Origin of the sequence: Pseudomonas sp. NDM (assembly GCF_003105095.1) — a bacterium.
Lineage (GTDB): Bacteria > Pseudomonadota > Gammaproteobacteria > Pseudomonadales > Pseudomonadaceae > Aquipseudomonas > Aquipseudomonas moraviensis_A.
This window is the reverse complement of record NZ_QETJ01000014.1, coordinates 1-57671: the sequence shown is the minus strand read 5'-3', so window position 1 is coordinate 57671 and position 57671 is coordinate 1. Positions and strand designations below refer to the sequence as shown.

Genomic DNA, 57671 nt, shown 5'->3' with positions numbered 1-57671 from the left:
GCGGACACTTATCAATAATTGCTCTGCATCCGATGAAAAGCGCTGCTGCTAAAGCAGCGCCTCAAGCGGGCTCTTCAAGCCTGCGCACATCACCCAAGGAATCACGCTGCATCGACTGCAAGTTCTTTTCAATGGTTTCGCACAGCGCTTCCATTTGAATCTGGTGTTCGCTGTGGCGGAACGGGCTTTGCAGATCGGTGCCGATGCGTTCGATGGCCAGCAGCATGAACCCGACCACGGTCGACGCCAGGGGCGTGAACCAGCCCAAAGATTCAACCAGTCCCACCGGTACGATCAGGCAGAACAGCGAAATGAACAGCCGTGGAAAATACACGTAAGGGTAGGGCAGCGGCGTGTTGGCGATCCGCTCCATGCCACCCTGGCTGTTGGACAGGTCGACCAGTGTCGACTCAAGTCGCGCCAGGCGAATACTGTCCAGATGCCCGGCCTTGTATTCCTTGGCGAGCAGGGTCGCCGAGCCGGTGAGGATATCGTTGGCGAAGTTGTTGGTCGTGCCACTGCGGGCGAACTCTTCGGCGGGAATAAACGCCCGCACCTCATCGGGACAAGGCTGACCTTGCAGATGCGCGGCAAGGCAATTGACGTAAGCGACGTGGCGGCGCAACAGCGTGGATTTGACCGGATTCACCTCGCCACCCGCATCGTCCAGCAGCGTCAGCACCTGCCGGGCGAAGCTGCGGGAATTGTTGATCATCGAGCCCCACAGCGTTCGGGCTTCCCACCAGCGGTTGTAGGCACTGCTGTTGCGAAAACTGATCAACACGATCAACGCTGAACCGAGCAAGGTCAGCGGCATCAGCGGCAGATTCAGCTTGGCGTTGAGAAACAGCATGAAATCCACGGTGACGGCGATGTCCCAGAGCAGCAACCAGAACAAGGACCAGCCCACGTAGCCGAGGGTCTTGATGATCAGACGGTATTTTTTGACGATGGCAGCTTTCAAACGGAAACCTCGTGGCGAGCAGTTTGCTTAAACGCTTAAGCTCGGACGATGCCTGGCACCGGCAGTTCCCTGGTGAAGCGGTCAACCGTCAGTCAATCTGCGGAGCCGGGCTAGCTGAACGGCTAATATTTTCGAGAAAAATCCTCGTCTGCCGATTCGACTGCAGATGAACCACCCGGCAGGCTAACGGCGCCGTCGACACGAAATGGCGGATTTTAGCTCGGGATGTGTTTCTCGTCTGCCACATGAACCGGAGGAACACCGGCAGGTTTCCCAGCAATTCGGGGCAGTTCTCCGGCAAGTCAGGCCGAGACTGACCGCGGTTGAGCAGGGTCCGGCGCAGTACGCGCAAGAATCGAAGCGTCGCCGAACGATCAATCCAGATCAGCAGATCAGCACGGGCCACGCGGTTTTCCCACGTGGTCGAATGGCCACCTTCGAATATCCAGCGATCGCGCGCCTCGACCTCCAGGCAAAGTCGCGTCTTCTCATCCGGGCTGCGCTCGTTCCAGCCTGGCTGCCAATGGATCGTGTCGATATGCACCACCGGCAACCCCGTGCGCTCACCCAGCTTGCGCGCCAAGGTACTTTTGCCAGACCCTGGTTGGCCAACAATCATCACCCGTTGCATCGAAGCTCCTTCTTGCTCTGCAAGCTGATTTTTTGGGCGGGCGATTCTACGGCAATGCCGGTCTCCGTCAATGACTCTTCAACGCTAGGCGGGGGATTGCCGCGCTGCCGACGCACTGGATCGTCGGTCCGCCCGGTCGCCGAGCCGCCAACCCAGCAGACCCCATAGCAGTGCACACAGCGCGCCGACCAGCGCTGCCATGCCTGCACCTTGGCTGAGGGCGTCCAGCGCGCTTTTCGCCCAGGCACTGATGGCGTCGCCGGCGCGGTAGACCACGGTGTCGATAACGTTCTTTGCCTTGTACTTGCTTTCGGCATCGAGCGGGGCAAACAGCATCTCCCGGCCTGGGCGCACGAAGGCGTACTCACCGATGCGGCGCACGATCATCAGCGCGGCGATCAGGCCGAAGCTGGGCGCGAAAATCAGGCCGATGAACCCTGCGCACATGACCAGCGGCACCATAGCCAACAGCACGCCGACGCCGAGCTTTTGCGCGAGGCGTCCAGTGATGAACAGCTGGCAGAGCAGGGCGCCCGCCTGCACGACAAAGTCGATGATGCCGAATACCCGCACCTGCGCCTCGCGGTCCGGGAAGTGTTCGGCGACGACACGTGCCTGCTCGAAGTAAAGGAAGGTGGAGACTGTCGCCAACAGCACCACAAAGCCGCAGATGCCGAGCAGATAGGGTGATTTCAAAACGGCCGTCATGCCGCTGAACGGATTGCCCGGCAACGGCCTGCGAGGGCTTTCGCTCGGCGCGGCATCGGGGCGTCCTGCGCCACCCCGTTCACGCCAGCGCATCAGCTGGCGCTTGAACAACATCGCAGCGCCGAGCAAAACAGCGGCCAGCAGCATCAGGCCGGACTCGCCCAGCGGCCCGATCAGCAAGGCGCTCAGCGCAGGACCACTCAGACCGCCGACGCTGGCGCCCGCCGCGATGAAAGCGAACAGGCGTTTGGCCTGGGCACTGTCGAACACGTCGGCCATCAGGCTCCAGGCGACCGATACGACAAACAGGTTGTAGACCGATATCCAGACGTAAAACACGCGCGCCAGCCACGGGCTTTCCTCACCCAGGAACAAGACGGCGAACAACAGCAGATTGGTGCAGAAGAATCCGTACACCCAGTCCACGAAATGCAGGCGCGGCACGCGTGCGCTGAGCCAGGCGAACAGCGGAACGGCCGCCAGCATGACCAGGAAGGTCGCGGTGAACAGCCACTGCAAGTTCTCTACGCCGGCAGTGATGCCCATCGATTCTCGGATCGGACGGAGCATGAAATAGCCGGCGAACAGGCAAACGAACAGCAGAAAACCGTTGAGCGCAGGGGGCAGCTCGTGAGCCTCGGCATTGATGATGGCGCCGGCGCGGTGGGCGAGAAGAGACGTATCCATGTTGCGCTCCTGTGGGAGTGGCGGGGCAACGGCACGGGGCCTGCCCGTACCGGGCGGTCAGCGGTAGGTGACGCCGGTCAGTCGCTCGGAGAGTTGCCACAGTGTGGCCGAATTCGAGCGATCGGCAGCGGCCGGTGGCATCCTGGCAAAGCCCAGCGGTCCGCGCTTCTCGTTGTCTCCGGTGGGCCCATAGTAGGCGCCGCCGACGGCCTCCAGCGCCGTCGCCGCATACAACGTCGGCAGCGCGCCCTGCGCTGCGGAATGATACAGGTCCCGCTCTACCGCCCATTGTTTGCCGAATTGACTGTCCAGGCCAGGCCCACGGGCGATCAGCTCGGTCACGGCAACGCCGGGGTGCGCGGCGATGCTGCGTATTCCCCAACCGGCGGCGTCGCTGCGTTGCTGCAGCTCGATACTCCACTTGAGTATCGCCAGTTTCGATTGGCTGTAGCTGGCGAAAGGGTCGTAATCGCGCTCAGCCTGCAAATCGTCGAAGTTCAGGGTTGCGCGGCCTGCGGCGATGCTCGACAGGCTGACCACCCGACCATCGTCGCTTTTGCGTAGCAGGGGCATCAGCAGGCCGGTCAAGGCGAAATGCCCCAGGTAATTGGTCTCCAGTTGCATCTCGTAGCCATCGGCGGAAACGCCTCGAACAGGCGGCGACATGATCGCGGCATTGTTGATCAGCACGTCGAGCCTCGGCAGGCGCCCTAGCAGACAGTTGGCGAGGTCGCGCACCGATTGCAGATTGGCAAGGTCCAGCGTTTCGAATTGCACGCGCGCCTCGGGCACGGCTTGCTTGATCTTCGTGATCGCTTCGCGGCCGCGCTCGGCGTTGCGTGCGGCGATGATCACCTCGGCACCGGCTCGCGTCAGGGCCAGCGCGTCTTCATAGCCCATGCCGCTGGTCCCCCCGGTGACCAGCACGATGCGGCCTTTCTGGCTGGGCATGTCCTGGGTGGACCAGTCCGGCTTCGGCTCCGTTCGGGGAGTGGCCTCCGCAGCCAGTGTGCCGGTCAGCGCGGAAATGGCGAACAGCGTTCGGGCGGCCTTGAGGATGCGTTGGGTCGCGGTATTGCTCGGCGTAGCGGGTGAATGAATCATCGGGGAGTTCTCATTCGCGTCATAGGTTCCCGGTTGGCGGGGCGAGTGAGCAGTATCGGTGTACGAATGCGCGAGGATAAGCCGGGCATTGGTGGATGGCCCGTACGGTATGGCGTACAGTCAGGCGCCTGCGGAGGGAGCATCCATGCGTAAACCAAACCTTACCGATGTGTCGATATTTGCTGCGGTGGTCGAGGCGGGGGGATTTCGTGCTGCGGCGCAGAAGCGCGGTTTGTCCGCCTCATCGCTGAGCGACTGCATGCGTCGGCTGGAAGGCGATCTGGGCGTGCGCCTGCTCAATCGAACCACCCGCAGCGTCACGCCGACGGCGGCCGGCGAGCGATTGCTCGAGCGCCTGCGCCCGGCCTTGCAAGAAATCGACGCGGCTTTCAACGATCTGGACGACGACGCTCAGCGCCCGGTCGGCACGCTGAAGCTCAACGTGCCAGTGCCGGTGGCACGCTTTCTGTTGCCCGACCTGCTGGCGCGTTTTCTGCGCCTTTATCCAGGGGTCAGTGTCGAAGTCGTCATGGACAACACCTTCGTCGACGTCAACGCTGGCGGCTATGACGCCGGCGTGCGCTATGAAGAGAGCCTGGCCAAAGACATGATCGCCGTACCCATCGGCCCTCGTCGCCAACGCTTCGTTGCAGCGGCCGCACCGCGCTATCTGGCTGAACGTGGGACACCCACTCACCCCGAAGAACTGCCAGGCCATGACCTGCTTGGTCATCGATTCGAAAGTGGCAAAGTCGGCGTATTCGAGTTTCATCGAGACGGCCGTATCGTGCGTATCCCGCCTCAGGGGCAACTGCTGACGTCGTCCCACGATTTGACAGTTCGCTCGGCCATCAACGGGCTGGGCATCATCTATACCTTCGAGGATTTTCTGCGCGAGCCGCTCTCCGATGGTCGACTGGTGCGGATCCTCGAGGACTGGTGGCAGGCCTTCGACGGGCCGTTTCTTTACTACCACGGACGCCGTCACATGCCTTCGCCGCTGAGGGCGTTTGTGGATTTTTTGCGGGGCGAACGGCAGTCGGCAAAGAACTCAGGCGTTGTCAGCGCCGTGTCGTAAGGCCTGCATCAATCGTTGGACGACGTGGGCTTCAACGGCACCTTCATTGGCTCCCATCTCGAAACCCGCGCAACAGGCTGATGCGTTGCCATCGCAGAATCGGTAAACGGCAATGACACTGCCGGGTCCGCAACCCGTGTGTCCGCTCAGCATCAATCCGCCCTCAATCGAACCCTGCATCAAACCAAGGCCGTACCCCGGAGCGATCCATGGACGTCCTGGAATCGGCCCGCCCAAGGGTTGTGCTGTCTGCATTGCCTGGAGCAACGTCGAGGGAAGGAGTTGGCCGGCGAGGAGCCGATCCAGTAATAACGCCGCTTGCGAGAGGGGGCCAATCAGCAAGCCGTGATAGACCCAGGCGGGGTCGTAGTTCAACGTATTCCCACCTTGGCATTCCTTCAAATCGGCCCGCGTTTTAGCGAAGCGAACGCTCGAAAGGCCTAATGGGGTCAAGACGCGTCGGCGGATGGCCTCTTCAAGCGTCAGCTCAGTGAGCTGTTCAATAAGTCTCACGACGAAAAGGTAACCAACATTCGAGTAACGCCATCCGGTGCCAGGGCTGTATCGAAGTCGCGCACCCTCAAGACGTTGCATCATTTCAATCACCGGCCATGCATCCTCATTGCCAGCGACGGCGGCGTGATATTCAGCCAGCTCGCCATAATCGGCGAGACCTGCCTCATGCCGCAGCAACTGACGCAGCGTAAAAGGCTGGTTGAGAACTGGCTCGTCCAGTTCGATCAGACCGTCACGTACCAATGAAAGCGCGGTCGCTGCCAACACTGTTTTGGTAAAGCTCCACCATGGGGTTATGGGGTCTGAATGGTCGAGGTGGTGAGCCTGGCCGTTCAATACAAGTGAGCTGGGCATTGGCTTTCCTGGGGGTTTGACGAAGCGAGAGTTCGATACGATAGCTTGTCTGGCCGAGGTCGGAAACGGCGATTGACCGCTTCGGTCGCAGCCTTCGTCAGCCTCACGTCGTTGGTCGGGTACGGCAATTCCACCAAGGCGCCGTTGGCATGCGCCGCCTCCTAGGATCAAACCTGAAGGCACGACTTGGCCCCGTTATGCCGCTCATCAAATCACAGCACAGGCGATTGATTGTTCTGTTTCCAAGTCCTGGGAGTCACACCTTCGGTTTGCACGAATGTTCGACAGAAGTGAGATTGATCAAAGAAACCACACTCCAGTGCAATGTCTGCAAGCAACAATCTAGACGTCTGAAGCAACTGCTTGCCCCGCAAAATCCGCTGCGCTCGCATCCATTCTTTGGGTGAGACGAGAGTGCTCTTTTTGAACTGACGGGTGAAATGGCTGCGCGATAGCGCACAGGCCTGTGCGATAGCTGCCACTGAAATATCTGCGTCCAGGTTATCGAGCATCAGCTGCTCCGCGCGTTGAATCTGCCAAGGTTTCAATTGCCCGGTCTGTTTAGTCACATCCTTAAGTGAGGACGCGCATGTTTCCTTTTTCATCCTGATTCCTTTTTTCCCAGTCGCCGGTTGATAAGCTCAATCCAGCGGTCAGCCGATGGAAAAAATTTAACGGAATGCGTGTCGTGATGGGGGCGCAATTTTGCGCTGCTGGGGGCGCAAAAATGCGCATTTTCAATAGTGTTTCCGGTGCTAGCCTTTGCCTCCCGACAACTCGAATCGACCTCATTCGACTCGTCATCTGCAAGGAGAAAGCAATGGCTGCTTCACAACCGCACGGCAAAAACACCGCTTACTGGGGAGTCTCATGGGAGGAGGGCTACGGCTATCCCCAGGCCAGAAAAGTTGGAAACGAGATCTATATCTCGGGTCAGTTCAACCACGATGAGGAGGGCAACCTGGTTGCTCCCGCGCCTTTGAATAGCGAGGGCAAGCCCAGCGATTTCTCGTCGATAGGAGAGCAGATGCGCGCCTCTTACGACAACATCGCCAAGTTGCTCGCGCTCTATGGAGCAACCCTTAATGATGTCGTCGAAGAAACGCTATACGTATTGGATATGGACGCGGCCTTCGCCGTGGTAGGTGATGTGCGCAAAGCCGCATATCGCACTGAGCGGCCCCAGTGCGCGAGCAATATCATCGGTGTATCCAGGTTGGCTCAACGTTCACAGCTGATTGAAATTGTCTGCAAGGCTGTCATCGGATCTAGCGCCCACTAAGAGACGCTCCCGGTTTCGCGCTGCGCAACCGGGAGATCCAGCTGCCCTTCGATCAAAGGCTTTTGATGCGCTACTGCTGCTGCACAAAAAGTCATGAACGCCTTTACTCTCCATGACTTTCGAATGTCCTGATGCGTAAGCAGCCAGAGCTCATCCTGTAGTTCGCGCACAACTGGCCCGACGCGTGTTAACCCAGGCGTAATGTCTCCCAGCATGCACGGCAGAAACCCATAGCCAAGGCCTGCCGCAATGGCGACGCTCGCCGCCGCGACTGAGTCGGTGCGATAAGAAATACAGTCGGCGCTGACTCTGTCCTCGACGTAGCTCTTAGCTTTCAATCCACATAATCCTGCGGAATAGGACACCCACGGTTGGCCTTCTGCGAACGGGATAGTAGTCGCTTGTTTTATGCTGCCATAAGGCGCCCATGCAATCGAAGCGAGCTTGCGCCCGACGAGACTTTCGGCAGGATTTGTGGTCGCTCTCACCGCTACATCAGATTCATCGCGAGCGAGACTTAACGTCTCGTTGCCAACCAGAACCTCCATGGCAATTCCTTCATTAAGCGCCTTGAAGTCGGCGATGATCGGCGTGAGGAAATACAGCAGCAGGGAGTCGCTAGTAGTGATCCTAAGTTTTCCAAGTAGCCCTTGACCTGCCCGAGAAACTCGACGCGTGACGCTCACGATATCAAGCTCGACGCGTTCGGCGAGGGCCCTTAACTCAATGCCCTCGGGCGTCAGCATGTACCCCGAGCGACGGTGGTCAAATAGGGCGACCCCAAGTGTCTTTTCCACTTGAGCCACACGACGCGATACGGTGGATACATTGATCCCCAACCTCTTTGCAGTCGTGGCTCTATTGCCGCATTCACTTAGCGTTTTAATGATTCGCAAATCGTCCCAAGAAAGTTGATTTACAGCCTCGCTTAAATTCTGGGTGACGCCGGTTGGTACGGGCGGAGTGGTTGAAGCTTTTTTTGATGATGATTTCACGCCAAGCATCCCAAACTTAGGTTGCTCATCATACGAAATGGCTTGAGGTGAACCAAGAATCGCGTGCACAAGCAGACTTTGCCCAGCATTCTGGTTGAAAAGGGTGTCAGTCGATGGGGTAGCGAAGATCGGATGTTGCCCTGGTTGGGGCCTGCCGATCCGCCTCGGCGGGAGCAATGCAGGCTGGGTGCCGGTGCGCTCACGGGAGGGAGCGTCTGCGGACTTGGGCGCGCCTGACAGCGAGATTTGCCGAGAAATGGGGATTCGGGGCTCCGGTTTGGAGCTGTAGTTTCAGCTTTCTTTAGTGGTCAGGTCGGATTCTTGCTGCTGGCCGCTTTCGGCCAAAAGCGGACACGTACGCAGGGTTAGCAGCCCTCCTTGAAGATCTTGGGCCGCATGGCGGCCATGGTCAGGATGCGAACGAAGGACGTGGCGGGCGCTCGATCAGGAATATCGGCGGCGGGGGAACAGCGTGTCGCAGTGCATCGACTCGCATCGATGGCATTGGCGAGGTCGCCAGCATCAATGGGGCCGTGAGTTGCGGCGTTTCGTGCTGATGATCAGGGGTCAGTGGCGAGTGATAGTGTTCTGAAAGAACTGAGTGGCCGGATGAAACCTCTTCGCCGTGAGAGTGATGGGCGTCTTGAGTGATCTCCCACGTTGGCTGTTGCGACGGCACCGACAACGAATAGGTATGCCCGGCCCAAGCCATGAACATGGCGAGTGCAAGCGCGATTACCACCGTCGTTGTCAGTGTCCTGTTGAACATGGAATTCGGTTTTCGGCCTGTTTGATGGGGCTTTCTCATGTTTGACCGTATCCCCTTGGGGGGGATAGGATGCGAGCATAATTCATCGAAGCCCGGGCCTCAAGTCATGAGTGAGCAAGAACACGAACACAGCCATCCCCATACCCATCAGAGTCACGAGGCGATCATCAAGCGCCTCAAGCGAGCGGACGGTCATTTGCGCGGCATCATCACCATGATCGAAGAAGGGCGTCAGTGCGTGGATATCGCTCAGCAGCTTCATGCGGTTGAGAAAGCGATCTGCCAGGCCAAACGAACACTTATCCAGGATCACATCGATCATTGCCTGGAGGACACCGTCTCGGCGTTGAACAATGGTGAGCGGGCACCGCTGGAAGCCTTTAAACAAATCACCAAGTACCTTTAGGTCATGCCCGATTTTGCTGAACTCCCACGACAGGGCGAGGCTCAAGTCTGGCTGTATCTCCCGAGCGCTATTTTGCTCGGAGCCTTACGAGGTTGGTCAATAGTAGGATCAAGTCTCCTGGTCACGATCACCGGTCGGGCCATCGGCGATGTTGGTCATCGATCACGTATGGATGTTGGTGATCCGGACCTTCTTGGCCGTGGATGTGTGCGTCATCTTTCGGCAGGTTCTCGTGGGTATGTCTGATCGACTCCTGGTCATGAGCTGGACGCCAAATCACGATACCGACCACCAGCGCAGCACATGCCAACAAAGCCAGTCCGACAAATGACGCAGTGAGACTGATATTCGCGCCCAACCACCCAGCCAATGGGTAGGTAATCAGCCAGCAGGCATGGGATAACGCAAATTGGGCGGCGAACAATGCCGGGCGATCTTCGGCATGCGCCGAGCGCCGCAATAGTCGACCGCTCGGAGTCTGGGCAAGCGAATAGCCCACGCCAAGCACCATCCACAATGGCAACAGGGATTCGTAGGAGGTCAGGTTGATGCCAGCGACCAGACCTGCGACCAGTATTGCGCCACCCGACAGCATGGCCGTTCGATCTTTGATGTTCTTCAGCAGCCGAGGCAAGACCAGTGCTGAAACCATCGAACCAGCTCCAAACGCAGCCAGCGCCAATGCGGTCGAGCTTTGAGGCAGAGCGAAGCGCGATTGCACCAACACCACCGTATTGACGATAACCATGGCACTGGCGGCAGCCACTGTCAGATTGAGAGCCAATAGCCCACGCAAGCGCGGTGTGGCCAGAAATATGCGCATACCTCGAGTGGTTCGTTCGTAAATGCTGCGTCGTGGTATCTGCTTCGCCTTTGGCAACAATACCGTGGCAACCAAAGCAGCAGAGGCCAGGAAGCCGATGACCGTGCCGGCGAACAGGTTGTGGAAGCTGATCACGGTCAGCAACGCGGCGGCGAGCATCGGGCTGGCAACACTTTCAAGATCGTAAGCCAGGCGCGATAGCGACAAGGCGCGGGTGTAATCGTCTTCATCCGGCAGGATGTCTGGAATAGTCGCTTGAAACGTGGGAGTGAACGCTGCCGAAGCTGATTGAAGGACGAAGATCAGTACGTAGATTTGCCAGATTTCCGTCACGAACGGCAGAGCCAACGCGACGAAGGCTCGCACCAGGTCCAGCGACACCAACATTGCACGCCGGGGAAGTCGCTCTGCAAAAGCCGCGGCGATCGGCGCAACGCCAATGTAGGCGGTCATTTTGATTGCCAACGCCGTACCGAGTACGGCTCCCGCTTGGGCTCCGGCCAGATCGAACGCAAGCAGGCCCAATGCGACCGTGGCAAGACCAGTCCCGACGAGTGCGATCACTTGCGCAAGGAAGAGATGACGGTAGGTTCGGTTGGCCAGAATTTTCAACATGAGCAATCTCGAATGCAGACGCGTGTGCCTATCTGCTCACTGAGGCTTCCCGCAGAAAAAGAAGCGACGAGCTCTGGTTTGCAGACGATTTTATATCCCCCTGGGGGGGATTATAGGTCATCCTAAGCCAGAGACGGGAGTAGCTCAATAAATAAGCACTCGACCTTTGATCGAATCTCCGGAAAAGTCGCTTGCTCAATGAAGGCACCTGGCCATACGCTGCAATGCGTGAGGCCTCTCACAACAATAAAAACACGAGCATGGAGCAAGCCCTGATGAAACTGTCCGCCATTCTGATTGCCGCCATATTGTCGATTACATCCGTTGCTGCCTTTGCGCACAGCGGTGGCACTGACTCGAAGGGTTGCCATCGCAACCATAAAACCAACGACTACCACTGCCACTAAACGGCAAGAGCCAGCGCAAGGCTGGGCTCTTGTGATGAGCGCGGTGGGGGGCGGGACATAAGCGTACGCCCGACCTTCATCGCTTGTATTTGAAGCTCTGCACCTCACCGGTAACAGGGCGTTTTCGGTTACTCCACCGGCACGACGTTATCCAACGCCTGATTAACCGCCAGCTCGCCGAGCATGACGACCTGCGCAATACCTTGCAGTGTCTTGCGCGCAGATCCTTCAACCATCCCGATCACATCACTCAACATCACCGAGGCAGAGCCCAGCGATTCGCTGGCGTTGACCAGCAATTCTTCAGTCGCGGTTTTCGGGTTGGCGAGGAACATGCTGCTGGTTTGGTAGGGCGTGGTTTTGATGGTGTCGGTGGGTTTGAGGTAATGGTCGAGGGCGCGGTCGGCGGCTTCGTGGAGTTTTTTTGAGTCGAGGGATTCGTAGGGTGATGTTGCGTCCGACGCTGGCGGGTTAGGCGTTACTTTGAACATGGTGAAGCTCCATATGTGACCAAGGGAGCCATCACTCTCGCTACCAAACGAAGGGTGGTGGCCATACGAAGGTTGGTAGACCGGCCCACATGGAAAAACCGGCGCGCTCGAAAACGCCCTGCGCATGGCCACCATAAAACCGATGCGAAAGCATCTGCAGACGGTGACGTTATGCGCCATGTGGAAAGCGGGCTACCAAACCCGATCACTGTTTTCAGTGACCGGCCAACGATAGAACCACGGCCCGAGGCGCACAAGCCGGCGGATTCTGGCGTAGTCGTAGGCAATGGCGCAAGGCGTTGTAGCTTGCTGGCATGGTCTGGATATCGCTTTTAAACGAGGTGTTTAGGAAATTGGGTTTGGCTGAGGTTGTGTGTTGACTGGGCTGGAGTCTTCGCGAGCAGGCTCACTCCTACAGGGGAGGCACTTTGTACTCTGCGGTTCATCCCATCACACATTTTGAACTTTGCTTTCGGCGCCATTTCCATTGTTTGAGGTGACAACCACCAGCTCCTCCACACCTGAACCAAGGAATGACCGTGACGGCTCCCACTGATAAAACTTCTCTGCGCCGGGCTATCACTTTCCCGATGCTGTTTCTGTTTATTCTCGGCGATGTTCTGGGGGCGGGGGTTTATGCCCTCGCCGGAACGATCGCAGGGGAGGTGGGCGGCGCGATTTGGGTGCCGCTGCTGATTGCGCTGTTCTTTGCTATGTTGACGGCGGGTTCCTACGCGGAGCTGGTGACCAAATATCCCCACGCCGGCGCGGCTTCGGTGTTCGCGGAAAAGGCGTTCAAGTCACCGCTCATTTCCTTCCTCGTCGGTTTTTGCATGCTGGCGGCTGCGGTCACCAGCGCTGCGGGTTTGTCGCTGGCGTTTGCCGGTGATTACTTGAACGCCTTCGTCGACGTATCGCCGCAGGTTGCCGCGCTGGTGTTTCTTCTGGCTATCGGCCTGCTCAATGCGCGGGGGATCAAGGAGTCGCTCGGGGCGAACCTGGTGATGACCGTGATTGAACTGTCGGGGCTGCTTCTGGTGATCGTGGCTGCAGTCTGGTATTTCCGCACAGGCGAGGCGGACCTGGGACGGACCCTCACGTTCAAGCCTGGCGTCAGTCCCATGCTGGCGGTTCTGGGTGCGGCATTGCTCGCGTTCTACTCCTTCGTGGGTTTCGAAACTTCGGCCAATCTGGCCGAGGAAATCAAGGATGTGCGCAAGGTCTACCCGCGCGCCTTGTTCGCGGCTTTGATTACGGCTGGCGTGGTTTACATGGCGGTGGGTGTGGCGGCTTCTTCGGTGTTGCCTACCGAGAAACTGGTCGCCACGTCGGCGCCTTTGCTGGAGGTTGTCCGCGCATCGACCCTCGCAATCCCGCCGGCGCTGTTCTCTTTCATTGCGCTGATCGCTGTGGCCAACGGTGCGTTGTTAACCATGATCATGGCCAGTCGATTGACGTATGGCATGGCGAACCTCGGATTGTTGCCGGGAGTTTTGGGTGCGGTGCTGCCTGAACGAAAAACTCCTTGGGCGGCCATTGTCGCAACCACCCTGGTGGCGATTGCGCTGACACTCACGGGGACTTTGGCAACGCTGGCAGAGACGGTGGTGTTGCTGTTGCTGTTCGTGTTTCTGAGTACCAATGTGGCGGTGCTCGTGCTTCGTCGCGACAGGGTCGAGGAGGATCACTTTCGCGTGCCGACCTTCGTTCCGGTGCTTGCGATCGTGTCGTGTCTGGTTCTGCTCAGTCAGCAGGGCTGGGAGACGTGGTTGCGGGCGGGGGCGTTGATCATTGTCGGGATGTTGCTGCACGGCTTTTCTCGTATCAATTTTTCCGCGATCAGTAAAGCCGGGTAGTGCAGCAGCTTGGGGGGTTGGTGTCGTTTGGGAGGGCGTTATCGCGAGCAGGCTCACTCCTACAGGGGGTGGGTCGTGGTATTCAAAATGTGTCGCACGTTGTCAGTCGGCGGGCGGGTGAGTAAGCTGCCGACATGAATCAGACTTCAGTTTCCCCATCCTTCCCCGGCCCGCGTGGGCCAGTCGATCACGACATTCGTGATCAGATTGTCGCGGCTGCCAACGAGCATTTCAGCCAGTACGGCTACGCCAAGACCACGGTGTCCGATCTGGCCAAGGCCATCGGTTTCTCCAAGGCGTATATCTATAAATTCTTTGATTCCAAGCAGGCGATAGGCGAGGCCATCTGCGCGAATTGCCTGGGGCAGATCGTTGCGGCGGTCGAACTGGCGATCAATGAAGCCGACCTGACGCCCACCGAGCGCTTCCGCCGTTTGGTGAAAACTGTGATTGCTACGGGCGTGGATCTGTTCTTCAACGACCGCAAGCTCTACGACATTGCCGCATTCGCCGCTGGCGAAAACTGGCCGAGTGCGCAGCGTTACGATGCGCAGATCAAGCGCTTTATCACCGACATTGTCCGTGAAGGGCGCGAGGTCGGTGAGTTCGAGCGCAGGACGCCGCTGGATGAAACCGTCGAATCGATCCACTTGGCGCTGCGGCCCTTCGTCAATCCGCTGATGCTGCAACACAACCTCGACTTCATCGAAGTGGCGCCCACGCTGACTTCGAACCTCATCTTGCGCAGCTTGATGCCTTGACGCTCTGCTGATCCGAGGAGTCTGATCAGTCGTCCCAACCCAATCCTGTTCCTGACGCAACGACATTTCCGCTGTTCTGGACTGACTGTTGACTGGAATGGTCACTCGGGCTACATGGCCGCCGCAGTTTGGTTATTTCAGTGCTGCGTACCGGGTTCTCGGTTGATCAGTCTCCGGCCAACAACACCAATCGCGGACCGCGTATTCAACGACACCTCGATAGGCAAAGGTTCGTACAAGGCCAAATACGTGAACAGCGCCAGCGGCCTCGGCACTTCTGTCAGCTACCGCTTTTGATTCAGCGTTGAAATCGGGCCGGAAACGTTGTGACTGTTGACGATATTGGTCACAATACTGAGAATATGATGGTCATCCTATTTTCAGTAAAGGAATTCCATGCGCCGGCTCCGACCTTTCCCCCTCGCGGTATGTTTGTTGCCCTTGGCCCTGACGGCGTGCGGGGATTCCTCCAGCGCAAAAGACCCGCGTACCTTGGCGCCCTTGGTGAGGTCGGCTGCGGTGCAACTTGCAGAGGACGGGTCCCGATCGTTCACCGGTGTCGTGGCGGCGCGAGTGCAGGGCGATCTGGGCTTTCGCGTCTCGGGCAAGGTGCTTGAGCGTCTGGTTGATACCGGCCAGACGGTCAAGCGCGGGCAGCCACTGATGCGTCTTGACCCGATCGACCTCGGCCTGCAGGCGCGAGCGCAGCAAGAAGCGGTGAGCGCCGCTCGCGCCCGGGCAAATCAGACTGCCGGTGACGAAGCGCGCAATCGCCGGCTCGTCGCCGCCGGCGCCATTTCGGCATCGGCCTACGATCAGTTCAAAGCCGCGGCCGACACCGCTAGGGCGCAACTCAATGCCGCTGTCGCGCAGGCGGACGTTGCGCGCAACGCTTCCGGTTACGCGGTGCTGGTGGCGGACGCTGATGGCGTGGTGGTGGAAACCCTTGTGGAACCGGGGCAAGTCGTCAGCCCCGGCGAACCGGTGGTGCGACTGGCGCGCGCCGGTCAGCGTGAAGCCATCGTTCATCTGCCCGAAACCTTGCGCCCCGCAGCAGGCTCAACCGCCCAGGCAAAACTGTATGGCGATACGTCGGTTGTCGTCAGTGCAAAACTGCGTCTGCTTTCCGACTCCGCCGACCGCGCCACTCGCACCTTTGAAGCGCGCTATGTGCTTGAAGGCAAACTGGCCGATGCGCCGATCGGCTCGACGGTCACCATCGAAATCCCGCAAAGTTCTGCGGCAAAACAGGCGCTGAAGGTGCCCATGACCGCAATCTACAACCCGGGCAAAGGCCCCGGCGTTTGGGTGATCGCAGGCACACCGGCGAAAGTCTCCTGGCGACCGGTCGAAGTGCTCGGATTGAGTGACGATTCGGCGCGCATCGCTGGCGAACTCAACGTCGGTGAGCCGATTGTGGCGCTGGGTGCGCATCTGCTGCGCGATGGCGAAGAAGTGCGATTGCTTGCCCGCGACGATGGCCAGCTTGCCGGGAGCCGTCCATGAGCGAGGGCCGGTTCAACCTTTCCGCCATCGCCGTTCGCCAACGGGCGATCACGGTGTTTCTGATTTTTCTGATTGCCGTCGCCGGTGTCCTGTCGTTCTTCAAGTTGGGCCGGGCGGAAGATCCGCCGTTCACGGTCAAGCAGCTAACGGTGATTACCGCGTGGCCGGGGGCGACCGCGCAGGAGATGCAGGACCAGGTCGCCGAACCCCTGGAAAAGCGTCTGCAGGAATTGAAGTGGTACGACCGCACGGAAACCTACACGCGCCCGGGGCTTGCATTTACCGTGGTGTCGTTGCTCGACAGCACACCGCCGGGGCAGGTGCAGGAAGAGTTTTATCAGGCACGCAAAAAACTCGACGACGAAGCAATCAGGCTGCCGGCGGGTGTCATCGGGCCGATGGTCAACGACGAGTTTTCCGACGTGACCTTCGCGCTGTTCGCCTTGAAAGCCAAGGGCGAGCCGCAGCGCTTGCTGGTGCGCGACGCAGAGACATTACGCCAGCGCCTGTTGCATGTGCCGGGGGTGAAAAAGGTCAACATCATCGGCGAGCAGGCTGAGCGGATATTCGTTTCGTTTTCCCATGATCGGTTGGCGACGCTGGGTTTGTCGCCGCAGGACATCTTCGCCGCGCTCAACAATCAGAACGTCCTGACCCCCGCCGGATCGGTCGAAACCAAAGGGCCGGAGGTTTTTCTGCGCGTCGATGGCGCGTTCGATACGTTACAGAAAATCCGTGACACGCCGGTGGTTGCGCAGGAGCGAACCCTCAAGCTATCTGATGTCGCGACGGTCGAGCGCGGCTACGAAGACCCGGCAACCTTTCTGGTGCGCAACAATGGCGAGGAAACGTTATTGCTCGGCGTGATCATGCGCGAGGGCTGGAACGGTCTCGATCTGGGCAAGGCGCTGGATGCCGAAACGATCAGGATCAACGAGGAAATGCCCTTGGGCATGACCCTGTCCAAAGTCACCGATCAGGCAGTGAATATCGACTCGGCGGTGGGCGAGTTCATGGTCAAGTTCTTTGTCGCGCTGCTGGTGGTCATGCTCGTGTGTTTTCTCAGCATGGGCTGGCGTGTCGGCGTGGTAGTCGCAGCGGCGGTGCCGTTGACCCTGGCGATCGTGTTTGTGGTGATGGCAGCCACCGGCAAGAACTTCGACCGGATTACCTTGGGTTCATTGATCCTGGCGCTGGGGCTGCTGGTCGATGACGCGATCATCGCCATTGAAATGATGGTGGTGAAGATGGAGGAGGGCTACGACCGCATCAAGGCCTCGGCCTATGCCTGGAGCCATACCGCAGCGCCGATGCTCGCGGGTACCCTGGTCACGGCGATAGGTTTTTTGCCAAACGGGTTCGCCCAGTCCACGGCGGGTGAATACACCAGCAACATGTTCTGGATTGTCGGCATCGCGCTCATTGCGTCGTGGGTCGTCGCCGTGGCTTTCACGCCGTACTTGGGCGTGAAGCTGTTGCCGGACATCAAGAAAGTCGAAGGCGGACATGCGGCAATCTACGACACGCCGCGCTACAACCGCTTCCGGCGGATTCTGACGTGGGTGATTACGCGCAAATGGCTGGTGGCGGGCATGGTTGTCGCGCTGTTTGTCGTCGCGATTCCAGGCATGGGGCTGGTGAAGAAGCAGTTCTTTCCGACCTCTGACCGTCCCGAAGTGATGATCGAAGTGCAGATGCCCTACGGCACGTCCATCGAGCAGACCAGCGCGGCCGCGGTCAAAGTCGAAGCCTGGCTGCAGAAGCAGGAAGAGGCCAAAATCGTCACGGCCTATATCGGCCAGGGCGCGCCACGGTTTTTCCTGGCGATGGCGCCGGAGTTGCCGGATCCATCGTTCGCCAAAATCGTCGTGCTGACCGACGGCCAGGACGCTCGCGAAACCCTCAAGTTGCGTTTGCGCGAAGCCGTCGCTGAAGGGCTTGCTCCAGAGGCACGCGTTCGGGCCACGCAAATCGTCTTCGGCCCGTACTCGCCATTCCCGGTGGCCTATCGCGTGATGGGGCCTGAACCGGCGAAGCTGCGCGACATCGCCGAGCAGGTCAGGGCGGTGATGCAGGACAGCCCGATGATGAGAACCGTCAACACGGATTGGGGGCCGCTGACGCCGACGTTGCACTTCAACCTGAATCAGGATCGCTTGCAGGCGGTGGGGCTGACGTCCAGCGCGGTGGCCCAGCAGTTGCAATTTCTTCTGAGCGGCGTGCCGATCACGGCGGTTCGTGAGGACATCCGATCAGTGCAGGTCGTCGGCCGTGCGGCGGGCAATATCCGCCTCGACCCGGCACAGATCGAAGGCTTCACCCTGGTCGGCGCGGCGGGGCAGCGCATCCCGTTGTCGCAGATCGGCCAGGTGGAAGTGCGCATGGAGGATCCGATCCTGCGCCGCCGTGATCGCACGCCGACCATCACCGTGCGTGGCGACATCGCCGAAGGTTTGCAGCCACCGGACGTCTCCGGCGCGATCATCCAGCAGTTGCAGCCGATCATCGAAAACCTGCCATCCGGTTACCGGATTGAACAGGCGGGCGCCATCGAAGAATCCGGCAAGGCAGGCAAGGCGATCTTGCCGTTGCTGCCAATCATGATCGCCATGACGTTGCTGATCATCATCGTGCAGGTGCGTTCGATCTCGGCGATGATCATGGTCTTCCTCACCTCGCCGTTAGGCTTGATCGGTGTCGTCCCGACGCTGCTGATCTTCAATCAGCCGTTCGGCATCAACGCGCTGGTCGGGTTGATCGCGCTGTCGGGAATCCTGATGCGCAACACGCTGATCCTGATCGGGCAGATTCATCACAACGAACAGGAAGGGCTGGCGCCGTTCCATGCCGTGGTCGAAGCGACAGTGCAACGGGCGCGGCCAGTGTTGTTGACCGCGCTGGCAGCGATTCTCGCGTTCATTCCGCTGACCCACTCGGTGTTCTGGGGCACGCTGGCCTACACGCTGATCGGCGGCACGTTTGTTGGCACCATCATCACGCTGGTGTTTCTGCCGGCGATGTATGCGATCTGGTTCAGGATTCGGGCTGAGAACAACCAAGAGGCTGACACGGTGAAATCGGCCTGAAGCGAAGTACAGGCATAAGAGGCTCGTCACGCGGCGGGTCTTTTTTTTGGCACAAGAACAGCGCCGCAGAGGATCTGTGATGGTTTGAGTGATATCATCCCGATATCACTCTTCACCGGAAACGGCCGCTGTTGACGAAGCAGCCGTAGGTATCTCAACAAGGAAGAACAATGCGTTCGTCGCTATTCAATTCGCCACTCAAGTTATCTGCGGTTCTGCTGGCAGCCATTTTCACCACCGCCTGCTCCAACTATCACTACAAGGATTACCAGGGCGAATGGGCGCCGGAATCGATGACGCCTTATGATCTTTCCAATAACGCTCCCGACGCCGCGCTTGTCTACTTCGCGACCACTCAATTTCGCGCTATCGGCGTGCCCTTTCACCGACTGCTGCTGGCCACGCAGGTGGATGACCAACCGTTGCCGGGCGCCGGTCGTGCATCAATTCTCGACGTTTCCGGCAAGCAGGCGCTACGCCTTACGCCCGGAAAGCACTCATTGGGCTGGTGCTGGGTATCGATGAACGGGCTAGGTACCGGCGGCGCAAAATGCGGCTTCGGTGCACGCGATGTCGAATTGCGCGCCGGCCAGCGTTATGTGGTGGACTTCTCCACCAGCACCGCTATCAGCGGACCTCGCGGACGCGAGGTGTCAACCATCAGCATCGAATCCGAGATTCGCAACCTTGACACCCAGCAAGTCATTTACCCCACCGCACTGGCTCAACAGGTGAAGGAATGACTGGCAGACCCGCGAGCAGGGTTTGTGGCAGCGTCAAGCTCCTGCCGAGCTGATGCGCGATTTCTTTCGCCGAAACCAGGACGAAGAACAGGATGCGCCTTTTAGTGCAAGGCGCTTCCACATCGCCAACAGCTTTTGAACTTACAACCTGCGATTGTCGACGTTTGAGATAAATTGAACGGCATTCCACCAGCCACGCCTAATACTGAGCCTGTGGGCAATTCCGCAGGCAGTGCGCTAATGTCAGCACTACTCCGAGAGGTGGTTAACGTGGCTAAAGATGACAAGAAGAGCAAAGGTGAGACTTCGAAAGCCAGTAAAGAATTGAAAGACAAAAAGTCGTCATCGGCGAAGAAATCGGATGCGGCTTCGATGCTATCGAAGTCCTCCGACAAGAAAGAAAAGCCCTCTGACAAGAAAGAAAAGAAAAAAGACCCCAAGCCCAAGGATTCCGCCAAGAAAGCTGACAGCAAACCGGAGAAGGCAAAGAAATCAGAGAAGGCCGACAAGCCAGCGAAAAAGAAGAAGTGACATTTGCCAGGGCTCTGCGTCCTGCCTTGAGCATAAGGCAGGGCTACGCTCAGGTCGGTCGCAAGCCCTGACTCTGTGCAAACAGGGGAAGGAAGTAAAACTGATGCTCACCTGCGACCCTGTCGTCTGTGTGTTTGAGTAGCGACCAGCCTGGTCGCTACGATTTTTTATCCAGTCACTTCTCCGTCCAGCTCTATCAGCTCACCACCGTCCTTTTCCAGCCGCTGCAAAAACACCTGCGCGTCCAGCAACTGATACGGAAAATACAACCCCGGCCTCACAGGCGCTTGCCCATCCAGCCCAACCAGTCGCTCCAGCAGCATGGCCACGCTGAGCCCGGTCAATGCCGCCGCACCTGCGCGGTGAACCACGGCGTGCCGTGTGCGCAACGCAGATCCCTTGTGATCCGTGCCTTCTATTTCGATCAATATCTCTGTCGACATCGGCTGGCCCTGACGCCGGGTCGAGCTGACGCCGCTGGCGAGGTTGAACTCGACATTCGGCGCGTCGGTGGCGGCGGCCAGGCCGGTGACGTCGATGGAGGAAAAACCGGCGCCTTCCAGAGTGGTACCGTCGACGGCGCGGAAGCTGACCTTGGCGTCGTCGCCTTCGCGCCAGATGAACTCGCCGTCACGGCGGGTTAGCGCGGCCGGCAGCATTTTGTTCAGGTGTTCGAAATCGACCGCCACAGTCGGGCCGCCGCCATCCTGTTCGTCGACCAGTGCGTGGATGCGGATGTCGCGCACACGGGCGAAGGCCTTGGCGAGGTGCAGCGTCGCTACCGTGGTCGCGCCGACCATCCATTCGTAGCCGAGCACAATCGGCGCCGCCTCGGGCGAGTGAATGAAACTGGCGATTTGCGGGGCGATTTCGAACACGCCGGAAGAAATGCTCAGGTGCGGCACCTTGCGCTTTTGCGCAAAACGCAGCCCGGCGAGGGCGTGGTCCATGTAGAAAAGGGCGATGGCGCTGACCGGGCGATCACCCAGTCCCAGATCTTCTGCGCGAGCATCGATGACCACACCCTGGGCATTGCCGGTTTGCTCGGCGGTTTGCTCAGCCCTGGCGAGGTCGCGCCCGCCGATCAGCAAGGGTACGTCGGGATGCGCCGCGCGCAATGCGCGGGCCGTCTGGTGGCCGATGGCGCCGGAACCGCCCATGAACAGAATGGGATGAAGTGGCATGGATCCTCCTCATTTTTTCCTGGATTGAAACGTGCTTTGGCTAGACACCCTAGCACGCACTTTCCGGATTGCCCGTGCAGTCGTCCGGCGTACCGACGAACGTTCATTTGAGCAAATGCGCAGCGTGCGCCTGATCACAGCGCCACACTGGCTCCGACAGATGCTCGGCAAAGAAGTCGGACAGCGCGCGGATTTTCGCTGGGCGACTGCGTGCAGACGGCGTCACGAAATACAGCCCGCCGCGAGTCATGTGCCACTCCGGCAGCAACACTTCCAGCCGCCCATCGGCCAGGTATTCGCTGGCGATGAATTCTGGCAATTCGGCAATCGCCAATCCTTCGAGCAACACCGGCAGCAGCGCATCGGAATTGGTCACGCGCAACGGGCCTTTCGGCACGACATCTTCCTCGATGCCGCTGTGATGGGTGAAGCGCCAGACTTGCGTGCGCGCGCGGTATGCATAACTCAGGCATGAACGCGTCGCCAGATCACGCGGGTGCATGGGGCGTCCGTGAGCTTCCAGGTAGCCGGGAGACGCCACCAGCAACTGGCTCACAGCGCACAGCCGACGCGCGACCAGTGAAGAGTCGGGCAGGGCGGCGATGCGCAATGCGGCGTCGAAGCCCTCGGCGATCAGGTCGACCGAGGCGTCATGCAAATGCAGGTCGACGAACAGCTCCGGGTAGCGGCGCAGCAGCTCAGGCAACAACGGCGCGACCCAGCGCAAACCGAATGACATGGGCACGGCGAGGCGGACTTGTCCGCGCGGCTGCACCGAGAGGTCTTGTGCTTCACTCTCGACCTCTTCGGCCTGGCGGTAAATGTCCCCGGCTTTAGCTGCCATGCTCGAACCGAATTCAGTCAGCGCCAATTGCCGCGAGGTGCGATTGAACAGGCGACCGCCCAGGCGCTCTTCGAGCCGCGCCACCGCTCGCGACACCGTGGGTACCGAGACGCCCATGACCCGCGCGGCGGAGGCGAACGAACCTTCCTCCGCAACTTTGGCGAACATCGCCAGACCTTCAAAATCAGGCAGTTTGCTCATTTCAATTCTGCAACGATGAGTTTCAGACAATTCTATTTTGAAAGGTCGGTAGCGTCGATAAGCTTTTCCCCAGCTCGAAAGCAAACCCCGATCAGCTTTAACCACGTTCTGGAGAAGACTCATGACTGGCAAACTTCAAGGCAAAATTGCTCTCGTTACCGGCGGCACTTCCGGCATTGGCCTGGCCACGGCCAAGCGCTTCGCTGAGGAAGGCGCTTACGTTTACATCACTGGCCGTCGCCAGGCCGAACTCGACGCCGCCGTTGCGCTGGTCGGCAACGCCATAGGCGTGCAGGTTGACTCGACGAACCTCGAACAGCTTGATGCGCTGTATCAGCAGATTGGTGCCGAAAAGGGCCATCTCGACGTGCTTTTCGCCAACGCCGGCGGTGGCTCGATGCTGCCGCTGGGCGAAATCACTGAGGCGCACTACGACGACACCTTCGATCGCAACGTCAAGGGCGTGCTGTTCACTGTGCAGAAAGCCTTGCCGCTGTTGGCCAAAGGCGCTTCGGTGATTCTTACCGGTTCCACGGCGGGCAGTTCCGGCACGGCGGCGTTCAGCGTGTATTCCGCGTCTAAGGCTGCGGTGAGGGCGTTCGTGCGCAGCTGGATTCTGGATCTGAAAGACCGCAACGTGCGCATCAACACGCTCAGCCCGGGCGCTACCAAAACCCCGGGTCTGGTGGAGCTGGCCGGTCCGGACGCCGAACAGCAGCAAGGTCTGCTCGATTACATGGCATCGCAAATACCGATGGGGCGTGTTGGCGAGCCGGCAGAAATCGCTGCTGCCGCGGTGTTCCTCGCCTCGGACGACGCTAGCTTCGTCAACGGTATCGAGCTGTTTGTCGACGGTGGTCAGGCACAAATCTGACGCGCAAGGGGACGATGGCAATCATCGTCCCAGCCTCGCTACTTGGATCCAATCATTGACTGACTATATCGCTCGCCGACAAGCGGTAGGCTCAGACTATTGCTGAAGTGATGGCGCAATGACATATTGCAGCACCTTCCCTCACTTCAAGATGTACCGAAAATGCGCCCCCTCAAGTCACTTGTTGCAGCGTCGATGCTGCTCAGCGGGTGCAATGGAATGCCAGTCGCTTTTGTTCAGGATCCTGTTTTAGACCAAGCCTTTGTCGTTCACTCCGGCGCGCCTTTGCCTTACGTGCTGATGGGTTCGGCTGTGCAATGGAATGAAGATTACGCCGTGACGGTGAAGCACATTCCTTACCTGTCGGGCACGGTTTTCCAGGGGCAGGCAGACGTGCAGTTCTTCCGCCACAAGGCCAATAGCGTGCCGGGATGGCGCGGCTACAAGCCGGGCGAAGAGCTGACCTCGGTGGGGTTCAATTCGCTGTACATGTCGGTCAAGGGCACCGGTCAGGCGTTGCCGGCGATGGTTCGCCTCGACGTCAAAGAGGGCAACGTGCTCTATGGCACTCACAATGGCGCACTGGCCAAAGGCATGTCCGGCGGGCCGGTATTTTCCGCCGATGGCAAGGTGGTCGGCATCAACGTGGCGTTTTTGACCCGCGATGACGTCAGTCGCCTCAAGCGCCCGGACCTGCTTGATCAACCGCGCGTGAGCATTTTCCTGCCGTACGCGGAGATCAATCGCGAGTGGGCGCGCTATCAGGCGAGTATTACCCCGACGGCGCCGTCGGCGACCAAACTGGCGAGTCGCTGATCAACGTTCGCGCAACGCTTCGCGGGCGCGGTTGAGCGGTTTGATCAAGTAGTCCAGCACGGTTTTTTCGCCGGTACGAATGTCGACCGTAGCGATCATCCCGGGCACGATGGCGAAGCGTTTGCCGGCCTTGTTACGCAGTTCATCCGACGACGTGCGGATGAACACGCGGTAGTAAAAGATCTCCGGCTTGGCTTCGTCCTGAATCGTGTCCGGCGAGATCGTTACCACTTCGCCGTCGAGGCTGCCATAGATCGAATAGTCGTAGGCGGTGATTTTGACTTTCGCCGCCTGACCCGGATGAATGAAGGCGATGTCGCGCGGCGAGATACGCGTCTCGATCAGCAGTTGCTCATCCAGCGGCACGATCTGCATGATCTGGCCGTTGGGCGCGATCACCCCGCCAATGGTGCTGACTTCGATGTCCTTGACGATACCGCGCACCGGCGAACGCAGGGTCAGGCGCGACAGCGAATCGGTACGACCACGGATCACCGCCTCGAGCATCTGCGCTTCGGCGTTGGCTTTGGCCAGGTCTTCGCGGGCGCGGACCATGTAATCGGAACGGGCTTCGGTGGCCTTCAATTCCAGCTCCGAGCGCTGACGGGTCAGGCGGAGCACCTCGACCCGACTCGAGGCGCCGATCTTCGCCAGATTCTCGGTGATCGCCAGTTCGCTGCGCACCAGTTTCAGCGAGCTCTGGATACCGTCGAGGGTTTCCGCCAGACCTTTGCGACGGGTCTGGTAGAGCTCGGTTTCGGCGCGGATCAGATCGGAAAACTCCTGCAGCGAGGCGTCAAAGGCCAGCGGTTTTTCGCTGACCTCGGCCTGCAAGCGGTTGACGCTCGCGAGCGCCGCGCGGTACTTGGCCGCGCTTTCGCCGACGTTGGACTGGTTCTTCACCGGGTCCAGTTGCGCGAGAATCTGGCCGCGCTCGACCAACGCACCTTCAGTAACGTTGAGCTGCTCGAGAATGCCGCCCTCCATCGACTGAATCACTTGCTCGCGCGAGCTGGGCACCACTTTGCCGGTGCCGGTCGAGACCTCGACGATCTCAAACCACGCCGCCCACGCGACGAAGCAGGCGAGCATCAGCGCGCAACCCCAGATCACCTTTGCACCACCGGCCAGGGCACGCTCATCGCGGCCGTCGAGATAGGACATCGGGTCCGGTACGTCGGTCATCATCGGTTTCATACCGCCACTCCTTTGCCCGGTGCGCGCAGCCGCGCGAGTGCCGCGTCGCGATGGTCGTCAATGACGATGCGCCCGTTGTCGAGAACGATGATCCGCTCGACCAGTTGCAACACGCTGACCCGGTGCGTGGCGACGACCAGCGTTCGGCCCTGAGTCCAGGTCGCGAGTTTTTCCAGCAGCAGTCGTTCGGTGACGTCATCCAGCGCCGCGGTCGGTTCGTCGAGCAACAGCACTTGTGGCTGACGGATCAACAAGCGCGACAGCAGCAAGCTCTGACGCTGGCCGCCAGACAATCCCAGCCCGCCTTCAAGTACCAGGTGATCCATGCCTTTGGGCAACTGCCGGACGAAATCCAGCGCACCGGTGACGGTCAGCGCGGCAATGATCTCCTGATCGCTGGCCTGACCGGCGCCGAGGGTGATGTTGTCGCGCAGGGTGCCGTGAAACAGCCGCGCCTGTTGCGACAACAAGCCCACGTCGCGGCGCAGGTCAGCCGGGTCGAGATGCGCCAGGGCGATGCCGTCCAGGGTGGTTTCGCCGCTGCTCAGATCCATGGCGCCGCCCAGTGCCTGGAGCAAGGTCGACTTGCCGGCGCCGTTGCGGCCGAGCAGGGCGATGCGCTCGCCGGGGCGAATGCTCAGGTCGATGCTGTTGAGCGCCGGGGACGATTCCTCGCTGTAGCGGAAACTGGCCTGACGCAAGCGGTAGTCGCCGCGAATCGCCGGCAAGTGCACGCGCTGGCTGCCTTCGGGATGATCCACCGGCATCTGCATGATCCGGTTCAGGCCTTCGAGCGCGACCTTGGCCTGCTGCCAGCGGGTGAGCACGTGGGTCAGTTGCGCCATCGGCCCCATCATCCGAGACGACAGGATCGACGCCGCGACCAGACTGCCGGTGGTCAGGTCACCGGCAATCACCATCGGCGCGCCGAACACAATGACCACCGCAAACACCCCGCCCTGCACATTCTGCGTCCAGGCCACCAGGCTGTTGGTCAACGTGCGCAAACGCAGGCTGCTGTCCGCCGAGGCAGCGTTGTATTGATTCCACTGTTGCTGGAAACGTTGCTCGGCCTGTAGTGCCTTGATGTCGTCGAGGCCTTGAATGCTTTCCACCAGCATGGCATTGCGCAGCGCGGCTTCGCGCATCGACGCATTGGCCAGTCGTGCCAGACGCGGTTGCGCGATGATCCCGGGCAGCAACATGAACACCAGCGCCACCAGTGGAATCAAGACTAGCGGCCCGCCGATCAAATAGAACACCAGCAGGAACAGCAGGAAAAACGGCATGTCCGCCAGCGCCGTGGCGGTGCTGGAGGTGATCAGATCGCGAATCTGTTCCAGCTCGCGCAGTTGCGAGATGAACGAGCCAGTGGATTTCGGCCGCGCGGAATTGCGCAGGCGCAAGGCATGGCCGAACACCAGATCGGAGACGCGCAGATCGGCGCGCTTGCCCAGCACATCGGTGATGCGCAGACGCAGGATGCGCATGACGAAATCGAACAGCAGCGCCAGCATTACCCCACCGAACAGCACGTACAGGGTCGGCAGCGATTCGGCCGGAATCACCCGGTCGTACACCTGCATGGAAAACAGCACCCCGGCCATCCCCAGCAGATTCGCGACCAGCGAGGCGATCATCACTTGGCTGTAGGGGCGCAGGTCGGTAAGGACGATGCGCCGGAACCAGTGTTCGTCGTACGGCTTGATGTAGTCGTTGGTGCGCACGTCCGCCACCGGTTGCGTCGGGCGCAGAATCACCGTGCGCAGGGCCTGCTCGGCGAGAGCGGCGGCGTCCATGCGGCTCTGCAAACCCTGGTCGCCGCTGAAGCAGATGCCCAGCTCGCCGGTCTCGCCAATGCTTTCAAGCACGCCGACCTGACCATCACGCAGTTGCACCACCAGCGGCGTGCGCCAGCGGCTCAGGCTCTTGTTGTCGAACACCGCGAACTTGACGCTGAGTCCGGCCTGACGCGCCATGTGCCGAACCACTTCTTCGACGCGGCCTTCGCTGTGCACAGAAGCCAGGCGCACGCTTTCCGGGGAGACGTCGAGGCGATAGTGGCGGGCGACCTTGAGCACCGCTTCCAGCCACGGTGAATAATCCTCGCGAGCCTCGGCAGCGGCGGGTTCAGCAATAGTGATGCTGGCATCGGTCATGGCAGGATCTCGACATTCTGGATGGCGCTGTGGTCGATGCCGAAGACCCGGCGAATCGCACCGCTGTTGTAGAAGCAGTCGATCTGCAGACGTTGCAGATCGGCCTGGGTGTTGACCAGATCAAAGCGCGACTGGTGGATTTCCTGCTCGGCGTTGAGCAGGTCCAGCAGCGGGCGGGTTCCCAGCTCGAGATATTGGCGGCCGTACAACATGCGCGCTTCGGTGATGCTGGTCTGGCGAAATTCCAGCGAGCGCAGCCGCCGGTTCAGGCCCGAGGTCTGCGCCTGGGCTTCAGCCAGACCCTGACGCGCTTGCAGGCGCGCGAAGTCTTCGGCCGAGTCCGCTGCGGTCAGCGCATGGCCGGCGGCGCGGCTGCGCGCGCTGATCGCACCGCCCTGGTAGATCGGCACTTCGAGGTTGAGAAAGATCCCGACCTGGGTGCGATCAGCGCGGGAGTTCTGATCATCGTAGTGGTCGTCCAGGTATTGATTGACCGACGGTTGCAGCGACAGGGTCGGGTAGGCTTCGGCCTTGGCCTGGGCCAGTTCGGCCTGGGCCTGAGTGCGTTGCGCAGCGGCCTGGAGGACGGCGGGCAGGGTGTCGGAGATTTGCGAGACGTCACAGGCCTGACTCAGCGTCGGCGCAGCAGCGTCGCTGACCGCTGGCGGCGTGCGCCGTCCGAGCAGGCTGGTCAGGGTGGCTTGCCAGCGTGCGTATTGCGCCTTGAATTCCTGCAACGTCGCCGTCGCGCCTTCGGCCCGGGACTGCGCCTGAACCATATCGGAGCGGGTGCTGGCGCCCATGTCGCTGCGCTGTCTGGCCAGGTCGACGATGCCGCCAATACCCTGAATCTGTTCGCGCGCAACCTCGAGCAGATGCTGGTAGCGCTGCACTTCGATGTAGGCCTTGGCGGTGTCGCGGGCAATGTCGTCGATCGCCAGCAGAATCCCGGCCTGACTGCGTGCCACCCGGGCGCGGGCGGCATCGACCGAACTGGATACCTTGCCGAAGTCATACAACATCTGCTTGAGGGATATGTTCACCGACTGGCTGCCGGCATCGCTGCCGTAACCGCTGGTGTAGCCACCCTTGATGCCGCCGGTGACCTGCGGGTAATAGCCGGATTCGGCGACGTTGACACCTTCGCCTTGCTGGAACAGGGTGCCGATGGCCTCGCCGATCCGTGGGTGCCAGTCCACGGCCAGCCTGACCGCTTGTTCCAGCCCCAGAGCGTCCGCATCGGCGGAGGCCTTGGAAGCAGGGACAGGGCGCTGACGACTGTCATTGCCTGCCGGTTGTTGCAGTTGCGACGGGCTGATGCTGCGCAAGCTGCTGTCGAAATTGTCGTCGGCGCGCACGCCGACGGTGAAAGCGGGGTAGAGGCCGATGGTCAACAGGACCACCGGCCATTTCTGGCGAAAAACTGACTCCACAGACTTCCCTTACTGTTGAGAGACGGACGTTACTGATGCCTTTGTTTCAAACCACTTGAATGCCGTTCTGCACCCACAAGTGGTGGCTCGGATCCTCCTGCGCCGTGTATTGAACATAGTCGATGCCGTCGGCTTGCTGCGTGCCATCGGCGACCCAGCCATCGGTCATGTGCACGCTGTCCTTTTCGTCACCCTTGATCAGCAGGGTGTTGTTATCCGAGGACGTGATCGCCAGCAGGTCGCTGAGGTTCAGCGTCAGGGCAACCGCACTGGAATGGTTGAGGTCGAGAATCTCGACGTTGTGGATCTTGCTCTGCAGATCGCCGAGGTTGATCGACACGTCGCCACCGGCCCAGAGCAGGGTGTCGGTGCCGCTGCCGCCATCGACCGAAGCGAACTGCTGGTCAGCGATGATCAGCGTGTCGTCGCCACCTCCACCTTGCAGGGTGACGGCGCCGCCGTGGGAGCCGTCGAGAGTGTCGTTGCCCTCGGTGCCCTGGATCAGCTCGCTGCCAGCGGCGTGGGCCAGACCCAGGTCATCGCTGGCCAGCGCCGAGAACGCGGTACTGGCGAAAGCGCCGGCCTTGTTCAGGTCGATGGTCAGCGTCGCGGTATCGACCGTGCCGTTCGGGTGGGTGAGCTGATAGGTGAAGGTGTCTTCCTGACCGATCACCGCATCGGTCAGCCCAGCCTTGAGTGTGTAGGTGTAGTTGCCGTTGGCCTGCACCAGCAGGCTGCCGTAGTTGCCGACCAGCGAGACGCCGTTGTAACCCGGCGCCACGTAATTACCGGCGACCAGTACGCTGAGCAAGGTGTACACCGAGCCCAACACATCGGCACCGCCGCCTGCGGTGTCGGTGAGCAGATTGCCTGACACCGGCGTGTAGCTGCCGACCACGAACTGGTTGTTGTAGGTCGCCACGTTGATCAGGCTGGTGTTGACGCTGGTCAGCAGACCGAGGCCGCCCACCGCTACCCGCACCTGATAGCTGCCGGCGGTCTGGTCATCGAACCGGATCCCGTAGTTGCCACCGCCGAGGTTGAGCAGGGCGTTGCCGCCGTAGCTTTTCACCAGCACATACTGGTTGGTCGCCGTGTTGAGTTTGTACAGGCCCACGGTCATCGAGCCGAGCAGCGCCAACAGGTTGCTCGAGTTGACCACCACGGTCAGGTCACTGACGGTATCGGCCGCGACCACGGTGTTGTAGTTGCCGCTGCCGCCGCCCAGCAGCACATTGAATGTGCCGAGCGCGGAGTTGGTGGTGACTTCGCGGTTGACCAGAGTGACGTCGGTCGAGGCGATGTCCGCTGTGGCATCCACCACCAGTGCCGGGCTGCCGAGGTTGGCGTCATTCCACACTTCGGTGGCTTGCGGGCTGTCGATGCGCACATACAGATTGGCGGTGTCGCTCAAGCCGTTCGGGTGCACCAGTTGATAATTGAACACATCGACTTTGCCGACGCTGCCCACACTGCCGTTCGGTTTGTAGCTGTAGTTGCCGTTGGCGTCGATCGTCAGCGTGCCGTACAGCCCTTGCACGGTGGTGCCGGCACCGGCGCTGACCCAGGCGCCGTTCTTGAAGATCTGCAATTGCGCGCCGTTGTCCGGACCGGTCTGATCGACCGTGCCATCGACCCCGACGTTGGTGATGACGTTGCCGGTCACCGCCGGCCCGGCAATGCCGTTGAACTGGGTCAGACTGCTGACGTCCAGTTGCAGCTGGGTATTGACCGTGGTCAACACGCCGATGCCGGTGCTCGACACGGTCAGTCGATAATCGCCTGACAGCAGATTACCGATGTCGACCCGCACACCCTGGCCGGCCAAGGCAATCAGATCGAGCAGGCCACTGCTGCCGTTGACATCCAGGGTGACCCAGTTGCCGCTGGCATCCTTCACTTGCAGGGTATAGACCACGCCATCGATCAGCGAAATCAGGCTGCTGGTAGTCAGCGTCAGGGTCGGATCAAGACGCGTACCGCCGGCGACGGTGAAGGTGAAGGTTTTCGAGAACCCGGCCAGCAGGGTGGTGAACGAATCGTTGAAGGTCTGCGACGCGGTGACCGGGGCCAGCGTGACAGTGCCGACGGCGAGGTTATCGCTGGCGACCACTGGCGCGTTGACGTCGACATCCGGCGCGGTGACGTTGGCGGCCACCGAAACGTTGCCACGTGCGTCGCTGAGATTGACGGTGAGTTTTTCGCCGTTGATCTGCGCACTGTTCAGGGTGACGGTGAACACCCCGAGGTTGTTGACCGTGCCGGTGCCCAGAACGGTGCCGGTGGCCGACTTGATGGTCACCGTGGCGCCGGCCTCACCGGTACCGGTGACGGTCAGGCCGTCGGCACCGACCAGCAGCGCCGTTGCCGCCGCCGGAGGAGTGAGGTCCGGTGCCGTTGCGGTTGCCGCTGCCGATACGTTTCCGCTCGGATCCGCCTGAGTGACGCTGAGCACCTGACTGTTGATCTGCGCCGACGCCAGCACCACCGAGAAGCTGCCATTGGCGGCGACGGTCGCGGTGCCGAGTACCACACCGCCGGCGCCACGCACGCTGATCGTCGAGCCGGGCACGCCGACGCCGGTAAGCAAGGTGCCGCTGCCGTTGACGCTGACGCCGGTCGGTGCGCCGGGGGCGGTGACGTCCGGTGCTGTCACGCTGGCGTTGGGCGACAGATTGCCGGCCGGGTCGACCAGGCGCACGGTCAACAATTGCCCGTCCAGTTGCGCGGTGTTCAGGTTGAAGCTGAACGTGCCGCCACTGCCCACGGTGGTGGTGCCGAGCAGCGCGCCGCCCGGGCCGTAGACGTTGACCGTTGCACCGGCTTCACCGGTACCGCTCAAAGTCAGACCGTTCGCAGCGAGCGTCAGACCGCTGGCCGCGACTGGCGCCTGCACATCCGCTGCCGTCAGGTTGAATACCGGCGACAGGTTGCCCGCCGGGTCTGCCTGCTGAACGTTCAGCTGCTGGCCGTTCAGTTGGGCGCTGGACAATTGCACGGTGAACGTGCCGCCGGCATTGACCACGGCGGTGCCGAGCACGGTGCCTGCGGCGTTGGTCACGCTGACCGTGGCGCCGGCTTCACCGGTGCCGCTGACGGCCAGGCCGGTACCGTTCAGGGTGACATTGCTCAGCGGTGCCGGCGCTGTCGTATCGGCGACGCTGAGGTTGGTCGCTGGCGAGACATTGCCCGCCGCATCACTCTGCGTGACGCTCAGTTGTTGGCCGTTGAGTTGTGCGGACGACAAGGTCACCGAGAAAGTGCCATTGCCCGCTACTGTCGCAGTGCCCAGCACCGCGCCGCCGACACCGCGCACGGTGACGGTGGCGCCGGCTTCACCGAGCCCGCCGAGCACCAGACCGGCGCCGCTGAGCACCAGCGCCGTCGGAGCCGCCGGAGGGGTGATGTCGGGCGCGGTTACGTTAAGGCCGGGCGAAGTGTTGCTGGACGCATCGGTCTGAGTCGCATTGAGCACCTGACCGTTGACCTGCGGCGCATTGAGCTGCGCGCTGAAGGTTCCGTTCGCGCCCACCGTCGCATTGCCCAGCACCACGCCGCCAGCGCCGGTGATGGTCACAGTTGCGCCGACTTCGCCGCGACCGGTGACCAGTGTGCCGCTGGCGTTGACCGCCAGATCGCTGAGTGGCGCCGGCGCCGAGGTGTCCCCCGCGGTGATTTCAGTCGGCAGCGACGCGCCACCCAGTGCGGTGTTGGCGGTGACTTCCAGGCTCTGGCCGTTGGTTTGCGCCGGCGTGAGCACTACGCTGAAGGTGCCATCCGCGCCAGTGACGCCAGTGCCGATCAGACTGTTGTCAGGCCCATAGACATTGATGGTGGTGCCGATCGCCGCCGTACCGGTCAGCGTCACGCCGTCGGCTGTCAGCACAAGATTGTCCGGCGCATTGGGTGCTGGAACCGCCGGAACGGTCAGGATGGCGTCTGCCGAGACGTTGGTTGCGACGTCGGTCTGATTCACCGTCAGCACCTGGCCGGCGGTGATGCCCGGATCCAGATCGATCAGGAATGTACCGTTGGCCGCCACTGTGCCAGTGCCGACCACATTACCCAGCGCGTCGGTCACTTCGACCGTCGCGCCGGCTTCACCACGACCGGCGAGTTGGGTCAGATCGCCGCTGATGGTCAGACCGGTGACGGCATCCGGTGCGGTGGTGTCAGCCGCCGGGTAGAGCAGCACCGGCGATACGTTTTGCGCCTCATCCGTTGCGATCACCGACAACAACTGACCGTTGGCCTGGGGCGGATTCAGGGTGATTGTGTAGGTGCCGTTGCCCAGCGCCACCGCTGTGCCGAGCACGGTGCCGTTGGCAGACAACACGGTGACGGTGCTGCCGGCTTCGGCGGTCCCGGCGAGCAAGGTGCCGGCGCCGGTCAGCGAGGTGACTGTTGGCGCGATCGGTGCGGTGCTGTCCGGCGAGTCGACCAATACCGGCTCGGACAGGTTGTTTTGCGCGTCGGCCTGCACGACGGACAGTGCGCTGCCGTCGATCTGCGCGGCGGACAGGGTGACGCTGAAACTGCCGTCCGCGGCCACCGTCGCGGTGCCGAGCACCACGGTGCCGTCGCGCACGGTGACGGTTGCCCCAGGCTCGCCGGTACCGGTTACGGTCAAGCCGTCAGGACTGACGTTGAGGTCGGCGACTTCCAGCGGATCGGTGGTGTCGCCTGCCTGCACGGGCGCTGATGGCGAAGTGTTCGACGCCAGATCGGTCTGGTTGACGCTCAGCAGCTCACCGTTCACCTGCGGCGGATTGAGGGTCACGCTGAACGAGCCATTGCCGGCCACGGTTGCCGAGCCCAGCACGGTGCCAGTCGCGCTGAGCACGCGCACGGTGGCGCCGGCTTCACCGGTGCCGGTCAGCGTCAAGCCGTCGGCAGTGAGCACCAGGCCGGTGGGCGCGGCCGGCACGGTGACGTCCGGTGCAGTGACGGGGACGATCGGCGAGGGATTGCCCGCCGCATCACGCTGGATCACCGACAGGGCTTCGCCGTTGAGCAGCGGTTGATCGAGGGTGACGCTGAAACTGCCGTCGGCCTGCACGGTGCCAGTGCCGACGATGGTGCCCAGCGCGTTGGTGACGACCACTTGCGAGCCCGCCGCACCGGAACCGGTGATCAGGCTGCCGCTGGCGTCGATATCGACGTCGGTCAATGCGGCAGGAGGCGTGCTGTCAGGTGCCGTCAGGGTGCCGGCAGGCGAGGCATTGCCGACCGCATCCGCCAACACCACGAACAGCGCCTGGCCATTGGTTTGCGCCGGGGTCACGTTGATCTGGAAGCGTCCATCGCTGCCGACGGTGCCGGTACCCAGTTCGGTGCCGTCCGCCGCTGTCACCCGCACAGTGGCGCCGACTTCGCCGGTACCGGTGAGCGTGTCGCCATCGGCATTCAGCTGCAGCTCGGCCGGGGTCGCCGGCGGGGTCAGGTCCGGCGCGACGACGGTCACCGGCGCGCTGACGTTACCGGGTGGATCGGCCTGCTGCACGCTGAGAATCTGTTCGTTGATCTGCGGCGGATTGAGGGTGACGCTGAAGGTGCCGTCGCCGAGTACCACGCTGGTGCCAAGCAAGGTGCCGTTGGCATCGCGCACGGTCACGGTCGCGCCCGGTTCGCCAGTGCCGATGACCAGCGCACCCGACGAGTTGATGTCGACGTTGGCGAGCGGATCGGGCGGAGTGAAGTCCGGTGTGGTCAGGTTCACGGCAGGCGAGTCGTTGCCGGCCGCATCGGCCTGGACCACGGTGATCACTTCGGCGTTGGTCAGCGCCGGGGTCAGGGTCAGAGTGAAGGTGCCGGTCGGGGTGACCACGGCGGTGCCGAGCACGTTGCCGTCACTGTCGATGACTCGAACCTGCGCGCCCGGTTCGCCGCGCCCGGTCAGGCTTGCTCCGTCGCCGCCGATGGTCAGTTGCGTGACAGCCGCTGGCGCTGTGCTGTCGACTGAGGTGAACGGTGTGGCCGCCGAAGTGTTGCCCGCCGCATCCGTCAGCGATACGGTCAGTGCCTGACCGTTGGCTTGCGGTGTGGTCAGGGTGATCGCAAACGTGCCATCGATGCTCACGGTGCCGGTGCCGACTAGCGTACCGGCGGCGTTGTACACATTGACCGTGGTGCCGGCCTCGCCGGTACCTGACAGCAGCGCGCCGTCAGCGCTTGCCACCAGCGCCGCTGGCGGATTGGGCGCGATCAGGTCCGGGGCGATCAGGTTGACGCTGTTGGATTCGTTGCCAGCGGCGTCGGCTTGGCTCAGGCTCAAAGTCTGGCCTGCGGTTTGCGCCGGGCTGAGGGTGACGCTGAACGTGCCATTGGCCGCCACCACGGAGCTGCCGAGAACAACCCCGCCGGTGCCGAGCACCGTCACGGTTGCACCAGCTTCACCGCGACCGGTCAACGCAGTGCCGTTGGCTGCCAGACTCAGTTCGCTCAGCGGGGCTGGCGCAGCAATATCGGCAGCGGTGTAGTCGGTCGGGGACGAATTGATGCCGGTGCTCGACGTCGCTACGGCAGACAGCTGTTCGCCGTTCAGTTGTGCGGCATTCAGCGTGACGCTGAAGGTGCCATTCGCCGCCACCAGCGCGGTGCCGAGCAACACGCCCGAGGCATTGCGGATGCTAACGGTGCTGCCGGCGGTGGCCGAGCCGGTCAGGGTCAGGCCGTCAGCGCTCAGGGCCAGATTGGTCGGTGCGCTTTCCGCCAGATTACCCGGCGCGGTGACCGGGCTGGCCGGCCCGGTGTTGCCAGCGGCGTCGATCTGCACCACGGATAGAGTCGAACCGGCCACGGCTGCTGGAGACAGGGTGACGCTGAAATTGCCGTTGCTGCCAACAGTGGCGGTGCCCAACAACGCACCGCCGGCGTCACGCACTTCTACGCTGGCGCCGATTTCGCCGATGCCGGTGAGCGTTGCACCGTTGGCGCTGACTGCCAGATCGCTGGCCGCCAACGGGGCGCTGCTGTCGCCAGCGTTGACAATGGCCGGCGCCGACGGATTTCCCGCCGCGTCGGTGGCCGTCACGTTCAGCGCCTGGCCATTGGTCTGCGGGCTGTTCAGCGTTATTTGAAAGGTGCCGTTTGCAGCGGCCGTGGTGGTGCCGAGAAGATTGCCCTGGCTGTCGCGCACGGTCACCGTGCTGCCGGCCTCGGCATTACCGGCCAATTGCACGCCAGCCGCGTTCAGGGTCAGCGCGCTCGGAATCGCCGGCGCAGTCAAATCCACCGAGATGACTTCAACCGCCGTGGACACGTTGCCCGGCGGATCCTCTTGGGTGACGGTCAGCACTTCGGCATTCAGTTGTGGCGCGTTGAGGGTGACGGTAAACGCGCCGCCGCTGCCGACTTGGGCGGTACCGAGCAAGGTACCGTCAGCGCTGCGCACAGACACGGTGGCGCCGGGTTCGCCGTGGCCGGTCACGGTGACGCCATCGGCATTCACGGCGACTTGGGTCAGTGCCGCCGGTGGACTGATGTCCGGCGCATTGACGCTGGTCGACGGCGAGACATTGCCGGCAGGGTCGGTCTGGCTGATCGCCAACGCCTCGCCATTGGTCGGTGCTGGCGCCAGGGTCACGCTGAACGAGCCATCCGCGCCGACCACGGCGCTGCCCAGCAGGGTGCCGTCGGCGGTGGTGACATTCACCGTTGCGCCGGCTTCACCAGTGCCGCTGAGGGTACTGCCATCGGCGCTGATCAACGGATTCTGCACGGCGGCCGGTGGGGTGCCGTCGACGGTGATCACGCCGGTGGACGGCGAGGTGTTGCCGTTGGCGTCGGTCAGGGTGACCTGCAGGGTTTCGCCCGTGTTCTGCGCATTGGGCAGGGTGACCTGGAAATTGCCGCTCTGATCGACCAGACCAGTCGCCAGGACATTGCCGGCGGCATCGCGCACGGTCACGGTGCTGCCGGCTTCGCCCTGGCCTTTGACCACGGTGCCGACGTCATTGATGCTGACACCGGTAGCGGCGGCGGGCGGTTGCAGATCCGTAGCGATGATGCTGGCCGGTTGCGACAGGTTGCCGGCGGCGTCGCTCTGGACCGCCGTGAGCGCCTGGCCATTGAGCTGCGCCGGGGTCAGCGTCAGGCTGAAGGTGCCATTGCTGGCGACCAGTGCAGTACCGAGCACGGTGCCTGCCGGGTCGGTGACGGTGACCGTTGCGCCGGCCTCGCCGCGACCGGTCAGCGCCGTGCCGTTGGCATTCAGCACCAGATTGGTCACCGCGTCCGGCGGTGTGCCATCGGCAGCGGTGACGGTGCCAGGCACCGACACATCACCGTCGGGGCTGGTGGCGGTGACTTGCAGGACTTGCGCATTGATCTGCTTGACGCTGAGCAGCAGGGTGAAGCGCCCGAAGCTGTTGATCAGGCCGGTGCCCAGGACATCGCCATTGCTGTTGGTCACTGTCACCGTGCTGCCAGGCGCGCCCGCACCGGTCAGGGTGAAACCGTCGGCACTCAACGCCAGATCGCTCGGCGTGGCGACTTGAGTGCCATCGGGACCTGCCAGCGGCACCGCCGGCGAGTCGTTGCCGCCGCCGTCAGTGCTGATCACTTCCAGAGCGCTGCCAGTGCCTGCCGCTGGATCCAGTGTGACGACGAAGCGGCCATCGGCACCTGCCGTTGCGGTGCCCAAGACGCTACCGCCGGCAATGCTCACGGTGACGGTGGTGCCGGGCTCTGCGAGACCGGACACCTGTGTGCCGGCGGGATTGATCGCCAGATCACTCACCGCCGCGGGCGGCGTGCTGTCCGGTGCGCTGACGCTACCTGGCAGCGAACTGTTGGTGCCGTCCGACACCACCACCTGCAAGGCTTCGCCATTGGTCTGGGCGGTATCCAGCTTGACCGTGAATGCGCCCGTGCCGTCAGCGGTCGCGGTACCGATGACGTTGCCGTCGGCATCCAGCACCTGCACGGTGTTATTCGGCTGCGTAGTGCCAGTGACCGTGGCGCCTGCCGGGTCGATGACCAGCCCGGTCGGTGCGGGCGGCGCGGTGATGTCGGGTGCCGTGACCGGAGTGACCGGCGAGGGCAGGGCGCTCGCATCGGTCTGGATGACGCTCAATACCTGCCCGTCGAGCTGGGCTGGGCTCAGGTTGACGGTAAAACTGCCGTCGCTGGCAACTACCGTGGCGCCAAGCACCGAGCCATCCGGCGCGCTTACCGTAACGGTGCTGCCGGCCTGTCCGGTCCCGCTCAATGTCACGCCGTTGCTGCTGAGCACGACATTGTCAGGCGCGAGCGGCGCCGTGGTATCCGCTGCCGTCAACGGCGTGTTGGGAGAAACGTTCACGCCGTCGGACTGGCTTACTTGCAGTTGCTGACCATCGATCTGCGGGCTGTTCAGTGTCACGGAAAACGCGCCGGTACCGTCGACGATCGCCGTGCCCAGCGTGTTGCCGGCCGCGTCCTTCACCGTCACGGTGGCGCCGGGCTCGCCTGTACCGCTGAGCTCAGTGCCGGTGGCGTCCAGCGCCAGATCCGATGGCGCGGCGGGGGCCTGAATGTCGGGCGCTTCAACCGGTACCGCCGGGGAGCCTGTGGGCGAGCCATCGGTCTGCACGACGCTGAGGTTCTGACCATTGGTTTGTGGCGAGGACAGCGTGACTTCGAAGCGTCCGTTGCTGCCGACCACCGCCGTTCCCAATACCACCCCGCCCGCATCGGTGACGGTAACGGTGGCGCCGGCCTGACCCGCGCCGGAGACCACTGCGCCGTTCGCCGAAATGCTCACATCAGACACCGCAACCGGGATCGTCAGGTCGGGTGCGGTCACATTGACCGGCGCGGACGGGTTGCCGTTGGCGTCGGTTTGAATCACTTGCAGTTGTTGCGCGTCGGTCTGCGCGGTCGAGAGGTTGACGGTGAAATTGCCGTCGGTACCGACCGTGCCGGTGCCAATGATGTTGCCCGCCGGATCGCGCACGGTGATCGAAGCGCCGATTTCACCCTTGCCGGTGAGCGTCTGTCCCTGACCATCGAGAGTGAGGTCGGACACCGCCGCCGGGCCCTGGGTGTCCGGCGTCACATAATTCAACGGCGGGGAGGTATTGCCGGCGCTGTCGCTTGCACTGATCTGCAACGTATCGCCATTGTTCTGTGGCGTGCTCAGTTGCACGGTAAACGTGCCGTCCGCTGCGACCACTGCCGAGCCGAGCAGATTGCCGTTGGCATCGCGGACAGTCACCGTCGATCCGGCCTGGCCGCGCCCGCTCAATCGGGTGCCGTCCACGCTCAATGCCAGATCGCTCGGTTGGGTCAGGCCATCAAGGTCGACGGCGATGATGGTAACGGCTGGCGAAGGATTGGCAGCGGCGTCGGTGAGCTGCACGATCAGTGCTTCACCGTCGATTTGCGCCGCGCTGAGCTGGACGCTGAACGAGCCGTCGGCTGCGACGAGCGCTGTGCCGAGCACAACCCCTTGCGCATTGGTGACGCTGACGGTGCTGCCGGGTTCGCCACGGCCAGTGACCGACAGCCCGTCATTACTGACGGCCACCTCGGTTGCAGCGGCGGGACCCGTGATGTCCGGCGCATTCAAGGTGACTGTCGGCGATTGCGCACCGACGCTATTGATTGCCACGATACTGATGACTTCGCCATTGGCTTGCGCGCGGATCAGCGTGAGTATGAAAGTACCGTCAGCACCCACCGCCGCACGCCCGAGCAATTCGCCATTGGCGGCGCGGACCTCGATGGTGGTTCCCGCTCGGGCGGTGCCGGTCAGTTGGCTGCCGTCGCTGCTCAGGCCCAGATTGGCCGGCGTCTGTGGTTCGACGATTTCCGGAGCGCTGACCGTCGTGGCCGGCGACGCATTTCCGGCCGCATCGGTGGCAATCACGCTTAACGGCTGACCGCCGGTTTGCGCAGGGCTGAGCACTACGCTGAAGGTGCCGTCCGCTGCCACGACGGCGCTGCCGAGCAGGGTGCCATCGGCGCCGCGCACCTGAATGGTTGCGCCGGCTTCACCGGTCCCCCCTAGCCGCGTGCCATCGGCGCTCACACTCAGATTGGCTGGCGCCGTGGGCGCGGTTGTATCGGGTGCGGTAATCGTACCCGGCGTGGACACGTTGCCCGCAGGGTCGGTGAGCGTAACGTCCAAGGGTTGTCCATTGTTCTGCGGCGTCCCCAGGTCGACCTGGAAACTGCCATCGGCGCCGACGGTTGCGGAGCCCAGAAGATTACCCGCCGCGTCGCGCACCTGAACCACACTGCCCGCTTCGCCAAAACCACTCAGCACTCGCCCGTCCGCGGACAAGGTCAGTCCGGTCGCAGCAGCAGGGGGCGTCGCGTCGCCAGCGTTATCACCGCCGCCACCACCACCGCCGCCGCCGCCACCCGCAGCGGCCGCCGCACCACCCGCGCCCAACAGACCGAGCCCGGCAATCGCCCACGCGGGCGTTGCGCCGTCGACCACGCCGACGCCGGCGATCAGTTCGTCGAGCGAGTCAATTTCCTCGAAGGTGAATCCGTTGAACGGTTCGGCGCTGTAGCGCGCCTGCCACAGCGTCGCGTCGTCGCCTTGAAAAACAATGTCATTGGGTACGCCGTCAGGGCTGGTGACAAAGAAATTGGAGATTTTGATTTGCTCGCCAGACTTCAGGTTGACGATCAAATCCTGACCGCTGCGACTGGTCGACGCCAGTTGGTCCGGACGCACCGGCATTTGTATAACTGACGGCTGACTGAGCTGAACATTGCCCCAGTTCTGGGCAGTGAGCTGAGAATTGGCTTTGTCGGCAATGACGATGTTGTCCATTACTACTCCCTGTAAATGGTGGGCGGACGTCCACGGATGGTTTTAAAACCATAGATAGGGAGTTTGAAATGAGGCTGCCTGATTTTTGGCGAGTGCGGTGATTGGCATTTTGCCAACTTTTATCTGTCTGAAATAAATGGATATTTAGGCAGCTACCGTTTGTCGGGACGTTGGATCCAACCGATATTTGGATGCAACAAAATGTGTCGTCTTTTACATTTCCACAATGGCTCGCAGAAAAATGATGACGTGAGGAGTGACGGGTAATGGCCAATCAATATCGGAGTGCCGACTCCCGATGACGACCTGCGCAGTCACCCATCTGCGAAGGTATTAATCAATAAGCGCAGGAAGTGCGAAAGGCTTTGTATAAGAAATCGGGCTTTTTCGTTTCAGCGGATTTTCAGGCTGTCGAGCATTTCATGCGCTAGCTATCGATCGCTGAAGTGATCGAACGATGTCCCGGGATGATTGATCGGTAACATTTCCGGCGTGTTGATCAAACATATGCGGCGCACCAGGATAGACATGCAGCTCGACGGCAACACCGGTGCGGGACAGACGCATGGCGAATGCCACGTCCTCTTCCAGAAACAGATCCAGCGCCCCGACGGCCAGAAACGTCGGGGGCAGGTTACTCAAGTCCTCCTGCAGGGCCGGTGAGAACCAGCCGATTCGCGAGTCATCCAGCGCGTGGTTGCCGCGCAGGCACTGCCAGCAGAATTGGTTGGCTTGCGGCGGCCAGCCAATCACTCCGGTCGTACCGTTTTGGTGAGGCGAAGCAGAGCTGCCCGAGCGGTAATCGAGCATTGGATAAATCAGCACCTGGCTGGCGATGCAATATTCGCCGCGATCGCGCGCCAGGATCGCCAGCGCTGCTGCCAGACCTGCGCCGGCACTGTGCCCCATGACAATCACTTTGTCGGCCTCGATATTGAGCGCTTGCTGATGGGCGAAAACCCAGCCGAGGGCGGTGTAACAATCTTCGAGGGGAATGGGGAAGGGGTGTTCCGGGGCAAGGCGATAATCGACGGCGACGATGATTGCCGCGAGTTCGTCGGCGAGATCGGCCAGATAGTCATCGGCCATTTCCGGCCTGCCGAGGACGAAACCTCCGCCATGCAGATAAAGGATGACTGCCGGTTTTTTTTCCCGTGCCGCGCTGGCGGGCCGGTAGAGGCACAGGCGCAAACCCTCGCCGTCGTGGGCCGTTGTCCATAGGCTTTCACAGCGCGCTTGTTGTTCGGATTTGAATGTCCCGTGAACACGTTCTCGAATCGCCGGCAGCGTGTCCAGCGTCCAGGTTTCTGCGCCGGGAGTGAGAAAACTGTTGAAGTCGGGATCAAGCAGTTCATGTGCTTTCACGTTCTGCCTCTCTTTTTACGGATAAGCGGGCGCCCCGAATCGAAGCGCCGCTCCTGATGAAGTTACAGCCAGGCCTTGATCTGCGCGCAGACGGCCGGGGTCGAAATGCCATAGCGATCATGCAGCGTCGGCAGGGCGCCGGCGTCGAGGAAGGCGTCGGGCAAAGCGATCTGTCTGAAGGTAGGCGTCACGCCGTTGCGCAACAACAACCCGGCAACCGCTTCGCCCAAACCACCGATGATCGAGCTGTTTTCCGCGGTGACCACCAGACGTCCGGACTTGCGTGCTTCGGCGAGGATGGTTTGCTCATCCAAAGGCTTGATGGTCGGCACGTGCAGCACGGCCACATCAATGCCATCGGCCTGCAATTGCTTGGCCGCTTCCAGTGAACGCATGGTCATCAGGCCGGTGGAGATGATCAGCACATCATTACCGGTGCGCAGGGTCTTGGCCTTGCCGATCTCGAATTGGTAACCGTACTCGTCCAGCACCAGCGGCACATTGCCGCGCAGCAAGCGCATGTAGACCGGACCTTGGTGCGCAGCGATGGCCGGCACGGCCTGTTCGATTTCCAGCGCATCGCACGGGTCGACAATCATCAGGTTGGGCATGGCGCGGAAAATCGCCAGGTCGTCGGTGGCCTGGTGGCTCGGCCCGTAGCCGGTGGTCAGGCCGGGCAGGCCGCAGACGATTTTGACGTTGAGATTTTCCTCGGCGATGGCCATGCAGATGAAGTCGTAAGCGCGGCGCGAGGCGAATACCGCGTAGGTGGTGGCGAAGGGCACGAAACCTTCGCGCGCCATGCCGGCAGCAGCGCTCATCAGCAATTGTTCAGCCATGCCCATCTGATAGAAACGCTCCGGGTGCGCCTTGGCGAAGATGTGCAGGTCGGTGTACTTGGACAGGTCAGCAGAGAGCCCGACGATGTCCGCGCGCTGGTCTGCCAGTGCCGCGAGGGCGTGGCCGAACGGTGCCGAGCGGGTCGCCTGACCCTCGGAAGCAATCGAGGCAATCATCGCCGAGGTGGTCAGGCGCTTTTTCACCGGCTCGCCAGTAGAAGTCGAAGTCGAAGTGTTGGCGGCGTTGCTCATTGGTCTTTTCCTTCTGCAAGGTTGCTCAGTGCCAGGTCCCATTCGTGCTCTTCGACGCGAATGAAGTGGGTCTTTTCCCGGTTCTCCAGAAACGGCACGCCTTTGCCCATTTTCGTGTCGCAAATGATCACCCGCGGTTGATTGCCCGAATGCTGGCGTGCGGCATCGAAAGCAGTCACCAGTGCGTCAAGGTCATTGCCATCGACGCGCTGGGTGAACCAGCCGAAGGCTTGCCAGCGATCGACGATGGGTTCGAACGAAAGAATCTCGCTGGAATAACCGTCGGCTTGCTGGTTGTTCACGTCGACGATGGCGATCAGGTTGTCGAGCTTCCAGTGCGAAGCCGACATGACTGCTTCCCAGGTCGAGCCTTCATTCAGTTCGCCATCGGACAGCAAGTTGTAGACGAACGAGGACGAACCTTTGCGCTTGAGTCCAAGGCAAGCGCCGACCGCGATGCCCAGACCCTGACCCAGCGAGCCGCCGGTGATTTCCATCCCGGGCGTGTAGGCGGCCATGCCCGACATCGGCAGGCGGCTGTCATCCGAGCCGTAGGTTTCCAGCTCATCGAGAGGGATGATTTCGGCCTCGATCAGCGCTGCGTAGAGAGCGATGGCGTAGTGGCCGATGGAGAGATAGAAGCGATCGCGCTGCTCCCATTGCGGATCTGCCGGGCGATGGTTCATCGCATGAAAGTAAGAGACCGCCAGCAGATCAGCCGCGCCGAGGGCCTGACCGACGTAGCCCTGACCCTGAACCTGGCCCATGCGCAGCGCGTGGCGGCGAATGTTGTGCGCGCGTTCGGTCAGGCTCGGCGATACAGCGTGTGAAAGATTAGTTGTCATGATGAAACTCCGTTAACTCAACGATTGACCAAAGCGGCGGGAATGCGCAGGACCAGACTGGCGCCGAGGAACAGCACACCGGTGATCAGGTACATGCCGATGGCACTGGAGCCGGTCAGGGTGGTGATCCAGCCGATCAGATAAGGCGAACAGAAGCCGGCGAGGTTGGCGAAGCTGTTGACCGCCGCAATACCGGCAGCCGCCGACACCCCGCCGAGCAGCGTGGTGGGCAGCATCCAGAACAATGAGGTGGCGGACAAAATGCCCGAGGCGGCGAGGCACAGACTGAGGATCGACAAGGTCGAATTGCCGCCCATCATCGCTGCCAGGCTCAAGCCGATGGCCCCGGCGATCATTGGCACGATCAGGTGCCAGCGGCGCTCGCGATGTTTGTCACCACTGCGCCCGACCAGCAGCATGGCGGCGATGGCGCACAGGTAAGGCAGGCTGGTCAGAAAACCGATGTGCAGCGGATCGGAAACCCCCGCATTGCGCACCAGTGTCGGCAGCCAGAAGGTGATTGCGTATTGACCCATCACCACACAGAAGTAGATGGCCGCCAGCAGCCACAAGCGTCGGTCGCGGATGAACTCGCCGACCGAGGCGTGGGTGACCTTTTGCTGATCGTCTTCGGCCAATTCGCGAGTGATCAAGGCTTTTTCTTCGTCATTGAGCCAGGTCGCCTGATGCACGCCGTCCTTCAGATAGCTCAGCACCAGCAGGCCGACGACCACGGTGGGCACCGCCTCAAGGACGAACATCCATTGCCAGCCGGCCCAGCCATGCACGCCGGCAAAATGGTTCATGATCCAGCCCGAGAGCGGGCCACCGACCATGCCTGACAGCGGAATGGCGATGAACCACAACACCGTCATGCGCGCCCGCCGATAAGACGGAAACCAGTAGGTGAGGTAGAGCAGCAGGCCCGGCGCCAGACCGGCTTCGGCAATCCCCAACAGAAAGCGCAGGGCATAGAACTGCCAGGCGGTTTCGACGAAGGCGAACAGGGCCGACACGATGCCCCAGGTGATCATGATCCGCGCAATCCAGACTCGCGCGCCGACCTTGTGCAGGATGATGTTGCTGGGCACTTCGCAGAGGAAATAGCCAATGAAGAACACGCCGGCGCCCAGTCCGTAGACCGTTTCGCTCAGGGCCAGATCATTCATCATTTGCAGTTTGGCGAAACCGACGTTGACCCGGTCCAGATACGCGCACAGGTAGCACAGCATCAGGAATGGCATCAGGCGCCAGGCCGTTTTGCGATAGGCAGAAGAACGCACGGTCGAAACCGCTTCGAGCGACAGGGTAGTCATGATGGTCTGATCTCTTGTTTTTATTGACCGCCAGGCCATCAGGCCCGGCTGCGTCATCGATCCAGAACCGCACGGGCCACGCGGGCCCGCCCAGAGGTACTCAGTGAATCAGCATGCCGCCGTTCACATCGAGGGTGATGCCGGTCAGATAAGCGGACAGGTCGCTGGCCAGAAACAGCGCGGCGTTGGCAACATCCTGCGCTTGACCCAGGCGACCCAGCGGGATGCCTTCGATGATGGCGTGTCGACGTTCGTCCTGCATCAGGCCGCCGGTGATGTCGGTGTGAATCAGCCCCGGGGCGATGGAGTTGACCCGGATGTTGTCCGGCCCCAGCTCCCGCGCCATGGCTTTGCCCAGACCCAGCACCCCGGCCTTGGCCGCGCTGTAATGCGGGCCGCCGAAGATGCCGCCGCCGCGCTGGGCAGACACCGACGACATGCAGACGATGCTGCCGCGAGACTGTTGCCGCATCAGCGGAATCACCGCCTGCGACATCAGCAGTGTGCCGCGCAGGCTGACGTCCAGCACCTTGTCGTAGTCCGAAGGACGAATATCAAGGGTCTTCAGCGGTTGGGTGATGCCGGCGTTGTTGACCAGAATATCAATGCGCCCGAAGTGCTCGATGATGGCGGCGACGGCTTGCTGAACCTGCGCTTCGTCGGCCACGTTGGCCGCCAGGCCGAGATGACCTTCGCCCAGTGATGCGGCGGCGTCCCGCGCGGCGGCGGCATCGAGATCGAGAATCACCACGCGAGCGCCGTGTTGCGCAAACGTGGTCGCGGTGGCGCGGCCAATGCCACGGGCAGAAGCGGCACCGGTAATGATTGCGACTTTGTCTTGAAGAAGCATGGAGGAGGCCCTCGAATTGTTTTTATTGGGTCGGTCTGTGAAAAACCGATGACTCAGCTTGTCCTTCGAGGGGAGGGTGAGCAATAACGCGAAAATCACTCAATGCTGAAAAAAATTCAGCACTCGTCAGGCCTGCTCGCAGATGGTTGAATGAAACCGGTCCGTACATCACAAGAAACCACCACGGAGTCCCCATGCGTCCTGAGACTGAGGCACCTATCGTCCTGCCACCGCTGAAAGCAATTCAGGCCTTCGAACAAACAGCGCGCTTCGGCAATGTCGCCAGAGCGGCAGAAGTATTGGACCTGACGCCGTCGGCCGTCAGTCACCAACTGGCGAAACTTGAAGGGATGATCGGCCGGCAGTTATTTGTTCGCGCCGCTCGGGGTGTCTCCCTGACGCCGGTCGGCGAGCAGTACCTCAAGGAAGTCTCCGGCATTCTGCACAGCCTCGCCGTTGCCACTGAACGCGCGGCCAGCGACGTCAGCCTGGATTGCCTGCGCTTGCACTCGTCGCCCAGCTTCGGCCTGCTCTGGCTGATGCCGCGCCTGGAAGCGTTTCGCGCGAGTCATCCGGACATTCAGATCAATCTGTCGTGTTCCTATGAATCGCTGCACTTCAGTCGCGACAAGATCGACGTCGATATCCGCCATGGTCTGCCGAACTGGCCAAGCTATGAGGTGCGTACGGTCAGGAACGAAACATTCGCGGTGCTGACCTCACCGAAACTGCTCGCGCAACGACCGGTGCGCGGCGCGGCCGACCTGCTCGAATGTGACCTGATTTTGTCGGAAGCGACCCTGCTCAAATGGCCGCAATGGTTTGCCCAGCATGGTTTGGCGCGTCCGGAACGCCCTTACGCATTGAGCTTCGATCGTTCGTACATGTCGCTGGAAGCGGCGAGTCATGGCTTGGGTTTCGCGCTGGAAAGCACATTGCTTGCGCAGAAGTATCTGGCGGCGGGCACGTTGGTTGAAGTGGCGCCTGAGTCACTGAGTGCTGCGGTGGCAGCGCACCACCTAGTGTTTCCCAAGGCGCATTCGAGCTTTCCGCGTGTCCGGCGTTTTCTGGCGTGGATGGAGAGCGAATTGGGCCATGAATTCGCCTATTGAGTCGGAGTCAATTCTTTCAAACTCTCTGACGCGGCTAAGGTCAATCCATTACCGGTCTTGATCATTCACATCAGAGGTGAAGGAATGGATAACTACCACATCAACAAAAACCAGCAGCATTGGGAACTGGTCAAAGAGGGCGCGCAGCGTGCGTCCAAAACGGCTGAGACCAAAGCCGAGATCACCCAGATCGCCAGTGACTATCTGCAGGGTAAAACTGCCTCTCTGAAAATCCACAAAGAGGACGGCACGATCCAGGAAGAGCGCACCTTTCCGCGCGCCGCCGATCCGCGAAAAACCAAAGGCTGAGTCTGCGTATGGTCATTGCATGTCTGGGATGGGGGTCGCTGATCTGGAAACCGCAGGGTTTGCCGCTGGCGAGCGAATGGTTTGCTGATGGCAGCGCCAGGTTGGGGTGGTAATGATGAACGCTCGGCGCCAGGCGCAGATTGTCGCGATCTTTGACCAGTTGTTGGCACTGCGAGAAAGCGTGGACATTCTTCAGCATGTGGAGAACGGTAGCGTCGGGTCGCTTCGTGGCCATCAGACCGTGGACGCCCCCGAATCGCTGGATCTGGTGTTTCAAAAGCTGCATGAGGACATCGCCAGCATGGAGGAAACTTTGGCGACTATTGCCGAGGCTACCGGCGATGTGTCGAAGTTGTGAGGGTTTCGCGGGGTTGCCATGCAGAGATGATTTGCCTGATCTGACGCCTTCGCGAGCTAGCTCGCTCCCACAGGGTTTTTCATACGCCGCCTGATTGCTGACCCACCACGAACCCAATGTGGGAGCGAGCCTGCTCGCGAAGGCGGAGTGTCAGGCAACTGTGCATCAACTGACCGACTGCTATCGCGAGCAGGCTCACTCCTACAGGGTTTTCATACACCGCCTGATTGCTGACCCACCACGAACCTAATGTAGGAGTGAGCCTGCTCGCGAAGGCGGAGTGTCAGTCAACTTTGCATCAACTGACAGATTGCTATCGCGAGCAGGCTCACTCCTACAAGGGGGCTGGGTCTCTCATCACGCGCAGCGCATCCACCACCAGTGAAAACGCCGGCGACGGTTGGCGGCGGCTGGGGTAGTAGAGGTGAAAGCCGCCGAAGGGTTCGCACCAGTCTTCCAGGACCCTGACCAAGCGGCCTTCAGCCAGATGCGCGCCGAACTCGTCTTCAGGCAGATATGCAACCCCCAACCCGCTCACAGCCGCGTCGGCGATATGCACAGTCGAGTTGAACACCAGTTGGCCGTCGACCCGCACTTTCAGCTTCTTGCCCTGACGCTCGAATTCCCAGGCATCGACACCGTCGTAGGTTGGAAAGCGGATGTCGATGCAGCGATGCGCCGCCAGATCGCGTGGGTGTTGCGGGGCCGGGTGCCGGGCAAAGTAGCTAGGCGAAGCGACCACGGCCATGCGCAGTGGCGGTCCGATCGGCACGGCAATCATGTCCTGGGCGACGGTATCACTGAAGCGCACGCCTGCATCGAAGCGGTCGGCGACGATGTCGCGGAAACCATAGTTGATATCGAATTCGACTTTGATATCCGGGTATTGCAGCAGTAGCGGTGTCAGCTTGGGCAGCAGGGTGGTCTTGATGATGTTGTCGCCGCAAGTGATGCGCACCGTGCCGGCGGGCTTGTCGCGTAACTCGCTGAGAGCGTCGAGCTCGGCTTCGATTTCATCGAAACGATGGCCGACCGTGTGCAACAGCCGTTCACCCGCCGCTGTCAGTGACACGCTGCGTGTGGTGCGCGTTAACAGGCGAATCTTCAGACGTGCTTCGAGCGCCGAGACTACCTGGCTCACCGCCGATTGCGTCACGCCCAGTTGCACCGCCGCGCGGGTGAAACTGCCGGAGCGGGCTACGGTGACGAAGGCGAGCAGATCGTTGAAGTTGGGTTTGGCCATGGTGCGCGCTCGGGTTGATTGATTAGCAGCGTTTATAACCGCATTAAGCACTCATTAGCTAATCAAAGCCTGGAGCCTGCGCAACAATATCTCCATCCCGGCCTCGCCTGGTTTCTCGATCAAGGACGCCCCCATGAAACGACTGTTCGTACTGCTCGGGTTTCTCCTGAGTTCATTCACTGCATTCGGAGCTGACATGTCCCACGGTGCCGATAATTTCTTCAAAAGCGATAAGGTGACCGTGCAGAAGGTCCGCTTCAAAAACCAATATCAACTCACGGTCGTTGGCAACCTGTTCATGCCCAAAGGGCTGGATCCTGCAGCGCGCAGCGCAGCGATTATCGTCGGCCATCCGATGGGCGCGGTAAAAGAGCAGAGCTCCAATCTGTATGCGCAGAAACTGGCGGAGCAGGGCTTCGTCACCCTGTCGCTGGACCTGTCGTTCTGGGGCGAAAGCGAGGGCGCGCCGCGCAACGCCGTCTTGCCGGACATGTATGCAGAAGACTTCAGCGCCGCCGTCGATTACCTCGGCACACGGCCATTCATCGACCGCGAGCGCATCGGCGTGCTGGGCATCTGCGGCAGCGGCAGTTTCGTCATCAGTGCTGCGAAAATCGATCCACGTATGAAGGCCATCGCCACGGTCAGCATGTACGACATGGGCGCGGCCAACCGTGACGGCCTCAAGCACTCGCAAACGCTGGAGCAGCGCAAGCAGATCATTGCGCAAGCGGCCGAACAGCGTTACGCGGAGTTTACCGGCGGCAAAGTCGAATATACCGGCGGCACGGTGCTGGAACTGAAGGCCGACACGCACCCGATCCAGCGCGAATTCTTCGACTTCTACCGCACCCCGCGCGGCGAATTCACCCCGGCCAGTTCGACCCCGCAACAGACCACGCGGCCAACGCTGAGCAGCAACACCAAGTTCATGAACTTCTATCCGTTCGTCGATATCCAGAGCATTTCGCCGCGCCCGATGTTGTTCATCGCCGGCGCCGACGCACACTCCCGAGAATTCAGCGAAGAAGCGTTCCGGTTGGCTGGGCAGCCGAAAGAACTGGTGATCGTGCCGAATGCCGGCCATGTCGATCTGTATGACCGGGTTGATCTGATTCCTTTTGCCAAGCTGACACAGTTCTTCAAGAGCAACCTGAAGTAGCTTTCAGGCGACGGAGCAGAGGCATGCAAATCTTCGCGGGAATCTGGATGGGATGTGTGCTGATGCCATGGATGTCTTTTGCTCTGTCTGCCACTACCTCTGCGCAGGACACCACGATGTGGATGACTATCGGAAAACAGCGCTTTGCCATTGCCCTGGATGACAACCCGAGCACTCGGGAATTGCTCACGCGTTTGCCGCTGAGCCTGGACATGACCGACCTGCACAGCAATGAAAAATACGCCACCGTGCAGCCGCCATTGCCCACTCAGCCGTACCGGCCGGGCACCATCCACAATGGCGATTTTCTTTTGTATGGCGACGATACGTTGGTGGTCTTCTACAAAACCTTCGATTCGTCTTACCGCTATTCGCGTCTTGGTCGCATCGACCGGCCGCAGGGCCTCGCCGAGGCCTTGGGACGCGGCGATGTGCGGGTGACGTTCACTTCTGAAGAGTGAGGAGAGTCCTTGATGAATCGGAATACGCTGCATCAACGGCGCCTTCTTCGAGCCCTGGCCCTCGGCTGTGCAGTGCTCGCCAGTGCTGCCTGCGTGAATCCTCTTTGCGCCAATCCTTCCCGATCACCGGAGAAACCGATCATGAAAGAACAGCCTTTGACCCCTAAGCAACTGGCGATCGCCCCGATTGCCGCCAACACGGCCATCGGCGACATGCCGCGTTTGCACGACGCGCTCAATCGTGGCCTCGACGCTGGGCTGAGCATCAGCGAAACCAAGGAAATTCTGGTGCAGCTGTATGCCTACGCCGGCTTCCCGCGCAGCCTCAACGCCTTGTCCCTGCTGATGAAAGTCGTGGAGGAACGCGCTGCGCGGGGCATCGACGACGTGCCAGGACGCGAGCCCGGTCCGGTGCCGTCGGGGTATGCGCTCACCGAGCTCGGCACCGACAATCAGACCCGTCTGGTCGGCGCGCCAGTGTCCGGCCCGCTATTCGAATTCGCCCCGGCGATCGATCAGTTTCTGAAAGTGCATCTGTTCGGCGACATCTTCGCCCGCGACAACCTTGCATGGACGGATCGAGAGTTGGCGACTGTTGGTGCACTGGCGGCAATGGCTGGAGTGGAATCGCAGCTGGAGTCGCATCTGAAGATCAGTCTGAATGTGGGACTGACGGTCGAGCAGTTGCGTCAGGTGGCGCAGGAACTGGAGGCGCGCGGCGATTTGCAGGCTGCTGAGCGGGTGAGCGCGGGGCTGGACAAAATCCAGCGGTGAGGGCGGTTCGGATTCATCGCTGCCCTCTTAGTGCGATTCTAGTATTGCGCGCTGGCGCCGACTCGCTCCCGGCGAGTTTCCCGTGATGCGCTTGAACGCGCGACTGAACGCGGCCTGGGAGGTGTAGCCCAAGCGTTGCGCCACTTCTTCGATCGGCAGCCTTTCCAGCGTCAGCCACTGACTGGCCAGGCGCATTCGCAATTCGGTGGCGTAGCGCAGTGGCGGGGTGCCGAGGGTGGTCTGGAAGCGTTCGGCGAAGACTGAGCGTGAGGTGTTGCAGAGCGTTGCCAGTTCGGCGACGCTCCAGTCGCGGCCCGGTTGCTGGTGCAAGGCCAGCAAGGCCTGGGCCAGACGTGGGTCGCGCAGCGCGGCGACGAGACCGGAGGCATTGCCGCAAGCGCATTCGACCCAGCCGCGAACGATCATCGCAGCCACGACGTCGGCAAGGCGGGCGAGAATGCCGGCGAAGCCGATGCGCGCTGCGCTGACTTCGCGTTCCATGGTCGCGAGGATCGGCATGAGGCCCGGATAGCGCTGGCCGCCTGCGTCGATCAGCATCAGTCCCGGCATCAGCCGACCGAGGCCTTGCAGGCTGCCGAGTTCGAATTCCATGCAACCGCTGAAGAGCAGGGCGCTATCGGGCGAATCGGTGCTCTGCCCGACCTGAACCGCACAGACCGTGTCGCCGAGTGGCGCGGCAACGGCGCTGGCAATGTCCTGCACCTCGGCGCCGGGGTGTGACAGCAACTGATGCGCGGCACCGTGGGCGATGAATACCGCATTGCCCGCCGACAATTCGTACAGACTGCCGTCGTCAAGCTGCAACACCGTCGAGCCAGCGGCGACGAAGTGGAAATACGCATGGCCGGACTTGTCGCTAAAACCCAGGCCATATGGCGGACCGGCGTGGATCCGCCGGTATTGCACGCCACGCAGACGCATGCTGCGCAGCAACTCAGTGATGAGGTCCGAGGACAGTGAAAAGGGATCAGTGCTGCTCATGTTCGGGGTTTCGATCAAAAGTTCAAGACTGTGCATCATAGATCATCCGGTTTGCCACCCATAGACTGCGCTTTCGAAATGTCCGACGGAGTCTTGCGATGAATGATTGTGTATGTGACGGGCGATCCGCTGTGGGTGTGCGCGCTGACGAGGAGCCGCTGGTGCCGGCGTGGATGGCGGTGTTTTCACTCGCGATGGGGGTGTTCGGTCTGCTCACGGCGGAATATCTGCCGGCCAGCCTGTTGACGCCGATGGCGCTCGATCTCGGCGTGAGCGAAGCGTTGGCCGGACAAGCTGTGACGGTGACAGCGGTGGTCGCGCTGTTTGCCGGATTGCTGGTGCCAGGATTAACCCGCAGCCTTGATCGGCGCTTGGTATTGCTCGGTTTTTCGGCTCTGATGATCGCATCGAATCTGCTGGTCGCATTCTCGTCCAGCCTCGCAGTGTTGCTGATCATGCGAATCCTTTTGGGCATCGCCCTGGGCGGATTCTGGAGCATGGCGGCGGCCGTGGCGATGCGCCTGGTGCCGGCGGCGCTGCTGCCCCGCGCGCTGTCGATCATCTTCAGCGGGATCGCTGTGGGTACCGTGGTGGCGGTGCCGTTGGGCAGTTACCTCGGCGGGCAGTTTGGCTGGCGCAGTGCGTTTTTCGCAGCGGCGGCGGTGGGCGTGGTGACGCTGATGTTTCAACTGTTCACGTTACCGAGTCTGGCGCCGCACCGTCCGTCACGCCTGCGCACGGTACTGGAGGTTTTGCTGCGACCGGGTATTGCCATCGGCATGTTCGGCTGCGTGTTGGTGCACACCGGTCACTTTGCGTTGTTCACCTACATCAGGCCATTTCTGGAAAGCACCACCGGCGTCGGCCCGCAGACGCTGGCACTGATGCTGCTCGGTTTCGGCGTGGCGAACTTTGCCGGCACGCTGTTCGCCGGGTGGCTGTTGCAGCGCAGTCCACGGGCGACCCTGGTGCTGATGCCGGTGCTGGTGGGCGTTGCCGCTCTGGCGCTGGTCGGCTTCCCGGCCTCGGTCACCGGGCAGGCGGTGCTCCTGGCGCTCTGGGGGATGGCTTTTGGTGGTGTGCCGGTAGCGTGGTCGAACTGGGTGGCGCGTTCGGTACCCGATCAGGCCGAAAGCGCAGGCGGCATGGTCGTCGCGTCGGTGCAGTCGGCGATTGCCGCAGGCGCTGCCGCCGGCGGTTCGGTGTTCAGTTTCAGCGGCATCAATGGTGTGTTTGTCGCGGCCGGCATTCTGATGTTGCTGGCCGCGTTGCTGATAGCACTGAAGGTCAATGTCGACGTGCCGGAGCCGGGCTCGGCAGCGGTGCCGGTGCATCTGTGATTTGATCAGAGGGTGGTGCGAGTGGCGGCAATGTCCCAGGTTTGCATGATCTGAGTAATGGCAGCATCGATGCTTTCCAGCGCGGTGTTGTCTCTGGCGAGTATGGATATGCCTTGCAGGAAACTGTCGAATACCGTCGCCATCGCCGCCGAATTTGTGTCGCTGGCCAGCTCACCGGCACTCACAGCGCGCTCGACGCAGGCTTGAATTCCCGCGCGGGTGCGCTGGCGTGAGCGGGTCAGGGCTCGCACCACGTGGGCATTTTCCGGGCTTGGTGCGCTCATGACGCCCAAAGTGACCATGCAGCCCTTGGGATGCGCATCGTCGCACTGCATGCGTGCCGACTGGCGCAACGCGCTCTCGATGGCATCGCGCGGTGCCAGACTTTCGTCCCACAGGCATTCGGTGACTTGCGCGTAGGTTGTCAGATAACGCTGCACACATTCATCGAACAAGGCTTCCTTGGAACCGAACGCGGCGTAGAAGCTCGGCGCTGAAATCCCTCCGCCAAGTCCGGCCTTCAATTGGGCGAGCGATGTCGCGTCGTAGCCGTGTTGCCAGAACAGCTGCATGGCCTGATCGACAGCGTCGTCGCGATCAAACTGACGGGGGCGACCGGTTCTCGCCATGGCAAAGCTCCTCGTTGAATTCATATAAAGACTAGTCGATACAGAAATTGTTGACAACGCTCCTTGTGCGCGTTCAGGATCTAGATCGATCGGTATTTATATCAGCGAAGGCTTTTCAAGGAGTATCCCGTGACACCATCAATTACGTTGACAGCCACTCCAAAACGCCTGCCCATCGGCGCTTTGCTGGCGCTGGCGATGACAGGCTTCATCTGTATCGTCACCGAAACCCTGCCCGCCGGCTTGCTGCCGCTGATCAGCGAGGGTTTAACGATTTCGCCGTCCATGGCAGGGCAAATGGTGACCGCATACGCATTGGGGTCGGTACTGGCGGTGATCCCGATGACCATCGCCACCCGCGGCTGGCGGCGCCGCAATGTGCTGCTGCTGACGATCGTCGGCTTCCTGGTGTTCAATTCGATCACTGCGCTGTCGTCACACTACGGCGTAACGCTGGTCGCGCGCTTCTTCGCCGGGGTCGCAGCGGGGTTGGCGTGGAGTTTGTTGGCCGGCTATGCGCGACGCATGGTCGAACCCGAGCAGCAGGGCAAGGCACTGGCACTGGCAATGGTCGGTACGCCGATTGCGCTGTCGCTGGGCGTGCCGCTGGGGACGTGGCTCGGCGGGCTGGTCGGCTGGCGCAGCACATTCGGCCTCATGTCGGCGCTGACCCTGTTATTGATCGTCTGGGTGCTGGTGAAAGTGCCGGATTACCCGCCGCAACCGGCCCATCAACGCCTGCCGCTGCGCAACGTCCTGACCACCCCGGGCGTTCGCCCTGTGCTTGCGGTGGTGATCAGCTGGATGCTCGCGCACAACATTCTCTACACCTACATTGCGCCGTTCATTGCGCCGGCAGGAATGGCCGATCGTGTTGATCTGGTCTTGTTGGTCTTTGGCATTGCTGCGCTGGCGGGCATATGGCTGACGGCGAAGCTGGTCGAGCCGCTGCTGCGTACGACGGTCCTTCTGAGCCTTGCGACGTTTGCCGTCGTCTGCGTGGCGCTGGGTTTTGGCGGGGGTATGCCGGAGGTGATCTACGTTGGCGTGGCGGTATGGGGTTTGACCTTTGGCGGCGCGGCAACTTTGCTGCAAACCGCGCTGGCGGATGCGGCGGGCGACGGAGCGGATGTCGCCTTGTCGTTGAACGTGGTGGCGTGGAACAGCGCGATCGCTGGCAGCGGTGTCGTCGGCGGCGTGCTGCTCGATCGCTGGGGCGTTACCGCATTTCCGTGGGCCATGCTGGCACTGGTGGCTATCGGCTTCGCCATCGCCTGGGGTGCCCGGGCCCACGGTTTCAAGTCGGGCCCGCGCTCTGTCGGAGCTTCGGCAGTGGCGGCGCATTGAACCCCGCCATCACCCGTTTCTTTAAGCGCGCTTCGGCAGTTTCCAGTTCGGTCGGATGAAGTGGCAGGTGTAGCCATTCGGAATCCGCTCCAGGTAATCCTGGTGCTCGGGTTCCGCTTCCCAGAAGGGGCCGGCCGGTTCGATCTCGGTGACCACTTTGCCGGGCCATAGCTTCGAAGCGTCGACATCGGCAGCGGTGTCTTCGGCGACGGCGCGTTGCTCGTCGTTGAGGTAGTAGATCGCCGAGCGATAGCTCGGGCCAAGATCGTTGCCCTGACGGTTCGGCGTGCTCGGGTCGTGGATCTGGAAGAAGAACTCAAGGATCTGCCGGTAGCTGATCACAGCGGGATCGAACTCGATCTCGATGGCTTCGGCGTGGTTGCCGTGGTTACGGTAGGTGGCATTCGGCACATCGCCGCCGGTGTAACCGACGCGGGTTTTCAGCACGCCCGGGTAGCGACGCAACAGGTCCTGCATGCCCCAGAAGCAGCCGCCGGCGAGAATGGCAGTTTCGGTTTGAGTGGTCATGGTGTGTCCTTCCTCTCGGAGACGATGGGGATATGCATTGTTATGAGGGCGGGTTGAAAGAATCCAAGGGCGCGCTCATCAGAATCGACCACTCGCCCTCTGATCAAGCGACATGCAGACGACTGCGATCTCGTCAGAACGTATTCAACCAAAGCCAAAAAAAGAACGCAGCTTGCTCGGTGACTTGCGTTCGTAGAACGGTTTGGTCTCCTTGAGGAAGTAATCACTCAGCCCGGCCTCTCCGACCAGCACGCGACAAAAATCAACCGGTCCGCCATCTGGCGCTGTGTCCCCAGCGACGTTGCCGGCTTCGCGCATGACCTGCTCGATATCGCCATCTGCTTCGATGCCGACGATCAGGTGCGGTTTTTCATCGATCGAGGCGTCGTGCATCAGTGCCAGAAATGCGCGCTTCACGTTTGGATGTTTGGCCAGCAGTTGCGAGAGCGAGTGAACCATGGCCGATGGATAGTCCGAAGGTTGTCCAAGCAACACATTGGTTTCTTTCTCAACCGTGCGTTGCGTGGCGGGACGGCCGATTTCACCCGAGAGCAGGTGTTGCACTTCATCCGGGACGAACTCTTTGCCGTAGGGCGACTTGGGATTGAGGAAGAGCAACGCGCCCAACGTGATTTCGAACAGTGACCGGGCGGGGATCTCAACGTAGCTCTGCTCGCTGTCGATGGATTGTTGCAGTGTTGGCAGCGAGGAGAAGAACGGAATGACCGGCGTGCCATCGGGCTTCTGCCAATGGGCGATGCTGATGTTGCTGCCGGCTTCGAGATTGACATGGCCTTGAGCAGCACCCGCTGTGCCGAGGATGTAGACGGTGGAATCCAGAAGCGTGCGATAGAACTCTGGACGATGCGCGGGTTCGTCGGCGGCCAGTCGGAGTGATGTTTCCAGAGGGTTTTCTTGCGAAGTATCCATGAGATCAGTCCGTTATTTTCGATGGAATGCGATGATTATCCCGCCGCGACGAATATACCTGCATTCACGATGGGGCTTGTCTGAAGATTCCGGATGTAAGGACTTTCAGACACCAGAACCGGCGCAGTAAGTTGCGCTGCTCTACCCAGCACCACAAAACCAACTGTGGGAGCGAGCCTGCTCGCGAAGGCGTCGTGTCAGTCAACACTGATGTTGGA

46 protein-coding genes and 3 pseudogenes (1 of these 49 running past the window's edge) are annotated in these 57671 nt (G+C 61.3%); 23 read left to right on the top strand and 26 right to left on the bottom strand.

Annotation, left to right across the window (positions count from 1 at the left end; translation table 11 throughout):
• A protein-coding gene (locus DCO47_RS05850) for a hypothetical protein (protein ID WP_042610244.1) crosses the window boundary here: on the top strand, window positions 1-18 show its 3' end. Its footprint begins 282 nt before the window's first position; 18 of the gene's 300 nt are visible here — the last part of the coding sequence; its start codon lies beyond the left edge, outside the window; its stop codon occupies window positions 16-18.
• A gap of 43 nt (window positions 19-61) precedes the next feature.
• On the opposite strand, the gene DCO47_RS05845 is transcribed toward DCO47_RS05850, so the two are convergent.
• From DCO47_RS05845 to DCO47_RS05830, 4 genes are all read right to left on the bottom strand, one after another.
• Window positions 62-964 carry a bestrophin family protein gene (locus DCO47_RS05845; protein WP_065617128.1) on the bottom strand — a complete coding sequence of 301 codons (903 nt, stop codon included), beginning with the start codon at window positions 962-964 and terminating at the stop codon, window positions 62-64.
• An 88-nt stretch (window positions 965-1052) separates the two neighbouring features.
• The gene (locus DCO47_RS05840; protein WP_116657696.1) at window positions 1053-1595 is read right to left on the bottom strand and encodes an AAA family ATPase; all 543 of its coding nucleotides are present in this window, start codon (window positions 1593-1595) and stop codon (window positions 1053-1055) included.
• Between the two features lie 84 nt (window positions 1596-1679).
• Window positions 1680-2990, bottom strand: a complete 1311-nt coding sequence (locus DCO47_RS05835; RefSeq protein ID WP_116657695.1) for an NTP/NDP exchange transporter — start codon at window positions 2988-2990, stop codon at window positions 1680-1682.
• Between the two features lie 57 nt (window positions 2991-3047).
• Entirely contained in the window at window positions 3048-4094 is a 1047-nt protein-coding gene (locus tag DCO47_RS05830; RefSeq protein ID WP_116657694.1) for an SDR family oxidoreductase, read from the bottom strand.
• A gap of 145 nt (window positions 4095-4239) precedes the next feature.
• On the opposite strand from DCO47_RS05830, the gene DCO47_RS05825 reads away from it, so the two are divergent.
• Entirely contained in the window at window positions 4240-5172 is a 933-nt protein-coding gene (locus DCO47_RS05825; protein WP_116657693.1) for a LysR family transcriptional regulator, read from the top strand.
• On the opposite strand, the gene DCO47_RS05820 is transcribed toward DCO47_RS05825, so the two are convergent.
• From DCO47_RS05820 to DCO47_RS05810, 3 genes and pseudogenes are all read right to left on the bottom strand, one after another.
• Entirely contained in the window at window positions 5146-6042 is an 897-nt protein-coding gene (locus DCO47_RS05820) for a serine hydrolase (RefSeq protein WP_116657692.1), read from the bottom strand. The two genes, DCO47_RS05825 and DCO47_RS05820, sit on opposite strands and share 27 nt — an antisense overlap.
• A gap of 56 nt (window positions 6043-6098) precedes the next feature.
• Window positions 6099-6203: pseudogene (locus tag DCO47_RS05815) on the bottom strand (DNA-directed DNA polymerase); the annotation flags it as partial.
• A gap of 51 nt (window positions 6204-6254) precedes the next feature.
• The gene (locus DCO47_RS05810; protein ID WP_116657691.1) at window positions 6255-6647 is read right to left on the bottom strand and encodes an AraC family transcriptional regulator; all 393 of its coding nucleotides are present in this window, start codon (window positions 6645-6647) and stop codon (window positions 6255-6257) included.
• Window positions 6648-6862: 215 nt separating this feature from the next.
• Between DCO47_RS05810 and DCO47_RS05805 the strand changes: the two genes are divergently transcribed.
• Window positions 6863-7324 carry a RidA family protein gene (locus tag DCO47_RS05805; RefSeq protein WP_083352987.1) on the top strand — a complete coding sequence of 154 codons (462 nt, stop codon included), beginning with the start codon at window positions 6863-6865 and terminating at the stop codon, window positions 7322-7324.
• Here DCO47_RS05805 and DCO47_RS05800 read toward each other — a convergent pair.
• The gene (locus DCO47_RS05800; protein ID WP_083352986.1) at window positions 7321-8328 is read right to left on the bottom strand and encodes a LysR family transcriptional regulator; all 1008 of its coding nucleotides are present in this window, start codon (window positions 8326-8328) and stop codon (window positions 7321-7323) included. The two genes, DCO47_RS05805 and DCO47_RS05800, sit on opposite strands and share 4 nt — an antisense overlap.
• Before the next feature lie 866 nt (window positions 8329-9194).
• On the opposite strand from DCO47_RS05800, the gene DCO47_RS05785 reads away from it, so the two are divergent.
• Complete coding sequence (locus DCO47_RS05785; RefSeq protein ID WP_083352984.1) at window positions 9195-9494, top strand: metal-sensing transcriptional repressor; 300 nt, start codon at window positions 9195-9197, stop codon at window positions 9492-9494.
• 3 nt (window positions 9495-9497) lie between these two features.
• Window positions 9498-9587: pseudogene (locus DCO47_RS05780) on the top strand (nickel/cobalt efflux protein RcnA); the annotation flags it as partial.
• Between the two features lie 34 nt (window positions 9588-9621).
• Here DCO47_RS05780 and DCO47_RS05775 read toward each other — a convergent pair.
• Entirely contained in the window at window positions 9622-10932 is a 1311-nt protein-coding gene (locus DCO47_RS05775) for an MFS transporter (RefSeq protein ID WP_116657689.1), read from the bottom strand.
• A gap of 191 nt (window positions 10933-11123) precedes the next feature.
• Here DCO47_RS05775 and DCO47_RS27215 point away from each other — a divergent pair, with 191 nt between their 5' ends.
• Window positions 11124-11339 carry a YHYH domain-containing protein gene (locus tag DCO47_RS27215; RefSeq protein ID WP_083352982.1) on the top strand — a complete coding sequence of 72 codons (216 nt, stop codon included), beginning with the start codon at window positions 11124-11126 and terminating at the stop codon, window positions 11337-11339.
• Window positions 11340-11467: 128 nt separating this feature from the next.
• Here DCO47_RS27215 and DCO47_RS05765 read toward each other — a convergent pair whose 3' ends face one another.
• Window positions 11468-11830, bottom strand: coding sequence for a DUF6124 family protein (locus DCO47_RS05765; protein WP_116657688.1), 363 nt, complete (start codon window positions 11828-11830; stop codon window positions 11468-11470).
• Between the two features lie 533 nt (window positions 11831-12363).
• Here DCO47_RS05765 and DCO47_RS05760 point away from each other — a divergent pair.
• The 7 genes and pseudogenes from DCO47_RS05760 to DCO47_RS05730 all read left to right on the top strand — a co-directional run bounded on the left by DCO47_RS05760 (window position 12364) and on the right by DCO47_RS05730 (window position 20313).
• A complete protein-coding gene (locus DCO47_RS05760; protein WP_116657687.1) occupies window positions 12364-13686 on the top strand; it encodes an APC family permease in 1323 nt (440 codons plus the stop codon).
• Between the two features lie 134 nt (window positions 13687-13820).
• Window positions 13821-14447, top strand: coding sequence for a TetR/AcrR family transcriptional regulator (locus tag DCO47_RS05755; protein ID WP_116657686.1), 627 nt, complete (start codon window positions 13821-13823; stop codon window positions 14445-14447).
• A gap of 143 nt (window positions 14448-14590) precedes the next feature.
• Window positions 14591-14744, top strand: a pseudogene (locus tag DCO47_RS05750) (transporter); the annotation flags it as partial.
• A gap of 99 nt (window positions 14745-14843) precedes the next feature.
• Window positions 14844-15953, top strand: coding sequence for an efflux RND transporter periplasmic adaptor subunit (locus tag DCO47_RS05745; RefSeq protein WP_116657685.1), 1110 nt, complete (start codon window positions 14844-14846; stop codon window positions 15951-15953).
• On the top strand, window positions 15950-19039 hold the full coding sequence (locus DCO47_RS05740; protein WP_116657684.1) for an efflux RND transporter permease subunit: 3090 nt from the start codon (window positions 15950-15952) through the stop codon (window positions 19037-19039). The genes DCO47_RS05745 and DCO47_RS05740 overlap by 4 nt, the downstream gene beginning before the upstream one ends.
• 170 nt (window positions 19040-19209) lie before the next feature.
• The gene (locus DCO47_RS05735; protein WP_042610257.1) at window positions 19210-19782 is read left to right on the top strand and encodes a hypothetical protein; all 573 of its coding nucleotides are present in this window, start codon (window positions 19210-19212) and stop codon (window positions 19780-19782) included.
• Between the two features lie 261 nt (window positions 19783-20043).
• Window positions 20044-20313 carry a hypothetical protein gene (locus tag DCO47_RS05730; protein ID WP_116657707.1) on the top strand — a complete coding sequence of 90 codons (270 nt, stop codon included), beginning with the start codon at window positions 20044-20046 and terminating at the stop codon, window positions 20311-20313.
• 167 nt (window positions 20314-20480) lie between these two features.
• Here DCO47_RS05730 and DCO47_RS05725 read toward each other — a convergent pair whose 3' ends face one another.
• Window positions 20481-21497 carry an NAD(P)-dependent oxidoreductase gene (locus tag DCO47_RS05725; RefSeq protein ID WP_116657683.1) on the bottom strand — a complete coding sequence of 339 codons (1017 nt, stop codon included), beginning with the start codon at window positions 21495-21497 and terminating at the stop codon, window positions 20481-20483.
• Between the two features lie 103 nt (window positions 21498-21600).
• A complete protein-coding gene (locus tag DCO47_RS05720) occupies window positions 21601-22542 on the bottom strand; it encodes a LysR family transcriptional regulator (RefSeq protein ID WP_064361846.1) in 942 nt (313 codons plus the stop codon).
• Window positions 22543-22663: 121 nt separating this feature from the next.
• On the opposite strand from DCO47_RS05720, the gene DCO47_RS05715 reads away from it, so the two are divergent.
• Together DCO47_RS05715 and DCO47_RS05710 are read left to right on the top strand one after the other, a co-directional pair.
• A complete protein-coding gene (locus DCO47_RS05715) occupies window positions 22664-23416 on the top strand; it encodes an SDR family NAD(P)-dependent oxidoreductase (RefSeq protein ID WP_083352974.1) in 753 nt (250 codons plus the stop codon).
• 219 nt (window positions 23417-23635) lie between these two features.
• Window positions 23636-24232: a serine protease gene (locus tag DCO47_RS05710; RefSeq protein ID WP_227974332.1), complete on the top strand. Its 597-nt coding sequence runs from the start codon at window positions 23636-23638 to the stop codon at window positions 24230-24232.
• Here the strand turns inward: DCO47_RS05710 and DCO47_RS05705 are convergent, their stop codons facing one another.
• From DCO47_RS05705 to DCO47_RS05665, 9 genes are all read right to left on the bottom strand, one after another.
• Window positions 24233-25420 (bottom strand): HlyD family type I secretion periplasmic adaptor subunit, encoded by a 1188-nt coding sequence (locus DCO47_RS05705; protein ID WP_371919860.1) that lies wholly within the window; start codon window positions 25418-25420, stop codon window positions 24233-24235.
• A 5-nt stretch (window positions 25421-25425) separates the two neighbouring features.
• On the bottom strand, window positions 25426-27588 hold the full coding sequence (locus DCO47_RS05700; RefSeq protein ID WP_042610262.1) for a type I secretion system permease/ATPase: 2163 nt from the start codon (window positions 27586-27588) through the stop codon (window positions 25426-25428).
• A complete protein-coding gene (locus tag DCO47_RS05695; protein WP_116657682.1) occupies window positions 27585-29021 on the bottom strand; it encodes a TolC family outer membrane protein in 1437 nt (478 codons plus the stop codon). The genes DCO47_RS05700 and DCO47_RS05695 overlap by 4 nt, the downstream gene beginning before the upstream one ends.
• Before the next feature lie 46 nt (window positions 29022-29067).
• Window positions 29068-40791, bottom strand: coding sequence for a BapA/Bap/LapF family large adhesin (locus DCO47_RS05690; RefSeq protein WP_116657681.1), 11724 nt, complete (start codon window positions 40789-40791; stop codon window positions 29068-29070).
• A 420-nt stretch (window positions 40792-41211) separates the two neighbouring features.
• Window positions 41212-42156 (bottom strand): alpha/beta hydrolase, encoded by a 945-nt coding sequence (locus tag DCO47_RS05685; RefSeq protein ID WP_116657680.1) that lies wholly within the window; start codon window positions 42154-42156, stop codon window positions 41212-41214.
• Window positions 42157-42218: 62 nt separating this feature from the next.
• The gene (locus DCO47_RS05680) at window positions 42219-43247 is read right to left on the bottom strand and encodes a transketolase family protein (RefSeq protein ID WP_116657679.1); all 1029 of its coding nucleotides are present in this window, start codon (window positions 43245-43247) and stop codon (window positions 42219-42221) included.
• Window positions 43244-44092 (bottom strand): transketolase, encoded by an 849-nt coding sequence (locus tag DCO47_RS05675; protein WP_064361839.1) that lies wholly within the window; start codon window positions 44090-44092, stop codon window positions 43244-43246. The genes DCO47_RS05680 and DCO47_RS05675 overlap by 4 nt, the downstream gene beginning before the upstream one ends.
• A 17-nt stretch (window positions 44093-44109) precedes the next feature.
• Window positions 44110-45408 (bottom strand): MFS transporter, encoded by a 1299-nt coding sequence (locus tag DCO47_RS05670; protein ID WP_042610267.1) that lies wholly within the window; start codon window positions 45406-45408, stop codon window positions 44110-44112.
• A gap of 100 nt (window positions 45409-45508) precedes the next feature.
• Complete coding sequence (locus tag DCO47_RS05665) at window positions 45509-46258, bottom strand: SDR family NAD(P)-dependent oxidoreductase (protein ID WP_065617150.1); 750 nt, start codon at window positions 46256-46258, stop codon at window positions 45509-45511.
• A 194-nt stretch (window positions 46259-46452) separates the two neighbouring features.
• Between DCO47_RS05665 and DCO47_RS05660 the strand changes: the two genes are divergently transcribed.
• The 3 genes from DCO47_RS05660 (at window position 46453) to DCO47_RS05650 (ending at window position 48037) form a co-directional block, all read left to right on the top strand.
• A complete protein-coding gene (locus tag DCO47_RS05660; protein WP_042610269.1) occupies window positions 46453-47370 on the top strand; it encodes a LysR substrate-binding domain-containing protein in 918 nt (305 codons plus the stop codon).
• A gap of 84 nt (window positions 47371-47454) precedes the next feature.
• Window positions 47455-47679, top strand: a complete 225-nt coding sequence (locus tag DCO47_RS05655) for a DUF2188 domain-containing protein (protein WP_042610270.1) — start codon at window positions 47455-47457, stop codon at window positions 47677-47679.
• Between the two features lie 115 nt (window positions 47680-47794).
• A complete protein-coding gene (locus DCO47_RS05650) occupies window positions 47795-48037 on the top strand; it encodes a hypothetical protein (RefSeq protein WP_065617475.1) in 243 nt (80 codons plus the stop codon).
• Window positions 48038-48371: 334 nt separating this feature from the next.
• Here DCO47_RS05650 and DCO47_RS05645 read toward each other — a convergent pair whose 3' ends face one another.
• Window positions 48372-49280 carry a LysR family transcriptional regulator gene (locus DCO47_RS05645; protein ID WP_116657678.1) on the bottom strand — a complete coding sequence of 303 codons (909 nt, stop codon included), beginning with the start codon at window positions 49278-49280 and terminating at the stop codon, window positions 48372-48374.
• 133 nt (window positions 49281-49413) lie between these two features.
• Here DCO47_RS05645 and DCO47_RS05640 point away from each other — a divergent pair, with 133 nt between their 5' ends.
• From DCO47_RS05640 to DCO47_RS05630, 3 genes are all read left to right on the top strand, one after another.
• Window positions 49414-50442, top strand: coding sequence for an alpha/beta hydrolase (locus tag DCO47_RS05640; RefSeq protein ID WP_116657677.1), 1029 nt, complete (start codon window positions 49414-49416; stop codon window positions 50440-50442).
• A 122-nt stretch (window positions 50443-50564) separates the two neighbouring features.
• Window positions 50565-50903, top strand: coding sequence for a cyclophilin-like fold protein (locus tag DCO47_RS05635; protein WP_253277695.1), 339 nt, complete (start codon window positions 50565-50567; stop codon window positions 50901-50903).
• Window positions 50904-50915: 12 nt separating this feature from the next.
• Complete coding sequence (locus DCO47_RS05630; RefSeq protein ID WP_083201983.1) at window positions 50916-51677, top strand: carboxymuconolactone decarboxylase family protein; 762 nt, start codon at window positions 50916-50918, stop codon at window positions 51675-51677.
• A 27-nt stretch (window positions 51678-51704) separates the two neighbouring features.
• Here DCO47_RS05630 and DCO47_RS05625 read toward each other — a convergent pair whose 3' ends face one another.
• Complete coding sequence (locus DCO47_RS05625) at window positions 51705-52715, bottom strand: AraC family transcriptional regulator (protein ID WP_116657705.1); 1011 nt, start codon at window positions 52713-52715, stop codon at window positions 51705-51707.
• A gap of 62 nt (window positions 52716-52777) precedes the next feature.
• Between DCO47_RS05625 and DCO47_RS05620 the strand changes: the two genes are divergently transcribed.
• Window positions 52778-54019 (top strand): MFS transporter, encoded by a 1242-nt coding sequence (locus DCO47_RS05620; RefSeq protein WP_064361832.1) that lies wholly within the window; start codon window positions 52778-52780, stop codon window positions 54017-54019.
• Window positions 54020-54024: 5 nt separating this feature from the next.
• On the opposite strand, the gene DCO47_RS05615 is transcribed toward DCO47_RS05620, so the two are convergent.
• Window positions 54025-54648 (bottom strand): TetR/AcrR family transcriptional regulator, encoded by a 624-nt coding sequence (locus tag DCO47_RS05615; RefSeq protein WP_116657676.1) that lies wholly within the window; start codon window positions 54646-54648, stop codon window positions 54025-54027.
• A 129-nt stretch (window positions 54649-54777) separates the two neighbouring features.
• Between DCO47_RS05615 and DCO47_RS05610 the strand changes: the two genes are divergently transcribed.
• Window positions 54778-55995 carry an MFS transporter gene (locus tag DCO47_RS05610; RefSeq protein ID WP_116657675.1) on the top strand — a complete coding sequence of 406 codons (1218 nt, stop codon included), beginning with the start codon at window positions 54778-54780 and terminating at the stop codon, window positions 55993-55995.
• Window positions 55996-56016: 21 nt separating this feature from the next.
• Here the strand turns inward: DCO47_RS05610 and msrA are convergent, their stop codons facing one another.
• Both msrA and sseB read right to left on the bottom strand, forming a co-directional pair.
• Window positions 56017-56523: a peptide-methionine (S)-S-oxide reductase MsrA gene (gene msrA / locus DCO47_RS05605; protein WP_042610277.1), complete on the bottom strand. Its 507-nt coding sequence runs from the start codon at window positions 56521-56523 to the stop codon at window positions 56017-56019.
• A gap of 144 nt (window positions 56524-56667) precedes the next feature.
• Window positions 56668-57453 carry an enhanced serine sensitivity protein SseB gene (gene sseB, locus DCO47_RS05600; protein ID WP_116657674.1) on the bottom strand — a complete coding sequence of 262 codons (786 nt, stop codon included), beginning with the start codon at window positions 57451-57453 and terminating at the stop codon, window positions 56668-56670.
• Window positions 57454-57671 lie beyond the last annotated feature (218 nt).

Bases quoted from the DNA above. Each gene is read 5' to 3' on its own strand.
- DCO47_RS05785 (WP_083352984.1), top strand. From the start codon at position 9,195: ATGAGTGAGCAAGAACACGAACACAGCCATCCCCATACCCATCAGAGT.
- DCO47_RS05680 (WP_116657679.1), bottom strand. From the start codon at position 43,247: ATGAGCAACGCCGCCAACACTTCGACTTCGACTTCTACTGGCGAGCCG.
- DCO47_RS05625 (WP_116657705.1), bottom strand. From the start codon at position 52,715: ATGCACAGTCTTGAACTTTTGATCGAAACCCCGAACATGAGCAGCACT.
- DCO47_RS05735 (WP_042610257.1), top strand. From the start codon at position 19,210: ATGCGTTCGTCGCTATTCAATTCGCCACTCAAGTTATCTGCGGTTCTG.
- DCO47_RS05635 (WP_253277695.1), top strand. From the start codon at position 50,565: ATGACTATCGGAAAACAGCGCTTTGCCATTGCCCTGGATGACAACCCG.
- DCO47_RS05645 (WP_116657678.1), bottom strand. From the start codon at position 49,280: ATGGCCAAACCCAACTTCAACGATCTGCTCGCCTTCGTCACCGTAGCC.
- DCO47_RS05840 (WP_116657696.1), bottom strand. From the start codon at position 1,595: ATGCAACGGGTGATGATTGTTGGCCAACCAGGGTCTGGCAAAAGTACC.
- DCO47_RS05755 (WP_116657686.1), top strand. From the start codon at position 13,821: ATGAATCAGACTTCAGTTTCCCCATCCTTCCCCGGCCCGCGTGGGCCA.
- DCO47_RS05620 (WP_064361832.1), top strand. From the start codon at position 52,778: ATGAATGATTGTGTATGTGACGGGCGATCCGCTGTGGGTGTGCGCGCT.
- DCO47_RS05715 (WP_083352974.1), top strand. From the start codon at position 22,664: ATGACTGGCAAACTTCAAGGCAAAATTGCTCTCGTTACCGGCGGCACT.
- DCO47_RS05665 (WP_065617150.1), bottom strand. From the start codon at position 46,258: ATGCTTCTTCAAGACAAAGTCGCAATCATTACCGGTGCCGCTTCTGCC.
- DCO47_RS05835 (WP_116657695.1), bottom strand. From the start codon at position 2,990: ATGGATACGTCTCTTCTCGCCCACCGCGCCGGCGCCATCATCAATGCC.
- DCO47_RS05675 (WP_064361839.1), bottom strand. From the start codon at position 44,092: ATGACAACTAATCTTTCACACGCTGTATCGCCGAGCCTGACCGAACGC.
- DCO47_RS05705 (WP_371919860.1), bottom strand. From the start codon at position 25,420: ATGATGACCGACGTACCGGACCCGATGTCCTATCTCGACGGCCGCGAT.
- DCO47_RS05630 (WP_083201983.1), top strand. From the start codon at position 50,916: ATGAATCGGAATACGCTGCATCAACGGCGCCTTCTTCGAGCCCTGGCC.
- DCO47_RS05655 (WP_042610270.1), top strand. From the start codon at position 47,455: ATGGATAACTACCACATCAACAAAAACCAGCAGCATTGGGAACTGGTC.
- DCO47_RS05765 (WP_116657688.1), bottom strand. From the start codon at position 11,830: ATGTTCAAAGTAACGCCTAACCCGCCAGCGTCGGACGCAACATCACCC.
- DCO47_RS05775 (WP_116657689.1), bottom strand. From the start codon at position 10,932: ATGTTGAAAATTCTGGCCAACCGAACCTACCGTCATCTCTTCCTTGCG.
- DCO47_RS05690 (WP_116657681.1), bottom strand. From the start codon at position 40,791: ATGGACAACATCGTCATTGCCGACAAAGCCAATTCTCAGCTCACTGCC.
- DCO47_RS05700 (WP_042610262.1), bottom strand. From the start codon at position 27,588: ATGACCGATGCCAGCATCACTATTGCTGAACCCGCCGCTGCCGAGGCT.
- DCO47_RS05640 (WP_116657677.1), top strand. From the start codon at position 49,414: ATGAAACGACTGTTCGTACTGCTCGGGTTTCTCCTGAGTTCATTCACT.
- DCO47_RS05825 (WP_116657693.1), top strand. From the start codon at position 4,240: ATGCGTAAACCAAACCTTACCGATGTGTCGATATTTGCTGCGGTGGTC.
- msrA (WP_042610277.1), bottom strand. From the start codon at position 56,523: ATGACCACTCAAACCGAAACTGCCATTCTCGCCGGCGGCTGCTTCTGG.
- DCO47_RS05615 (WP_116657676.1), bottom strand. From the start codon at position 54,648: ATGGCGAGAACCGGTCGCCCCCGTCAGTTTGATCGCGACGACGCTGTC.
- DCO47_RS05760 (WP_116657687.1), top strand. From the start codon at position 12,364: ATGACCGTGACGGCTCCCACTGATAAAACTTCTCTGCGCCGGGCTATC.
- DCO47_RS05660 (WP_042610269.1), top strand. From the start codon at position 46,453: ATGCGTCCTGAGACTGAGGCACCTATCGTCCTGCCACCGCTGAAAGCA.
- DCO47_RS05710 (WP_227974332.1), top strand. From the start codon at position 23,636: ATGCCAGTCGCTTTTGTTCAGGATCCTGTTTTAGACCAAGCCTTTGTC.
- sseB (WP_116657674.1), bottom strand. From the start codon at position 57,453: ATGGATACTTCGCAAGAAAACCCTCTGGAAACATCACTCCGACTGGCC.
- DCO47_RS05650 (WP_065617475.1), top strand. From the start codon at position 47,795: ATGAACGCTCGGCGCCAGGCGCAGATTGTCGCGATCTTTGACCAGTTG.
- DCO47_RS05810 (WP_116657691.1), bottom strand. From the start codon at position 6,647: ATGAAAAAGGAAACATGCGCGTCCTCACTTAAGGATGTGACTAAACAG.
- DCO47_RS05740 (WP_116657684.1), top strand. From the start codon at position 15,950: ATGAGCGAGGGCCGGTTCAACCTTTCCGCCATCGCCGTTCGCCAACGG.
- DCO47_RS05820 (WP_116657692.1), bottom strand. From the start codon at position 6,042: ATGCCCAGCTCACTTGTATTGAACGGCCAGGCTCACCACCTCGACCAT.
- DCO47_RS05725 (WP_116657683.1), bottom strand. From the start codon at position 21,497: ATGCCACTTCATCCCATTCTGTTCATGGGCGGTTCCGGCGCCATCGGC.
- DCO47_RS05800 (WP_083352986.1), bottom strand. From the start codon at position 8,328: ATGCTTGGCGTGAAATCATCATCAAAAAAAGCTTCAACCACTCCGCCC.
- DCO47_RS05745 (WP_116657685.1), top strand. From the start codon at position 14,844: ATGCGCCGGCTCCGACCTTTCCCCCTCGCGGTATGTTTGTTGCCCTTG.
- DCO47_RS05830 (WP_116657694.1), bottom strand. From the start codon at position 4,094: ATGATTCATTCACCCGCTACGCCGAGCAATACCGCGACCCAACGCATC.
- DCO47_RS05805 (WP_083352987.1), top strand. From the start codon at position 6,863: ATGGCTGCTTCACAACCGCACGGCAAAAACACCGCTTACTGGGGAGTC.
- DCO47_RS05720 (WP_064361846.1), bottom strand. From the start codon at position 22,542: ATGAGCAAACTGCCTGATTTTGAAGGTCTGGCGATGTTCGCCAAAGTT.
- DCO47_RS05670 (WP_042610267.1), bottom strand. From the start codon at position 45,408: ATGACTACCCTGTCGCTCGAAGCGGTTTCGACCGTGCGTTCTTCTGCC.